This is a genomic window from Microbulbifer regidiadema (SeqCode) (assembly GCF_052467605.1).
This window is the reverse complement of record NZ_CP174316.1, coordinates 1726978-1784648: the sequence shown is the minus strand read 5'-3', so window position 1 is coordinate 1784648 and position 57671 is coordinate 1726978. Positions and strand designations below refer to the sequence as shown.

46 protein-coding genes (1 of these 46 running past the window's edge) are annotated in these 57671 nt (G+C 51.6%); 38 read left to right on the top strand and 8 right to left on the bottom strand.

Annotation, left to right across the window (positions count from 1 at the left end):
• The 4 genes from ACJJIF_RS08450 to ACJJIF_RS08435 form a co-directional block, all read right to left on the bottom strand.
• On the bottom strand, positions 1-1095 hold the 5' portion of the coding sequence (locus tag ACJJIF_RS08450) for a hypothetical protein (RefSeq protein ID WP_444931779.1). It extends 231 nt beyond the left edge of the window; the window shows 1095 of its 1326 coding nt (coding positions 1-1095); its start codon is at positions 1093-1095; its stop codon lies beyond the left edge, outside the window.
• Between the two features lie 631 nt (positions 1096-1726).
• Positions 1727-2338 (bottom strand): TPM domain-containing protein, encoded by a 612-nt coding sequence (locus ACJJIF_RS08445; RefSeq protein WP_444931778.1) that lies wholly within the window; start codon positions 2336-2338, stop codon positions 1727-1729.
• Positions 2338-3084, bottom strand: coding sequence for a TPM domain-containing protein (locus ACJJIF_RS08440; RefSeq protein WP_444931777.1), 747 nt, complete (start codon positions 3082-3084; stop codon positions 2338-2340). Before ACJJIF_RS08440 ends, ACJJIF_RS08445 begins: the two co-directional genes overlap by 1 nt.
• Positions 3085-3130: 46 nt before the next feature.
• Positions 3131-3487: a hypothetical protein gene (locus tag ACJJIF_RS08435; RefSeq protein ID WP_444931776.1), complete on the bottom strand. Its 357-nt coding sequence runs from the start codon at positions 3485-3487 to the stop codon at positions 3131-3133.
• 86 nt (positions 3488-3573) lie between these two features.
• Between ACJJIF_RS08435 and ACJJIF_RS08430 the strand changes: the two genes are divergently transcribed.
• The 9 genes from ACJJIF_RS08430 to ACJJIF_RS08390 all read left to right on the top strand — a co-directional run bounded on the left by ACJJIF_RS08430 (position 3574) and on the right by ACJJIF_RS08390 (position 16188).
• Positions 3574-4110 (top strand): YaeQ family protein, encoded by a 537-nt coding sequence (locus ACJJIF_RS08430; RefSeq protein WP_444931775.1) that lies wholly within the window; start codon positions 3574-3576, stop codon positions 4108-4110.
• 14 nt (positions 4111-4124) lie between these two features.
• Positions 4125-4607: a YajQ family cyclic di-GMP-binding protein gene (locus ACJJIF_RS08425; RefSeq protein ID WP_444931774.1), complete on the top strand. Its 483-nt coding sequence runs from the start codon at positions 4125-4127 to the stop codon at positions 4605-4607.
• Between the two features lie 11 nt (positions 4608-4618).
• Positions 4619-5563 (top strand): esterase-like activity of phytase family protein, encoded by a 945-nt coding sequence (locus tag ACJJIF_RS08420; protein ID WP_444931773.1) that lies wholly within the window; start codon positions 4619-4621, stop codon positions 5561-5563.
• Between the two features lie 242 nt (positions 5564-5805).
• Positions 5806-6744, top strand: a complete 939-nt coding sequence (locus ACJJIF_RS08415; RefSeq protein ID WP_444931772.1) for a YjiK family protein — start codon at positions 5806-5808, stop codon at positions 6742-6744.
• A 3-nt stretch (positions 6745-6747) separates the two neighbouring features.
• Positions 6748-7335 carry a uracil-DNA glycosylase family protein gene (locus ACJJIF_RS08410; protein WP_444931771.1) on the top strand — a complete coding sequence of 196 codons (588 nt, stop codon included), beginning with the start codon at positions 6748-6750 and terminating at the stop codon, positions 7333-7335.
• 2 nt (positions 7336-7337) lie between these two features.
• Positions 7338-8060 (top strand): uracil-DNA glycosylase, encoded by a 723-nt coding sequence (gene ung, locus ACJJIF_RS08405; protein WP_444931770.1) that lies wholly within the window; start codon positions 7338-7340, stop codon positions 8058-8060.
• Positions 8061-9089: 1029 nt separating this feature from the next.
• Complete coding sequence (locus tag ACJJIF_RS08400; RefSeq protein ID WP_444931769.1) at positions 9090-11225, top strand: type I secretion system permease/ATPase; 2136 nt, start codon at positions 9090-9092, stop codon at positions 11223-11225.
• A complete protein-coding gene (locus ACJJIF_RS08395; protein WP_444931768.1) occupies positions 11222-12628 on the top strand; it encodes an HlyD family type I secretion periplasmic adaptor subunit in 1407 nt (468 codons plus the stop codon). The genes ACJJIF_RS08400 and ACJJIF_RS08395 overlap by 4 nt, the downstream gene beginning before the upstream one ends.
• Positions 12629-13584: 956 nt before the next feature.
• Complete coding sequence (locus tag ACJJIF_RS08390; protein WP_444931767.1) at positions 13585-16188, top strand: calcium-binding protein; 2604 nt, start codon at positions 13585-13587, stop codon at positions 16186-16188.
• 53 nt (positions 16189-16241) lie between these two features.
• Here ACJJIF_RS08390 and ygfZ read toward each other — a convergent pair whose 3' ends face one another.
• Positions 16242-17282 carry a CAF17-like 4Fe-4S cluster assembly/insertion protein YgfZ gene (gene ygfZ, locus ACJJIF_RS08385; protein WP_444931766.1) on the bottom strand — a complete coding sequence of 347 codons (1041 nt, stop codon included), beginning with the start codon at positions 17280-17282 and terminating at the stop codon, positions 16242-16244.
• A gap of 111 nt (positions 17283-17393) precedes the next feature.
• Between ygfZ and ACJJIF_RS08380 the strand changes: the two genes are divergently transcribed.
• Complete coding sequence (locus tag ACJJIF_RS08380; protein WP_444931765.1) at positions 17394-17639, top strand: FAD assembly factor SdhE; 246 nt, start codon at positions 17394-17396, stop codon at positions 17637-17639.
• Positions 17614-18066 carry a protein YgfX gene (locus tag ACJJIF_RS08375; protein WP_444931764.1) on the top strand — a complete coding sequence of 151 codons (453 nt, stop codon included), beginning with the start codon at positions 17614-17616 and terminating at the stop codon, positions 18064-18066. The genes ACJJIF_RS08380 and ACJJIF_RS08375 overlap by 26 nt, the downstream gene beginning before the upstream one ends.
• Before the next feature lie 43 nt (positions 18067-18109).
• Here ACJJIF_RS08375 and nadB read toward each other — a convergent pair whose 3' ends face one another.
• Positions 18110-19717, bottom strand: a complete 1608-nt coding sequence (gene nadB, locus ACJJIF_RS08370) for an L-aspartate oxidase (protein ID WP_444932330.1) — start codon at positions 19715-19717, stop codon at positions 18110-18112.
• A gap of 178 nt (positions 19718-19895) precedes the next feature.
• Here nadB and rpoE point away from each other — a divergent pair, with 178 nt between their 5' ends.
• From rpoE to ycjG, 5 genes are all read left to right on the top strand, one after another.
• Positions 19896-20510, top strand: a complete 615-nt coding sequence (rpoE, locus tag ACJJIF_RS08365) for an RNA polymerase sigma factor RpoE (RefSeq protein ID WP_282931954.1) — start codon at positions 19896-19898, stop codon at positions 20508-20510.
• A 118-nt stretch (positions 20511-20628) separates the two neighbouring features.
• Positions 20629-21333 carry a sigma-E factor negative regulatory protein gene (locus ACJJIF_RS08360; RefSeq protein WP_444931763.1) on the top strand — a complete coding sequence of 235 codons (705 nt, stop codon included), beginning with the start codon at positions 20629-20631 and terminating at the stop codon, positions 21331-21333.
• 1 nt (position 21334) lies between these two features.
• Positions 21335-22534, top strand: a complete 1200-nt coding sequence (locus ACJJIF_RS08355; protein WP_444931762.1) for a MucB/RseB family sigma factor regulatory protein — start codon at positions 21335-21337, stop codon at positions 22532-22534.
• 12 nt (positions 22535-22546) lie between these two features.
• Complete coding sequence (locus ACJJIF_RS08350; RefSeq protein WP_444931761.1) at positions 22547-22993, top strand: SoxR reducing system RseC family protein; 447 nt, start codon at positions 22547-22549, stop codon at positions 22991-22993.
• 81 nt (positions 22994-23074) lie between these two features.
• Complete coding sequence (ycjG, locus tag ACJJIF_RS08345) at positions 23075-24022, top strand: L-Ala-D/L-Glu epimerase (protein WP_444931760.1); 948 nt, start codon at positions 23075-23077, stop codon at positions 24020-24022.
• On the opposite strand, the gene mpaA is transcribed toward ycjG, so the two are convergent.
• Positions 24010-24714 carry a murein tripeptide amidase MpaA gene (mpaA, locus tag ACJJIF_RS08340; protein ID WP_444931759.1) on the bottom strand — a complete coding sequence of 235 codons (705 nt, stop codon included), beginning with the start codon at positions 24712-24714 and terminating at the stop codon, positions 24010-24012. The genes ycjG and mpaA overlap by 13 nt on opposite strands.
• Before the next feature lie 172 nt (positions 24715-24886).
• On the opposite strand from mpaA, the gene ACJJIF_RS08335 reads away from it, so the two are divergent.
• The 8 genes from ACJJIF_RS08335 to acpS all read left to right on the top strand — a co-directional run bounded on the left by ACJJIF_RS08335 (position 24887) and on the right by acpS (position 32390).
• On the top strand, positions 24887-26281 hold the full coding sequence (locus tag ACJJIF_RS08335) for a Do family serine endopeptidase (RefSeq protein WP_444931758.1): 1395 nt from the start codon (positions 24887-24889) through the stop codon (positions 26279-26281).
• A 134-nt stretch (positions 26282-26415) separates the two neighbouring features.
• Complete coding sequence (lepA, locus tag ACJJIF_RS08330; RefSeq protein WP_444931757.1) at positions 26416-28221, top strand: translation elongation factor 4; 1806 nt, start codon at positions 26416-26418, stop codon at positions 28219-28221.
• Between the two features lie 49 nt (positions 28222-28270).
• Positions 28271-29038 carry a signal peptidase I gene (gene lepB / locus ACJJIF_RS08325; protein ID WP_444931756.1) on the top strand — a complete coding sequence of 256 codons (768 nt, stop codon included), beginning with the start codon at positions 28271-28273 and terminating at the stop codon, positions 29036-29038.
• Positions 29039-29091: 53 nt separating this feature from the next.
• Complete coding sequence (locus ACJJIF_RS08320; protein WP_444931755.1) at positions 29092-29532, top strand: DUF4845 domain-containing protein; 441 nt, start codon at positions 29092-29094, stop codon at positions 29530-29532.
• Entirely contained in the window at positions 29525-30205 is a 681-nt protein-coding gene (gene rnc, locus ACJJIF_RS08315) for a ribonuclease III (protein ID WP_444931754.1), read from the top strand. Before ACJJIF_RS08320 ends, rnc begins: the two co-directional genes overlap by 8 nt.
• Before the next feature lie 122 nt (positions 30206-30327).
• Positions 30328-31227, top strand: coding sequence for a GTPase Era (gene era / locus ACJJIF_RS08310; protein WP_444931753.1), 900 nt, complete (start codon positions 30328-30330; stop codon positions 31225-31227).
• Between the two features lie 27 nt (positions 31228-31254).
• Positions 31255-32004, top strand: a complete 750-nt coding sequence (gene recO, locus ACJJIF_RS08305; protein ID WP_444931752.1) for a DNA repair protein RecO — start codon at positions 31255-31257, stop codon at positions 32002-32004.
• Complete coding sequence (gene acpS, locus ACJJIF_RS08300; RefSeq protein ID WP_444931751.1) at positions 32004-32390, top strand: holo-ACP synthase; 387 nt, start codon at positions 32004-32006, stop codon at positions 32388-32390. Before recO ends, acpS begins: the two co-directional genes overlap by 1 nt.
• Here acpS and ACJJIF_RS08295 read toward each other — a convergent pair.
• A complete protein-coding gene (locus ACJJIF_RS08295) occupies positions 32387-35164 on the bottom strand; it encodes a response regulator (protein WP_444931750.1) in 2778 nt (925 codons plus the stop codon). The genes acpS and ACJJIF_RS08295 overlap by 4 nt on opposite strands.
• Before the next feature lie 434 nt (positions 35165-35598).
• Between ACJJIF_RS08295 and cysM the strand changes: the two genes are divergently transcribed.
• The 14 genes from cysM to ACJJIF_RS08225 all read left to right on the top strand — a co-directional run bounded on the left by cysM (position 35599) and on the right by ACJJIF_RS08225 (position 57121).
• A complete protein-coding gene (cysM, locus tag ACJJIF_RS08290; protein WP_444931749.1) occupies positions 35599-36489 on the top strand; it encodes a cysteine synthase CysM in 891 nt (296 codons plus the stop codon).
• A 742-nt stretch (positions 36490-37231) separates the two neighbouring features.
• Positions 37232-39478: a GTP diphosphokinase gene (gene relA, locus ACJJIF_RS08285; protein WP_444931748.1), complete on the top strand. Its 2247-nt coding sequence runs from the start codon at positions 37232-37234 to the stop codon at positions 39476-39478.
• A gap of 12 nt (positions 39479-39490) precedes the next feature.
• Entirely contained in the window at positions 39491-40318 is an 828-nt protein-coding gene (gene mazG, locus ACJJIF_RS08280) for a nucleoside triphosphate pyrophosphohydrolase (protein ID WP_444931747.1), read from the top strand.
• A gap of 337 nt (positions 40319-40655) precedes the next feature.
• Positions 40656-41309, top strand: coding sequence for an adenylate kinase (gene adk, locus ACJJIF_RS08275; protein WP_444931746.1), 654 nt, complete (start codon positions 40656-40658; stop codon positions 41307-41309).
• A 168-nt stretch (positions 41310-41477) separates the two neighbouring features.
• Complete coding sequence (hemH, locus tag ACJJIF_RS08270; RefSeq protein ID WP_444931745.1) at positions 41478-42476, top strand: ferrochelatase; 999 nt, start codon at positions 41478-41480, stop codon at positions 42474-42476.
• Positions 42477-42742: 266 nt separating this feature from the next.
• The gene (locus tag ACJJIF_RS08265) at positions 42743-43546 is read left to right on the top strand and encodes a hypothetical protein (RefSeq protein ID WP_444931744.1); all 804 of its coding nucleotides are present in this window, start codon (positions 42743-42745) and stop codon (positions 43544-43546) included.
• A 111-nt stretch (positions 43547-43657) separates the two neighbouring features.
• Positions 43658-44422 (top strand): tRNA (adenosine(37)-N6)-threonylcarbamoyltransferase complex dimerization subunit type 1 TsaB, encoded by a 765-nt coding sequence (gene tsaB, locus ACJJIF_RS08260; RefSeq protein WP_444931743.1) that lies wholly within the window; start codon positions 43658-43660, stop codon positions 44420-44422.
• A 3-nt stretch (positions 44423-44425) separates the two neighbouring features.
• Positions 44426-45223, top strand: a complete 798-nt coding sequence (locus ACJJIF_RS08255; protein ID WP_444931742.1) for an undecaprenyl-diphosphate phosphatase — start codon at positions 44426-44428, stop codon at positions 45221-45223.
• Between the two features lie 5 nt (positions 45224-45228).
• Complete coding sequence (locus ACJJIF_RS08250; RefSeq protein WP_444931741.1) at positions 45229-46110, top strand: NAD(P)-dependent oxidoreductase; 882 nt, start codon at positions 45229-45231, stop codon at positions 46108-46110.
• A gap of 68 nt (positions 46111-46178) precedes the next feature.
• Positions 46179-47309, top strand: a complete 1131-nt coding sequence (locus ACJJIF_RS08245; RefSeq protein WP_444931740.1) for a tRNA-queuosine alpha-mannosyltransferase domain-containing protein — start codon at positions 46179-46181, stop codon at positions 47307-47309.
• A 762-nt stretch (positions 47310-48071) separates the two neighbouring features.
• On the top strand, positions 48072-50282 hold the full coding sequence (locus ACJJIF_RS08240) for a neutral/alkaline ceramidase (RefSeq protein ID WP_444931739.1): 2211 nt from the start codon (positions 48072-48074) through the stop codon (positions 50280-50282).
• A 787-nt stretch (positions 50283-51069) separates the two neighbouring features.
• A complete protein-coding gene (locus ACJJIF_RS08235; RefSeq protein WP_444931738.1) occupies positions 51070-55038 on the top strand; it encodes a DUF6531 domain-containing protein in 3969 nt (1322 codons plus the stop codon).
• 540 nt (positions 55039-55578) lie between these two features.
• Complete coding sequence (locus ACJJIF_RS08230; protein WP_444931737.1) at positions 55579-55911, top strand: hypothetical protein; 333 nt, start codon at positions 55579-55581, stop codon at positions 55909-55911.
• 238 nt (positions 55912-56149) lie between these two features.
• On the top strand, positions 56150-57121 hold the full coding sequence (locus ACJJIF_RS08225; RefSeq protein ID WP_444931736.1) for a GlxA family transcriptional regulator: 972 nt from the start codon (positions 56150-56152) through the stop codon (positions 57119-57121).
• Positions 57122-57671: the final 550 nt, after the last annotated feature.

Here is a 57671-nt window from a genome sequence, read left to right as displayed (position 1 = left end):
ATTTTCTTTAAAGTTTATCGTGTGGCGTAAAGTGTCAACTACTTTGTCAATTTTTTCCTCTTTGGTTGTATAGTTGTGAAGAACATTAATGGACATGGATATATTAGATGTACCTAAGTGTGACCCGCAAATTAATTGAGCTGCGCCCGGCGTGGAATTAAACCAGGATGAGTCATTAGTATTCATGCCAGTTTTTCGACGAAAATCATCAGCACGGTAGTGGCTAGAGGTTGGATCACTTAAAAATATTTTCTGTTTACCATTCACATTTATCTGTCGCAAAGCGAGCTGTTCCATGGCCTTGGTTAAGACTTTAGAACCACCTCGATGGCTAGTCCACTCAACATACAAGCCTTTATCGTGGGCCTCCTTCATATGGTTGGCAAGTATTCTTGCGGCCTCCATAACCTCCGTAGTTGCAGCTTGGCCTAAGCTTTTTATACACCGCCAGCCAGATTTAAGATTTCTACTTTTAGGAATATAAAACAGCGTATAACCTTTGCTTTGTAGTTTTTTCAGAGCTGTTTTGTCCCCTCGAGCGATATGAGATGGCATTATCCCTATTGCATCCTCTAAATTTTGGCCAAGGCCATTAATTCCAATTTTTAATGGGGAATCTTTTTTTCCTGAAATGTGTTTGCTTGTAGTAATAAAAGTGCTTGACTTTTTTTCGGCTCTCCATACGCCAGAGTTTCCTGATGCCTCCCATTTGGCATCCCACAAAGCAGCCCTTTTCGCTTCGTCGGCCGTATCTTGAGTTATCCGAATATCAAGAATCACCACATCCGTTTGAGGGCCACCATAGTAATTGTTTGTTTCATATTCAATTTCAAAGCCTGCCCCCACAATACAGCGGCGGGTTGCGCTGCCATCCTTAAGGAAAGAGTTTACAGGTACCGCGCCTCCTCTTAAATGGTTTATCGCATTTATGATAGCGAGTGCATGGTAACCTTGACTACTTGGTATCTGGCTCATTTCCTGAAAGCCTGCAAGTATCTGATGGAGCTGATTGTTTGCCATCACTGAGCGGCCAGAGCCAGAATTGCCAAAAGCTTTGAGTCCCATATTGCTGGCTAATGCCGGAATATTTTTCATGACTAACCACTGCTAATAAGTCTATACCCCAGAGACAAGCCTATAAGAGAATCAGGGGAGGGAATTGGCGGTTAATTTACCAGTAAGGTCGTATTCTGTACATTTATAGGTGTTAGGTTTTATTTAATTTGCCTTTAAGTGTTTTTGACTGGGAAGGCATACCTTTTATCCTTGAGGGGTTAAAAAATAATCCTGATTTAGTATTTAAGGCGATGTCGAAAACACTAGAGATTTAAGGGGATCTATATTTTTATGGGAGCTGTGATTTTTTTCTGCTAATTCGTAAAATTCTCTATATATTGGCTAGGATAAAGTCCACTTACGATACTTTTGTATCATTTTATTCTTACTTTGAGTGCCAAATTGCGACTGGTTTAAAGGGCTGATTTGCAATAGTTGGTTGTGGCTCAATTCAGCAGGTTGTTATTTTCTTGCTGAAGGCACCGTATATCGTGTTGCGGAGAGGTAATCCTCTCAAGCTGGAATATTTTATAGGGACTGTCTGGTCAGTGCGGAGGCGAGATATCCATATATTGATCATTGCTCAAAACTTTGTCTTGTAGATATAGGCAAGTATGGGTACTGTGATTTTTTGGAACCATAGCGGCTGGCTGGAAAATAAAAGCGCTTTTTAATTAATGATAATCAGGTGGTTGGGTAGTTTATCTTTAATGATACTGGTGGGTATCGCCTCCCTGAGTACTCCCCCACACTGTTCAATGCAAAGTAGTAGCGCTTCTCCGGCCTTTCCTCGTTTAATTTGCTGTACAAAATTTTCCACCACCCTTTGCCAGTGGTCATTGTTAATACGCTGGGCGATTCCTTTGTCGGTTAGTATTTCCACATAGTGCTCGGCTTCTGCGACAAATATCAGCAGCCCGAGTCTGCCTTTAGTGGTATGTAAGCCTTGTTCCAGAAACTGCCGGCGGGCCAGGTTGGCAGCTCGCCAGAATTTTATTTTTTTGGGTACCAGACGCATGGTGAGGGGGCGCCAGCGAAAGAGTACTGCGAGGGTAATAAATAAAACCCACAGAAGTGTCACCGCCTGTTGTAGACTGATCCAAAAGGGTAAAAGCTCAATCAGTGGTGCGGCTAGCAGGGTTAAGAAAGCAGCCCAAAGTGTTGAGATGGACAGGTAGTTATCTGCTTTGCGGGCGACCACGGCGATAACTTCGGCATCGGTGCGGGACTCGATCTCCTTGATAGCCTCTGCCACTTGGCGTTGATAGGTGTTGCTGAGCATTACCATCCTCCCGATGCGCCCCCTCCACCAAAGCCACCGCCACCGCCACTAAAGCGGCCCGCAGGGTCGCCGCTAGATAAGCTCCCGCCAAAGCCTCCGGTACCGTAGTAACCGCCGTAGCGGCCCCGTTTAAAAAGGCGGCCTTGTATCGGTGATCCCAGTGCGGCGCTAATGAAGAGGTGCAGCATGATAAGTAGAAGGAATAGACCTACCAACAGGGCAATTCGCTGCTCCTCTCTGGTCTCTAGGGGTTCTGCAACATATTCGTTTTTAGTTGCGGCGATAATTGATTGAACCCCAGCATTGATGCCGCCACTGAAATCGCCACGGCGGAACTCTGGCAGTACTTTGCTGTAAATAATATTGGCGGCCAGTGCTTCGGTTAGCGCGCTCTCCAAGCCATATCCCACCTCGATACGGATCTTCCGATCATTGGGGGCGATCAGGAAGAGGACCCCATTATCTTTGCCTTTCTTGCCCAGCTTCCAGTTGTGAATCAGTTGCTGGGCATATTCCTCTATCGTAACGCCTTGCAGCTTAGGTACTGTAGCTACGACGAGTCGGTGACCACTGCGCCGTTCATACTGCTGGATCAGTTCGGTCAGCTGAAATCTTTCCTCGGCTTTTAGGCGTTGTGCCTGATCTACCACCCGTCCCGAGAGCATTGGGAGCTGTATATCTGCCCGGGCAGCCAGGGGGCTGAGCAGGGTGAGGAACAAGAGAGTGGTTAGGCTGAGGCGGTTCATTTTGGCGGCTATGGCATTTATCTATTAAGGGTTAACCTCGGGTGCCTCAATCGGTTTCTATGGCGGCATGTCCCGGTAGGACGGGGCTTGTCATATCCCTCCCGAAAAAGTGCGAATCGCGCGCTTGTAGCACTCTACAGGCTGGATATAATCCCGGCGCAACGCTGATACGCGCCAGTTGAGAGTACTGTGCGAGGAAGCTCTGTTTGGCTCTGAGGGCTGGGCAGTACTCCTCCGGCAGTAGCAGCCGGGATAGCGTGCGATTTTCCCATTCGTGTGAGGCGTAGGCTTTAACCTGCTCGCTATCGGTTGGGATATTATTGGCGCCGCAGTTACTAAGGGTAACGGCCAGTGGCTGTGCATCCTGGCAAAAGGGCCTGCCGCTGGGGGGCGCAGAGGTCATGCGGAATATCCTGATTCTCACGTGAACCCATCAAGAATAGTACGCCCAATTTCCGCTGTGGGAGAGGGCATCACCATGGAGCCAAAATGGCGCTAAAAGCGACAATTTTTAAAGCCAAAGTCCAAATATCTGATATGGACCGGGATTATTACGCCGAACACTCACTCACCCTGGCTCGGCATCCCTCGGAGACCGATGAGCGTATGATGGTGCGCCTACTGGCTTTTGCGCACAATGCGGCGGAGACGCTGGAGTTTACCCGGGGCCTGTCTTCTGACGAGGAGGCGGATCTCTGGCAGAAGAATCTGAGCGGTGAGATAGACCTTTGGATCGAAGTGGGGCTTCCCACCGAGGAGCGTATCCGCAAGGCTTGTAACCGCTCACAGCGGGTGATCGTATACAGTTACGGGCGCCGTGCGGCCCCCATCTGGTGGCAGAAGCAGGCCGACCAGCTGGAGCGCTTTGGCAACCTTAGCGTCTATTATTTGGCTGCCGATGCCACTGAGCAGCTGGCGGCTATGGCCGAGCGCAATATGGACCTGAGTGCCAGTATTCAGGACGGCCATATTTGGCTGGCCGATAGTGACAACAATGCGGAGATTACTCCGGAAATCTGGAAATAGGAGCAGACAACTTAATGCCTTCGTTTGACATTGTATCTGAAGTAGACAAGCACCAACTCACCAACGCTGTGGATCAGGTGAACCGCACTATTACCAATCGCTTCGACTTTAAAGGGGTAGATGCGGAAGTGGAGATGAACGAGTTCTCCCTGGTGATTCGCGCGGAAGTGGATATGCAGGTAGACCAGATGGTGGATATGCTGCGCGGTGCGTTGATTAAATGCGATATCGATCCCCTGGCGATGGAAGTGGGCGATAAAGAGCAATCTGGCAAGCAGGTTAAAGTGGGTGTAACCCTGAAAAATGGCCTCGACAAGGAACTGTCAAAAAAGATTGTTAAGCTGATTAAGGATGAAAAGCTCAAGGTGCAGGCTGCCATTCAGGGCGAGCAGGTGCGGGTTACCGGCAAGAAGCGCGACGACTTGCAGCAGGTGATGGCCATGCTTCGCGGCAAAGAGTTGGAGCAGCCGTTGCAGTTTAATAACTTCCGCGATTAATTGGTTTTACCGTGATCAAGCGTACTCTCTTTAGTGTTTTAGCCGTATTGGCAGCGCCGCTGGCAGTAGCCGCCGAAATTACACCGGCTAAATTGTTGGCCAGCTACTGGGTGGATAGCAGTGCCGGCCTGGATATTTCTGGTTTGAGCTTCTGTTCGGGGGGGCTGCTGGCAGTCTCCGATAAAAACTCTGAAGAGATTTATACGCTTGAATTTCGCGATGGCCGTGCCGGCCTGGCCCCATACCTGCGCCTGAATGGCCTCGGAGTACCGCAGCGGGATAAGCCTGCCAGTGCCTGGGAGGGCATCAAGGCGTTGTTCCGCTCGGCCGCAGACCTGGATTTTGAGGGGGTTAGCTGCGCTGACGGACGGGTTTATCTGGTGAGTGAGCACTACAATCGCATCGCTATTGTCGATAGCGGGGGAAGTGCGCGTTGGCAGGAACACAATTGGTCGGCGCTGGCCAAATCCCAGGGCTTTCTGCAAAAGACCAATGCCTCCAGTGAGGGGCTGGTAAAAGCCGGCGATACCTTCTGGGTGGCCATGGAGCGCGAGCCCCGGGGCTTGCTGCGACTCTCCGCCGGCGGCGCGGCCGACACACTCACATTGCCTCCGGTCGCCGGTCTGGATTTTGCCGGTCGTTCAGAGGATTTGGCCGGGTTGGATTACTACGATGGCGCTCTCTTTACCCTGGAGCGCAATGCCCACGCCGTATGCCGCCGAGCCCTGCCCAGTCTGCAAGCGGAGTGGTGCGTGGATTATCGCTTCCTTGAAGAGTCACCAGAGCGCGTCTATGAAGAAACCCGCTATGGCAAAGGTGAGGGGCTGGCTGTGGGAGAGCAGGGCATTTTTGTCGTGCTCGACAACAATAATGTCGGTCGCGCCCAGGCGCCTGATGACAAGCGAGCGTTACTGCTGCACCTGGCAATGCCAGAAAAAAGCGGCAGTGAGCACTAGCTGATCTTATCTGGCGCCGGACTTTTTAAGGTCGGCGCCCATTCCACTTCTCTGTCCACCTCCCCGACCTTTTAAAACGTTATCAGCCCCTAGCGCTAAGATTGTTCAGAGTGATTGGGCTAGCTTGCTATCTGGCGGCTATTGGTTCTGGTAGTTTGCCGGCAGTTCCCTGGGTGACAGTAGGGGCTGAATACAGTGAGCTTTCCGCGCTTAAAATGTTTTGGCGATAAATTGGTAGGGCCGTGATTAAGCGTTTTTTTTTAACGACTGTTGGTGCGCTGTTGTCATCCCTGGGGTTGGCGGCTGAAATAATCCCGGCAAAAAAAATAGCTCATTATTGGCTGAATGACAGTTCTGGATTGAGTATTTCCGGGCTGAGTTTTTGCGATGGCAAGCTGCTCACGGTTTCCGATAAGCGCTCCAGGGAAATCTACCAAATTGTGTTGGAAGGCAGGCGTGCAAAGCTGGAATTGTATATTAAACTTGCCGGGCTTAGGGTTCCGAAAAAAGATAGGCCGACTAATTTTTGGTATTTCCTGCTGGACCTCACCCGCCCGGCTGCGGCAATGGATTTTGAGGCGATTACCTGTGTGGATGATGTTTTTTACTTGCTGAGTGAGCGCTATAACCGCATTGCTGAAGTCAATAGGCAGGGCAGGGGGCACTGGCTGGAAAATATGTGGTCTACCACGGCTAAAGCCCAGGGGTATATGCAGGGCTACAACCTTTCCGGCGTGGGTCTACAGAAAGTGGGCGATGATTTTTGGATGGCGATAGAGCGCGACCCCCGCGCCCTGGTAAAGCTTGGTCCCAAGGATAGTGTTCAGATTTTCACTCCGCCGCCGGTTGCAGGGCTGAACTTTCGTGGAGAGTCGGAGAATATGGCGGGGCTCGCTTTTTACGATGGTGCTCTGTGGACCCTGGAGCCCAATGCTTATGCGGTTTGCCGCAGGGAGCTCCCCAGCCTGGAAGCCGATTGGTGTCTGGATTACTGGGAGCATGAGAACTCTTCAGAACTCGGCTATGAGGTGTCGCGGACCGGGGGGCGCGGCGATGGGTTGGCTGTAGGGGCGCAGGGGATTTTTGTCGTGTTTGATAATGATAATATCAGCCGTATTCACGACCCCCAGGATCGCCGTGCGCTCCTGTTACATTTGGCTTTCCCAGAGGATACCCCCTAGGTGATGGTTGAGAAGTTACCGGCGCTACTGGATGAGATACGCGCTTGCCGCCTCTGTGAGGATCAGCTTCCTCTGGGGGCAAATCCAGTCTTGCGCGCAACTGAGTCTGCGCGCCTGCTGATTGTCGGACAGGCGCCGGGCACCAAGGTTCACGCTAGCGGTATTCCCTGGAATGACCCCTCTGGAGACCGCCTCCGCACTTGGCTGGCAATCGACCGGGACACCTTCTACGACGAGTCCCGGATTGCCATTATTCCCATGGGTTTCTGCTACCCCGGGCGCGGCAAGGGCGGTGACTTGCCGCCGCGCCCCGAGTGTGCCGCGACTTGGCACCAGCGCCTGATGGCGCAGTTGCCCAACTTGCAACTGTCGCTATTGGTGGGACAATACGCCCAGCGCCATTATCTCCCGCACTGGTATGGCAGTATTACTGAGAATGTTCGCCACTACCGGGATGCTCTGCCAGCGGGATACTTTCCCCTACCGCACCCGAGCCCGCGCAATACTCTGTGGTTGCGTCGCAGGCCTTGGTTTGAGGAGGAGGTTGTGCCCGAGTTAAAACACCATGTTAAAAAGATATTGAAGGTTTAAGAATGCCGGTTCCGGATAAAATTAAGATTCACCCCTCTTGGTACGATGTTTTGGCGGGGGAGTTCGACCAGCCCTATATGGCTCAGTTGCGCCAGTTCTTAAAGGGGGAGAAGGCGGCCGGTAAGGAGATCTACCCGCCCGGTGGCCAAATCTTCAATGCCTTTAATTCCACCCCTTTTGACCAAGTAAAAGTTGTCATTCTGGGGCAGGACCCCTACCACGGGGTAGGGCAGGCCCACGGTTTATGTTTTTCCGTGATGCCCGGGGTCCGTATTCCCCCGTCGCTGCAAAATATTTATAAAGAACTGCACTCGGATATGGACATACCCCCAGCGCACCACGGTTGCCTGCAACCCTGGGCAGAGCAGGGCGTTTTGCTGCTGAATGCCACTCTTACTGTAGAGGATAGTAAGGCCGGTGCCCACCAGGGGCGGGGCTGGGAGCAATTTACGGATGCGGCGATCCACAAGCTGGCGGAACAGCGTGAAGGACTGGTCTTTATTTTGTGGGGAAGCTATGCGCAGAAGAAAGGGGGCTTTATCGACCGCAATAAGCACCTGGTGCTGCGGGCTCCGCACCCCTCACCTCTATCTGCCCATCGCGGCTTCTTTGGAACCCGCCCCTTCTCCCAGGCCAATCAATGGTTGCAGCAGCACGGTGAAAAACCGATTGAATGGGCTTTGCCTGAGGCGGGTCAACTGAAGCGGATCGCGGTAGAGCTTTAAGGGGCCTCTGAGCGATCCCGCAATACCGCTGTGGGTTTTGCAGGCTACAGAGATTAGCTGCACTCGTCGCGAATGCCGCAGTCCGTTGCAAGAGCTGCTTAAGACTGCGGATCTTACTTTTCTGTCCCGGGTATCTATCCATATCTAAAGCCAGCGCTCCACTGTTGCACGCAGGATCACTGGAGATCGCCGCAGTGGTGCTTTTGTTTGAGCTGCAAGTCACAGCCCTTGCAGCCTTTAACGCTAGAAAACTTGACGGGGGCTGGGCGTCTCTTTACGGGATTTAGTCTCAGCGAGCAGGGTGCTGTACTCCCGGCTCTGCGTCCAGATATTACCTTCAATACATTCCCCATAGCCTCGTTGCCCTGTCCCATCACCACCGATTCCATCCCCCCGTTTGCGTTGTCAGAGATGCTCAAATAGCGTAACAACTACGTGTTGGCAATGCCTTTTTTACTTGGGCCGGAAGGTCGCTGTTAAGAGGTAGTGCAAGAAGTGATCGATGTGTCATGGAGGATACTAACTAAATTGATTGACTGTATTTATATACAGTTATTTGTGGTTTGGCAAGGGTGGTGCTGTGGTGGGTTATGGGTATAAGAGGGGTTGCCTTAAGGTGTACCTTCTACCTCAATCTGTTTAAGGTTTTTCACTACTATTTTCGTGGGGTAATCTTGGCTAGTTGGAGGGTGGATGGATATTTAACTCTATAAATTAGCCTTATTTTGTTTTCTAAGTTGAGAAATTCTAATATTTTTGATTTTCAATGGCTAAAATTTTTACTGTAAAAATTTTAGCCGCAACGCTCATTTTTCCTTCAGTCCTGTAGGTGGTCCAATAAATTTGGGTAGGGTTTTGTGGGGGTTAGATTGAGCCTCAGATCACAAAGTTACTGTATATTTGTACAGTTGGTACGCTTTGCTATCTTTTTTGCCTGCTTACCTATTTACTGGGGCTGCATTTTCTCCTACTCTCACTTTTCCCATTTGTTGGGAGGGCGAAGCAGGAATGTTGTATTAGGGAGTAAATATGGAAGTTATAATCGACAGGGAAAGTTGCCTCTCTAGTCTTTCTGTTATTGCAAGGTTTCATCAGCTTGCGATCAACCCTGAAAAACTCCAGCGAGAGTTTTCACTGGAAAAACTGTCCGCTCACGAAGTTGTAAAGGCTGCTGCCTTTCTCGGCCTTAAGGCCAAAGAGCATCATTGCTCGCGTGAAAAATTAGAAAGTCTGCCATTACCTGCAATGCTGCTGGATGCTACTGGAACCTGCACGATTCTGGCGGGTGTTCGGGATGGTAAGGCGCTGTTGCAAAAAGCTGGGCAAAAAAGTCCGGTCGTACTGCCGGTGGATGAGCTTCCTGCTGGTGAATCTGGGCTGTTGCCAGTTTTTTTATTCCGCAAGAAAGGGATTTTGTCATCTGTAGAGCGAAAGTTTGATATCTCGTGGTTTATACCATCAATTCTTAAATATAAGAAATTGTTGGGTCAGGTGTTGATCGCCTCCTTCTTTATTCAGTTGTTTGCGCTGATAACCCCGTTATTTTTTCAGGTTGTTGTAGACAAGGTGCTTGTTCACCAGGGGTTGACCACTCTCGATGTGCTAGCGCTTGGTTTTTTGGTGGTCTGCGTATTTGATGTGATTTTGAATGGGTTGAGAACCTACCTATTTAGCCATACCTCTAACCGAATAGATGTGGTATTAGGTTCTCGCCTTTTTAGCCACCTACTGCGCCTGCCAATTGCTTACTTTCAGAACCGTCGAGTGGGGGATACCGTAGCCCGGGTGAGGGAACTGGACTCCATACGCCAGTTTATCACTGGATCGGCCTTGACGCTTTGTGTCGATCTATTTTTTACGCTGGTCTTCTTTGCCGTAATGTTTCTCTATAGTCCGACGCTGACGTGGATAGTGTTGGGTTCTCTGCCGCTATATATATTGTTATCAATCGTTATTACTCCAATTTTGAGGAGTCGATTGCATGAAAAATTTAAGCTGGGTGCAGAGAATCAATCTTTCCTTGTTGAGGCATGCAACGGGGTAGAAACCTTAAAAAGTATGGCGGTTGAGCCGCAAATGCAGCGGCGCTGGGAAGAGCAGTTGGCCGGCTATGTCAATGCTTCATTTAGGGCTTTGAATCTGGGGAATATTGCCAGTCAATGCGCCAGCTTAATTAATAAGTTAGTCACGGTAGCCGTTTTGTGGGTGGGTGCTCACCTAGTGATTTCCGGTGAGCTGAGCGTGGGCATGTTGATTGCTTTCAATATGATTGCAGGGCGGGTTAGCCAGCCCATTTTGAAATTAGTGCAATTGTGGCAGGACTTCCAGCAGGCGGGTATCTCCATTAAGCGCCTGGGGGACATTCTCAACACTCCAGCAGAGGCGGGGCATGATCCCAATCGAACCACTCTGCCGGCAATTCGAGGGGAGATCCGCTTTGAGCATGTGAAGTTCCGCTATAGTCCCGAGCGTCCACTGGTTATTGATGGTATCCAGTTATCCATAAGGCCCGGGGAGGTTGTAGGTATTGTTGGTAAATCCGGTTCAGGGAAAAGTACTTTAACCAAATTGGTTCAGCGCCTCTATGTGCCTGAAGCGGGTCGCGTTCTTGTGGATGGTGTTGATCTGGCGTTGGTGGACCCGGCATGGTTGAGGCAAAAAGTGGGGGTGGTATTGCAGGAGAGCTTTCTGCTCAATCGCACGGTTCGGGACAATATTGCCCTGGCAGACCCCGGCGCCCCCATGGAAAAAGTGGTGGCTGCCGCAAAGCAGGCGGGTGCTTACGATTTTATTCTTGAGTTGCCGGAAGGGTTCGATACGGTGGTAGGAGAGCAGGGCAGTTCCCTGTCCGGTGGTCAAAAGCAGAGAATCGCCATAGCACGGGCGCTGATGGCGGACCCGAGAATACTGATTTTTGATGAGGCCACCAGCGCTTTGGACTATGAATCAGAGGCTATAGTGCAGGCGAATATGCGCCAGATTTGCCGGGGTCGCACCGTGCTGATTATCGCTCACCGCCTATCCGCAGTAAGGGATGCAAATCGTATTGTTGTTATGGAGAAAGGAAGGATTGTAGAGCAGGGCAGCCCCAAGCAGTTAATGCAGAAAAAAGGGCATTTCGCCCGCCTTAATGCTATGCAGTCTAATTTGCGGGAGGTGGTATGAAGCGTTTTCTATCCCTGTTGAATTTTAATCGCTGGATAAGCAAGCGTGATTCGGTGCTGGAGTTTGTACCGGCTGCACTGGAGGTGGAGCGATCGCCACCAAATCCATTGGGGCTGTGGCTTATTAACACCATTTGCCTATTTTTTACGATAGCCATTGTTTGGGCCATTTTTGGCAAGATTGATATCGTTGCAGTGGCGGAGGGCAGTCTAATTCCCGATGGAAAGGTGAAGACGGTTCAAGCAAAAGAGTTGTCGGTAGTCCGCGAGATTCATGTGGAGGAGGGGAGTCAGGTAGAAGCTGGAGATCCGCTAATCACACTGGATGCGACTAATGCAGCTGCGGACCAGGATAGGTTGGAGAGTGAATTAACGGTCTCCCGCGCGCGGCTGGTAAGGGAGCGGGTGTTCAGTGCACTTCTACCGGAGTTGCGCGAGGGGCGAGCGGGCACAATAGATGAGGCCTTGATTGCATTGGGAGCGCAGTTGGCAGTAGCCGGTGTAGAGGGGCAGTCTCGCTTTCAGCGAACGCTATTGCGGGGATACCTCTCCGATTACCTTGTCGAGGTGAAGTTAATCGATCAGAAGATCGCTTCGAAGCAGCAAGAGCTCAGCATGTCCCGCGCTTTGGTAAGAAAGGCTGAAAAGAAGCTGCCCATTTTAACTGAGCGTACGGACTCTCTGAAAAAATTGCTGGATCGGCAAATGGTAGCCCGGGATCGATACCTGGAGTTGGAGCAGCAGCGTATCGATGCAGAGGAGGAGTTGCTACTTGAGAGGGAAAGGATTGGTCAATATCAATCCCAGTTGGAAGAGCTCAACTTGCAAGCCTCTGTTTTGCTCAGTAATGCTCTTTACAAAAGTTACTCTCAGCAGGAGGAGTTGGAGCGCAATATCGCCGCACAAAATAAGGAGCTGGAAAAGGCCAGGCTACGCAGTGAGCAGCAAGTAATTCGTGCGCCCATAGCTGGAACCGTACAGGAGCTTGCGATCCATACAGAAGATGCGGTCCTGGAATCCGCGCAACCCCTGATGCAGATAGTACCTGCGGGTAGCAACTTGCAGGTTCAGGCATGGATATTAAATAAAGATATTGGTTTTGTGGAAGAGGGGCACCCGGTAACGGTGAAAGTGTCTACCTATAACTTTACCAAGTATGGCACTGTGTCTGGAGTTGTTACTAACCTTTCAAAAGATGCGGTCATGGATGAGGAGCAGGGTTATCGCTATCTTTGTGATATTGAATTGGATGCCCAGGAATTAAAACAGTCTAATCAGGCGACTCTTTTATTGCGTGCGGGTATGCATGTTGTGGCTGAGGTGAAAACGGGTAAAAGAAATATTTATGAATATTTTACTAAGCCTGTGCGGGAGTCTCTATCTAGCAGTTTTTCGGAGCGCTGAGGTAAATATAGTTCGGTCAGATTTTTGAGTTAGGGGGGTATTATCCCCTGGAATAAGGATGGTTGAATAAAGGGGGGTGTATTTGAGTTGCGGCGTGAATTTGGCGGGGCTTTCCGGGATATCTATTATAATCTTGTCAGCGACTTAAGTGTGTCCGGCAATTGAGATCGCAGCTATAGCGTGCTTGTAGGTCGGAATATCTATAAATATATCTTCTGGATTTGCAGGAGGTGTGTGCTCATAATTTAATTTTTTGTTTCATTTGTTGTTCCGTTTTTCCAGTTTGGCTTGAATCGGATGTATAGATGAAAGCAGTCTATACGGATTCTTTCTGTGTGCCCTTGTGCCCTTGTGCCCTTGTGCCCTTGTGCCCTTGTGCCCTTGTGCCCTTGTGCCCTTGTGCCCTTGTGCCCTTGTGCCCTTGTGCCCTTGTGCCCTTGTGCCCCTGTGCCCTGTTACTTGGGGTTCTGGTAGATGGATTTATTGGGTCTTTAAACTTTATCGCCTTGCTTTGCTGGAAGAATTTTACTTGACTTTATTCGTTTGGGTGTTTGCAAGTGATTGGGCGTATTAAGGTCGTTATATGAGTTTTGTGTGTGTTTTAAGGTGAGAGTGTAGCCATATAGTGCGGCATATCTTTCTTGATGTTATATCCCGTTTTCTTGTTTGGAGTCTGATTGGTCTGTTATCTGCAAGAGATATTATGGATAAGGATTGGATTTTTTGTGAGTGTAAAGAGGAGTAATTAAAGGCGAAAATTTAAAAGTTAACTAGTCAGAGAGTAAGGTAATTCAAAGGAATAATAGTTAGGTGTTTGATGTCAGCGTGTTATATCTAAACGTTGGGTGGGCCTTTCTTATTCCTTTTCGGGAATCTCTTTCTATTTATGTTTCGATAGCATGAGTAGGGAGTTTGCATTTCCCAAGATGGTTTTAATTATTAAGGAATGATAAAAAATGATCGAAAATTCTTTTGCAAAGTCAGAACTTGAAGTAGAAGTTCACTCTACATTAGAAACAGATTCTGTGTCCGATCAAGGTAAGGATAGTTTGAATACGGTTATCCGTGATGACAGCGGCTCTACGCTTAGCGATGTTGATGATCAATCCAGTCAGTTAGCATTAACAGAGGCAGAAACAGCAGAAACCATTTCTGGATCGGAGGCTGATGACACTCTTAGCGGTGAGCAGGGGGATGATATTTTAGTGGGAAATGGAGGTAATGATACGCTGATTGGCCGGGAGGGCGCGGATACCCTTATTGGCGGTGAGGGAGATGATCGCTATGTTTACTACCCCGGCGATGGCCAAGACATTATCGATAACACCGGCGGCGGTGAAGAGTGGCTCTTCTTTAATGGTGGAATTGGGCGGGATCGCTTGAGCTTCCAGCGTGATGGCGATGATCTAGTGATTTTGGTTGATGAAGATTCCGAGCAGTCTGTTCGCGTAGTGAACCACTTCCTGGGCGGTGATTATGCAATTGATTATATCCAGCCCAATGGAGATGATCCCTCGAATCAGGAGTTCGCGCTCACCGAGAGTGAAATTAACCAGATTGTCGCTGCGGCTAGTAGCGACTTTGATGCGGTTATCGAAGGTACGTCAAGTGACGAGCAGCTGGCTGGTACATCAGGCAATGATCAAGTTAGTGGTCTAGAGGGCAATGACACCTTATTTGGTATGTCAGGCGACGATGAGATGCTCGGCGGAGAAGGTAACGATTTCCTCATAGGGGGAAATGGTATGAATAGTAACTCTGGCGATGACACGCTCTACGGCGAAGAGGGCAATGACATCCTATCCGGTGAGGATGGTAATGATCTGCTTGTTGGTGGTGTTGGAGATGACCAGTACTACTACGGCGCCAATGGTGGTGTGGATACTATCGATAACACGGGCGGTGGTACTGACTGGATCATACTCAACGATGGTATTTCCAGAGATCAGCTCAGCTTCCACCAGGAGGGTGACGATTTAGTTATCCTGGTTGACTCTGATTTGAATCAGCAAATTCGCGTGCTGAATCATTTTCAGGGGGGAGACCAAGCCATTAGTTACGTACAGCCAAATGATGGTGGCTACGCGATTGCGGCAACGGCGATTCCCGCTCTGCTGGAATCACTGCCCGGTACCGATAATGGGGGCGAGGAAGGCTCGGAAGGGGACTTTGATACGGTTGTAGAAGGTACAAATGCCGGTGAACAATTGGTGGGGACAGCGGGCAATGACCAGCTAAAAGGCCTTGCCGGCGATGATGTCTTGTTTGGTATGTCCGGTGATGATGAGCTGCTGGGCGGTGCGGATAATGATTATCTGAGCGGCGGAAATGGTAGCAATAGCGGCTCTGGCAATGACACCCTGTACGGTGAGGATGGTGATGACATCTTGTCTGGAGAGGATGGCGATGACTTGCTGATCGGTGGTCTGGGTAACGACCAATACTATTACGGTGCTAATGGTGGAGTGGATACCATCGACAATACCGGTGGCGGTACCGACTGGATTCTGCTCACGGATGGTATTACCAGGGAGCAGCTCAGTTTTCACCAGGATGGCAATGACCTGATTATTCTGGTCGACTCTGACTTGGAACAGCAGGTTCGGGTTCTGGGGCATTTTGAAGGCGGTGATAAAGCGATTAGCTATGTGCAGCCAGATGATGGCGATTACGCTATCGCGGCAGCGACAATTTCCAATTTGCTCGAGTCTCTGCCGGGTACAGATAACGGTGAGGAAACCGGTGAGGGTGAAGAGCCTGAAGAGGACTTCGACAGTGTCGTTGAGGGGACAAGCAGTGGTGAACAGCTGGCCGGGACCTCTGGCAACGACCAGATAAAAGGCCTCGAAGGTGATGATACTCTGTTCGGTATGTCCGGTGATGATGAACTGCTCGGTGGCGCTGACAACGACTTCCTAATTGGAGGAAATGGCACCAACAGTGACTCCGGTAATGATGCACTTTACGGCGGAGACGGCAATGACATTCTATCCGGTGAGGACGGTAATGATTTGCTGGTCGGAGGCCTTGGCGATGATCACTACTATTACGGTGCAAATGGCGGTATCGATACCATTGATAATACTGGCGGCGGTACGGATTGGATTTTGCTCACCGATGGTATTGGCAGAGACCAGCTCAGCTTCCATCAGGATGGTGATGATCTCGTTATTCTTGTCGATGCGGATCTAAATCAGCAGCTGCGGGTTCAAGGGCACTTCTTGGGTGGAGATAATGCCATCAGTTATGTTCAGCCCAACGATGGTGGTTATGCAATACCCGCTGCAAATATTCCCGCCCTTCTTGAGGCGCTGCCAGCCTCGGATGCTGCCGCTAGCAGTGATTTGATGGCGAGTGCTTTGACTCAGGCGGCTGAGGAAGAGGACGTTGATAGCAGTTCCTATACCACTTCTGACGCAGCGCTACAGGTGGATATGGCAGATAGCCTGGTAAGTGCGATGGCGGCTTTCGGTGGGGAGCCTATGGGTGAATCCCAGTGCTTAAACAGCCCGCAGGAGGATATTGAGCCTGTGCTCGCTTGTAGTTTTCAGGTAGCTTAATCTATTGATAGGCGGCCCTAGTGGCCGCCTTTTTATCAAAAATATTTTTTGGGTTAAGCCAGGGGGTCGGCATCGGCATCGTAGGGCAGTTCTTCGATCTCCAGGGTGCGGCCATCCTTTAGACGCAAGGTTTCACCGGCGGCCACCTTTGCAATAGTGAGTACGGCGAGCAGCTGGATGCCCTCCTCGCTGCGGCAGGCCTCCACTAAGTTGCCGATACTCTGCGCCCCATCTGCATAAATTTCCATACCCGGCTGGGGGAGGTCTCCCGCAGCACAGCTGGCCCGATAGAGGCGGCGCTTGGCGGCACCGCGAAATTGCATGCGGGCAATCACTTCCTGGCCGGTGTAGCAGCCTTTCTTAAAGCTGACGCCGCCGAGCAGGTGGAGGTTGGTCATCTGCGGAATAAACATTTCTGTTGTAGCGGCGTCCACCTGGGGAATGCCGGCTTCGATTTGCCGCACTTGCCAGTGGTCATAGCCGGTAGCCTCACACTGGGGGGAGAGTGTTTGCCACAGTTGCTGCGCCTTGCTGGACGGTATCAAAATGGCCAGTTGCAGCTCGTTTACAGACTGGAGCATGCCGCGCTCACCGTCGAAATCAAACGGTATTACCCCGCCGACAGAGGGGGGCTCAACGCCCAGTAGTGTGGCTGCGCGCTCTGCGACATTGCGCCCCTGTAGGCCGAGCCAGTGGGTTTCATCGCTAATATCGCGCAGTTCTGTTTTGAAGAATACCGCGTACTTGGCCAGCGCCTGTTGGGCGATAGGGGCCAGGTTTCTCGGCAACCGGAAGACGAACTCGCCCTGTGAAAGTTTCAGTGCGCTGAAGGCACTGATCATGCGGCCCTTGGGGTTACAGTGGGCACCCAGGGTGCTGTGTCCATCCGGCAGGTTGATAAGGTCGCAGGTGAGCTGCCCCTGCAAAAATTTTTGGCTGTCGGGGCCGCTAATCGATATAGCTCCGCTGGGGCCCAGGTCCAGCAGGTGTAGACTCTGTGGGTCTTCGCGACTGGTGAGAGGGAAGTGCGCTCTACCGCCCTCCCAAATGGCGCCTTCATTGCCGAGAAAATCCTGCCACTGTTGCTGATCCATAATCCTGCCACCTGCAATTGTATTCGGGGCAATATTTGGGGTTCTTTGCGCCCTTTTCAAGTTTGGTGGGGCAGGGGGTATACTGCACTTTTAATCTGGTTGGAAAGAAGTATGGATCGCAACCGCCTGTTTTGGGCCAGCCGCCGTGGCATGTTGGAATTGGATCTGGTGTTGCTGCCGTTTCTGGATAATGTTTATGAGACCTTGGCGCCGGAGGATCAGCAGCGCTATATCCGCCTGCTGGACGAGCAGGATCAGGACCTGTTCGCCTGGTTTTTGCGCCGTGAAGATCCGGCTGATCCGGATTTGCAGCGCATAGTGCAGATTATTCGTGACAACACCGGACTCCAGGAATAGCCCAGCGCTATTGCTCTATGAGCGCAGCGCCCGCTTAAATTGCGCCGTTGCGCCCTCCTCTCTCTTGTTCCTGCTCCTTTTATTGATCGCCGCTCTGGCGGTCCTGCTCATTTGGCTGTGCAACCTGCCACCGCCGTTATCTGTGCTGGCCAGTTTGCTCGTTATGATTTACGCCTGGATAGAGTTGCGTCGGCTGAAAGCGGTGCGGGGGCATTTGTCGACCCGTGAGCGGAGGTGGTTTTGGCGCGCCGGTGGCCTTGAGAACCGCGAATTCCATTTTGCTGGTGAGTTGGTGCTGTGGTCCTGGTTGGTGGTGATTAACGCTCGGGACAGGGCGGGGCGCCGACTGCGTTTGGTGCTGGCCAGGGATATGTTGGCGCCGCAGGATTGGCGCAGGCTCCAGGTAGCGCTGCGCTATTCCCGCTAGCACTGCGGGGCCGCCGCAGTAGGCCGGCCCCACAATCCGCCGGTTAAATAAACTGGCGCTGGCCGGCAAAATTCTCTGGTACCAGAATGGTGTCCATCGCCAGTTCGCGCAGTTTCGGGTAGTCCAGGGAGTAGTGCAGCCCCCGGCTTTCGCGGCGGTCCAGGGCGGAGCGGATAATCAGCTCCGATACCAGGGAGAGGTTGCGCAGTTCGACCAGGTCATTACTGATACGGTAATTGGCGTAGAACTCGAGAATCTCTTTCTGCAACAATTTTACCCGGTGCTGGGCGCGCAAGAGCCGCTTGCGGGTGCGCACAATACCTACGTAGTCCCACATAAAGCGGCGCAGCTCGTCCCAGTTATGGGAGATCACCACATCCTCATCGGAATCGGTGACCCGCGACGCGTCCCAGGCTGGAGACGGGCGGGGCGCCTGTACTTCATTCAGGTGTTCATCGATATGCAGTGCCGCCGAGCGCGCGTAGACCAGGCATTCCAGCAGGGAGTTGCTGGCGAGGCGGTTGGCGCCGTGCAGGCCGGTAAAGGTGGTTTCGCCGATCGCGTAGAGCTGGTCCAGATCCGTGCGCCCGTGGCGGTCGACCATAATGCCGCCACAGGTGTAGTGGGCGGCGGGCACCACTGGAATGGGCTCACGGGTAATATCAATACCGTAGCGGAGGCAGTTGCTGTAGACCGTGGGAAAGTGGTCGCGCACAAACTGCGGGTCTTTGTGGGAAATGTCCAGGTAGAGACAGTCCGCACCCAGCCGCTTCATCTCGTGGTCGATAGCGCGGGCGACGATATCCCGCGGTGCCAACTCCCCCCGCTTGTCGAAGCGATCCATAAAGCGGCTGCCGTCGGGAAGCTTGAGCAGGGCGCCTTCACCGCGCAGTGCCTCGGTCACCAGCAGGGCTTTGGCCTTGGGGTGGTAGAGGCAGGTGGGGTGAAACTGGTTGAACTCCATATTGGCCACCCGGCAACCGGCGCGCCAGGCCATGGCGATGCCATCGCCGCTGGCGCCGTCGGGGTTGCTGGTATAGAGGTAGGCCTTGCTGGCACCGCCGGTGGCCAGGACGACGGCCTTGGCCTGGAGCAGTTCAACCTCATCGGTATTTTTGTTGAGTATATAAGCGCCGGCACAGCGGAAGCGGCCCTTGTCCGGGTCCGGCTGGCGGATCAGGTCGATGGCGACATGGTGTTCGAAGCAGTCGATATTGGGGCTGTTCAACACCTTGCTGATCAGGGTGCTGTGCACTGCGCGGCCGGTGGCGTCGGCGCTGTGAATAATGCGCCGGTGGCTGTGTCCACCCTCTTTGGTGAGGTGGTAGCCCTGTTCCTCGCGGGTGAAGTCTACTCCCTGGTCGATCAGCCAGCGGATTGCGGCGGTGCTCTCTTCTACGGTGAAGCGCACTGAAGCGGGGTGGCAGAGTCCTGCACCCGCGTCTAATGTGTCTGCAATATGCGACTCAACCGAATCCATCTCATCCAGCACTGCGGCGATGCCTCCCTGGGCGAACCAGGTGGAGCCATCTTGCAGTCTCTGCTTGGAGAGCAGGGCCACGCGGTACTGGGAGGCTAGGTGCAGAGCCAGTGTAAGGCCTGCGGCACCGCTTCCAATCACGAGAACGTCGTAGTTTGCCTGGGCATTCATAGATTTCAATTATGTTTAAGGGTCGCGTAGTATAGCGCTTCCTGATTATTCGTCGATTTGACGTGGAACTTATGTCCTATTGTCATTGTCATCAACACAGTAAAAGAAACGCCTGCGCCGGTAGCCCCGCAGTTAAAATTTGTGGCACCCGCAGTGTGGCTGGATATGGGAGTTGTGGATGACAGCGCATCAGGCGTCAACGAGTGACCGCGAGCTGGTCGAGCGGGTACAAAAAGGGGACAAGCGCGCGTTTGACCTTCTTGTACTCAAGTACCAGCACAAAATTGTTGCTGTAGTGAGTCGGTTCATCAAGGACCACAGTGAAGTACAGGATGTAACCCAAGAGGCCTTTATCAAGGCCTATCGCGCTCTGGCCAACTTTCGTGGCGAGAGTGCTTTTTATACTTGGATGTATCGGATTGCGATCAATACCGCTAAGAACCACCTGGTTTCCCGCAGTCGTCGGCCGCCATCTTCCGATGTCGAACTGGAAGATGCCGAGTTTTACTCGGGTGCCGACCTGCTGCGCGATAACGAGACACCTGAGAGCCAGATGTTTCGCGACCAGCTGGAGGCGGCGGTGCACCGCGCTATCCGCGCACTGCCTGAGGATCTGCGCTCAGCGGTAACGCTGAGGGAGCTTGAGGGACTGAGCTACGAGGAAATCGCCGAGGTTATGGGATGCCCGGTGGGTACCGTGCGCTCTAGAATATTTCGCGCACGGGAGGCGATAGACCGGACGGTCCAGGCCGTGATGGCCGGCGAGCCGGAAACACTGGGTGACAGGGGGTAAATTTGCGGAAAATTTTCCCGGTCGGGGAAACCAACCGCTCAGACTCCGGTCATAACAGTTAACCAAATATGGTGCTTGTGGGCACCGAATAAATGATTGCACAAGAGGGTTAACCCCTATGTCCCACGGGAATCATCAGGAACGTCTTAACGAGTCGCTCTCGGCGCTCATGGATGGCGAAGTCAGCGAACTGGAGCTGCAACGGCTTCTGAAGGCCAGCGCGGCCTCTGAAGAGTTGGGTGAGCGCTGGTCGCGCTACCAGCTCGCGGCCAGCGTGATGCGCCGCGAACAGGTCGCACCGGTTGACGTCGGCCTTGCAGCGAGTATTTCTGCCGCCATCGACGAGGAAGAGCCCCTGTCCCAAGGCGGCAATGGGGGATCTGCGGTTGCTGGCAGTTTGATCAACAATCGCTGGTGGCGCCCGCTGTCCCGTGGTGCTGTTGCCGCGACGGTGGCTTTTGCCGCTATTTTGGGTGTGCAGCAAATGACAGAGTCTCCGCAGAATACCATGCCGGGGACCAGTCAGCCGGTGGCATCGGTAGAGCGTGAGGTTCAGCCGGTGGTTCAGTCGGCGCCACAGCCCTCCGGCTTCTATGTGCCCGCTCCCTCCACGCGCTCTGTGAGCACAGCGGCGCCCCGCTTTGTGCCGGAGCAGCGCACCGGTGTTGTGGGCCAGGCCGTTATTCAGCAGGCGGTCACTCCCGAGTTGATACGCCACCTGAATCGCGTAATGATTCAGCATTCAGAACAAGCCGCTCATGTGGGCACTCAGGGTATGGTGCCCTTTGCTCGCGCCACTTACGGCGAACAAGTTGGTATGTAGTGTGACGAAAGTCGAAACCAGGGGACGTCGAATCCTCAGTAGGGCTCTCTGGGCCAACGGTTTGCTGTTGGCCTCCTCACTGTCGGTATCTATCGCATCTGCTCAGGTCGGCGCCGGGGTTGAGCCCGCTGCCCCCACCACGATTAATCTCGATATGGCGACGCCCCCCGCGACCGCGCCGGCTGTGGCAGCGATGGCTGTGACGGGCGAGGGCGCAGTTGAGCTGGACAGCTCCGCTGCAGCTCCCGAGGGGGGGCTGGGCACCGTATCGGTGCAGGAGGCGGTAACTCCTGGTGCCACCAATCTCAATACCGCAGCACAGAGTGGCCTGGTCAGTTCGGGTGCAGCGGATAGCAATGAGATTGAGCACTGGCTGGCCAAGTTGGCAAAAGCGGTAACCGAGCTCGAATATAGCGGTTTGGTCACCTTCGAACACGCGGGCCTCCTGGAGACTTTGCAGGTCGTTCACGGGGTTCGAGAGGGTGAACAGGTAGAGCGTGTGCGCTACCTGAGCGGCGAGCCGAGAGAGTTGATCAGCCACGGCAGTGCCGGAAACTGCGATATCAGTACCTCGCCGAGAAATCGCGCCACCGCGTGGAGTTCGGTGGGGCAGCAGCAGGTGCAGCGGGCCTACCAGTTTATCCTGCGGGGTGAGGAGCGCATTGCGGATCGCGAAGCCGTGGTCATCGAAGCGCGCCCTCGGGATCGCTATCGCCTGGGCCTGGTCGTGAGCCTCGATAGGCAGACCGGGTTGCCGCTGAAGACAATGTTGGTAAGCACCAAGGGCCGAGTGCTGGAGCGCTATCAGTTTGTGCAACTGGATCTCTCCCCGGTTGAGGATGCCGCTTTGCAAGCGGTCTCCAGCAATGCCCGTCGCATCGACAATCGAAATGATTGCACCGCTTCACAGAGCCGCTGGCAGGTGGGTTGGCTGCCCGAAGGTTTTCGGGTGGTCTCGGTCAAGCCGTTGTCCGATGGCGATATGATGGTGTTTAGCGATGGCCTGGGGGTGTTCTCCGTATTTGTACAGCGCCTCGGTTCGGAACTTGAGGACGTCAAAGGGCGGGCTATGCGTGGAGCCACAGTGTTTTATGTGGACCGGCTCGAACTGGAGGGTGTTGCTTACACGGTTACTGTGGTGGGTGAAATCCCCGATGCTACTGCCCGCCGTGTCGCCAGCTCGATTAGCGCAAAGAGCTAAGTGAGCGTATAGGTGCTGCAAGAGCGTGGCCGGGTAGTGGCGATAGAATCTGACGCGATCTGGGTGGAGGCCACCCAGAGCAGCGCCTGTAGTGGCTGCTCTACCAAGTCCAGCTGTGGAACCGGGCTGCTGGGCGATTTGTTTTCCTCCTCGACCCGGGTCAGGGTCGCCCTAAACGGCTTTCCCGCCGATAAAATTCACCTCAATGATACTGCCGTTATCGGTATCACCGAGAATGCCCTGACCAGCAGTGCTCTGCTGGTTTACCTCCTTCCTCTGATGTCATTGGTGCTGGCTGCGCTGATTGGGGATTTGCTGTTTGCAGAGCCCGGCGCGGTAGTGGGGGCATTGCTCGGCCTGGTCGCCGGCGCTTTGGGTGTTCGCTGGTACAGCGGATACCAGTCCGGCAACCCCACCTATACCCCGGTGCTGCTACAGATTGAGCCCTCGCAGAAATAGCGAGGGTATTGATCGCGACGGCGATATTTTCCCTTCCTGACCTAAACTGAAAATTCCTTTTTCTGCCTGGAGAGGCTCCCGATGCGGGCTCGCTGTTTCGATGAGCGCTGGCCTTTGCGTACTGCTTTTGTTATTTCCCGTGGCGCTCGCACCGAAGCCCAGGTTGTGGTGGTGGAGATTAGCGGTAGCGGTGTTACCGGAGTTGGTGAGTGCACACCTTACGCCCGCTATGGGGAGAGTGTGACCTCTGTTCTAGATCAATTACAGCCTGTGCTTAAAGATGTGGCCAGTGGGCTGACGCGAGCGCAATTGCAGCGGCATATGCCTGCCGGGGCTGCGCGAAATGCACTGGACTGTGCGCTGGTAGATTGGGAGGCCAAGCGTTCCGGGCGCCAACACCCTGCGCCCGACGCTCTCCCTACCGTACAAACTCTGGTTGTGGCCAGCCCCAGGGCAATGGCGGACGCCGCGCGGGTCGCTGCTGAAGCTGGGGTTGCTGTGCTCAAGTTAAAGCTCGATGACCGGCATGTGCAGGAGAGGGTGTCGGCAGTTCGAGCGGCGGCACCCGAAGCCAGGTTAGTGATTGATGCCAACGAGGCCTGGCGGGCTGAGACGCTGGTGCAGCGATGTCGCGATTTGAGCGAGCTGGGGGTGGCAATGTTGGAGCAGCCTCTGCCGGCGGGCGAGGATGAGTTTCTGGAGACCTTTGAGCACCCGCTGACCATTTGTGCTGATGAGAGCTGTCATACCCGGGATGATCTGCCGAAGCTGGTTAAGCGCTATGACATGATCAATATCAAACTGGATAAGACCGGTGGAATTACCGAGGCGCAGGCGTTGGCGGATGCAGCGGCGGGGCTCGGTTTACAGGTTATGTTGGGGTGTATGCTGTGCACTTCGCGAGCGATTCGCGCTGCCTGGCCCCTGGGGCGTCGGGCGAGCTTCCTGGACCTCGATGGCCCCACCTGGCTGGCCAGAGATGTGGAACCGCCGCTGCGCTTTGAGGCGGGTAGGGTTTACTGGGCGTAAGTGAGTAGCTCGATTAGGGCCTGTAGGTAGTCTTCGCTGGCGGCGTCAGCGGAGATGGGGGGAAACTCAAGGGTAATACAGGGCAGTGCTTGCTCGGCACACCAGGTGCCAAAGGAGCCCGGAGTTTGGTAGCCCACGTCTCCCACCAGCGGCAGTTTGAAGTTGCTGGCAAGCTGCATCCCCAGTGGGCTATTGCTGGGGTCTTCGACACAGGCCAGGGGTTCGTGAATGGAGACGGTCCAGGTGGGCACCAGTTTGGCAATCAGCTGGCAGAGTGCCGAGGTCTCGGGTTCAGAGGCAGCGCTATCCCCGGTACTCAGACGAACGTCGCGTTTTTCGGCGGCACTATTCCAGCGGTAGACACTGCCCTCGCTATCCCAGTTTGCCGTTGCGAAATTGCGGTTGAGATCTACGCCGCGCGCGTTGGCCCTGGTGCCCAGCTGGCAGCCGTCCGGATTGATCGCGAGGATGACGTGGTGACTCAGTGCGTGGCTGGTAAGCGCCCGCAGCGCACAGGACAGTGCGACGACTGCGGCCACTTCATCCCCGTGCGTGCCGGCCATTATAAGGCCGTGGTGACTGCCAGTTTGCGCGGGGAAATAGAGCAGAGGGGCGCCCAAAACACTTTTACCGTAGCGCTCTGTGGACTGGTGAAACTGGCCGCGCTCGGAGCGCGGGCACATTTCGGGCATCATTAGCTCTTTACACAGTTTTACAGTCTGTTGTAGAACTTTGGTGACTGGATCGCCACTAAGTCGTTACTGAGAGTCCTCGAAAGGGCTGGACATGCCAAGGCTCGCCCTTGAAGGGACTCGCAAATCCAATGGTTTCATATTAGAAGGGATCACTAGGGGTAACAAACCTATGGTTAAAAGTTGTACACAATATCTACTGGTTATCTGTCTATTGATTTCCGGGGTTGCCAGTGCTCGCGGACTGCCTGAACTCACGGAGTTGATCGAAGATAACTCCCCGGCGGTTGTCAAAATCAATACGGTTGATCGCAATCGTGTTAGTCGCAGTAGTCAGCCGCAGCTTCAGCAGGAAATTCCCGATATCTTCCGTCACCTGTTCGAGCCGCGCCAGCGTCAGCAGCGCCCGGTAGCGAGTATGGGGTCCGGCTTTATCATCTCTGAAGACGGTTATATCGTAACCAACAATCACGTGGTTGATGGTGCTGATCAGGTCACCGTGACGCTGACCGACCGCCGCGAATACGAGGCGCAGATTATCGGCAGGGATGTGCGCTCCGATCTGGCTCTATTGAAGATTGATGCGGATGATCTGTCGGCGGTGCGCTGGGGAGATTCCGAGGATCTCCAGGTGGGGGAGTGGGTTGTCGCTATTGGCTCTCCTTTCGGTCTGGACTACTCCGCCAGCGCCGGGATCGTCAGCGCCATGGGGCGCAGTATCCCCAATGAGAGTCAAGAAAATTACGTTCCCTTTATCCAGACGGATGTGGCGATCAACCCCGGTAATTCCGGCGGCCCGCTGTTTAATCTGGATGGTGAAGTAGTGGGGATTAACTCCCAGATCTATACCCGCAGCGGCGGTTCTATCGGCCTGTCCTTTGCTATTCCCGCAAGCCTCGCCCAGGACGTGGTGGCCCAGCTGAAGGAGAAGGGGCGCGTGGATCGGGGCTGGCTCGGTGTGGGTATCAGCAATGTCAGTCGCGATATGGCGGAGGCGATGGGGCTCGATAAGCCCGCCGGTGCTCTGATCGAACAGGTGAGCCCCGGGTCGCCCGCAGCCCGCGCGGGAATTATTCCCGGCGACATTATCATGCGTTTCCACGGCCAGGAAATTGGTGTGCGCGGCGACCTGCCACACGTAGTTGGTCAGATTCGCCCCGGTACAAAGGCTCAGGTGGAACTGATGCGCAAAGGGAAGTCTGAGCGGGTCAATGTCATTGTTGGCGCCCTGCCGGGCTCCGCTGATGAGGGCGTTCAAACGGCGGCCTACCGCAGCTCTGCGGTAGGGGGGCGCTTGGGAGTGGTGGTTGAGGAGATCCCCGATGTCCTGAAGCAGCGCTGGAATGTGGAAACTGGCGTGCTGGTGAAGCAGGTGATTCCCGGCAAGCCCGGCGCTAAAGCGGGTCTGCGCAGCGGCGACATCATCGCTCAGCTCGGCTTTGAAGAGGTGGATGACCTCGGTGACTACAAAACCGTTGTGAAAGATCTGCCGGAAGACGAGCTGTTGCCGATTCGTTTTTTCCGTGCCGGACAGTCCACTTTCCGTACAATTAAGATCGAAAGCTGATGGCTTTCGGGTGATTGGTGGCCCATTGGGCCACCTAGCTCTCACCTCTGTCCATGAGTTCTGTTAGACTTGCGCCACACAGTTGGCACAGCAGCCAGCTAATCATTTGATTTTGCAAGGGTTTTTATTCCGCAGTGGCCACAGATCTCTCTCATATCCGCAATTTCTCCATTATTGCCCATATCGACCACGGCAAATCTACCCTGGCTGACCGCTTTATCCAGGACTGTGGTGGCCTTTCCGATCGGGAGATGGCCGAACAGGTTCTGGACAGCATGGAGCTCGAGCGCGAGCGTGGGATTACCATTAAGGCGCAGAGTGTGACGCTCGACTACACGGCGCGCGATGGCAAGACCTATCAGCTGAACTTTATTGATACCCCGGGGCACGTGGACTTCTCCTATGAAGTATCCCGCTCTCTAGCGGCCTGTGAGGGCGCGCTGCTGGTGGTTGATGCCGCCCAGGGTGTTGAAGCCCAGTCAGTTGCCAATTGCTATACGGCCATTGAGCAGGGCCTGGAAGTGATTCCAGTTCTGAACAAGATGGATTTGCCCCAGGCGGACCCGGAGAAAGTTGCAGAAGAGATCGAAGATATTATCGGTATCGATGCTACCGAGGCGACCCGTTGTAGTGCCAAGTCCGGCCTTGGGGTTGAAGATGTGCTGGAAGATCTGGTGCGTATGGTACCGCCGCCGGAAGGCGATGTGGATGCCCCCCTACAGGCGCTGATTATCGACTCCTGGTTCGACAGCTATCTGGGCGTTGTGTCTCTGGTGCGTGTCGTTCAGGGTACCCTGAAAACCAAAGAAAAGATCGTTACCAAGTCTATCGGTCGCGCCCACGTTGTCGACAGCGTCGGTATCTTCACGCCCAAGCGCCATGAAACCGGTGTGCTTCGCGCCGGTGAAGTGGGCTTTGTGGTAGCGGGTATCAAGGATATTCACGGTGCCCCGGTGGGTGATACTCTGACCCATGCCAAGGGTGCCGATGACATCGATATGCTGCCGGGCTTCCAGAAAGTTAAGCCCCAGGTCTATGCCGGCTTATTCCCGGTCAGCTCAGATGATTATGAGGCCTTTAGGGATGCGCTGGAGAAGCTCTCGCTGAACGATGCCTCCCTGTTCTATGAGCCGGAAACATCCGATGCCCTGGGCTTTGGTTTCCGCTGCGGCTTCCTCGGCATGCTGCATATGGAAATTATCCAGGAGCGCCTGGAGCGGGAATACGATCTGGACCTGATCACCACCGCGCCCACCGTGGTCTACGAAGTTGAGCAGTCAGACGGTGAGACTGTGATGGTGGACAACCCATCGCGCCTGCCCGATGTGGGTTCTATCGAAGAAATGAGAGAGCCGATTGCCGAGGTGAATATTCTTGTTCCGCAGGAGTACCTGGGCAATGTCATCACTCTGTGTGTGGAAAAACGCGGTATCCAAAAGGATATGCAGTACGTGGGTTCACAGGTTTCCCTGCGCTACGAACTGCCGATGAGCGAAGTCGTTATGGACTTCTTCGACCGCCTTAAGTCTGTAAGTCGCGGTTTCGCTTCGCTGGACTACAGCTTTGTCCGCTTTGAAGCGGCTAAGTTGGTGCGCCTGGACATCCTGATTAATGGCGACCGCGTAGATGCTCTGGCCCTGATTGTTCACCGCGATAATGCGCAGCAGAAGGGCCGCGCTATGGCGGAAAAAATGAAAGAGCTGATCCCCCGACAGATGTTTGATGTGGCGATTCAGGCGGCCATTGGCGGCCAGGTGGTTTCTAGAACCACGGTGAAGGCGCTGCGCAAAAATGTGACGGCCAAGTGTTACGGTGGTGATGTTACCCGTAAGAAAAAGCTGCTGGAGAAGCAGAAAGCGGGTAAGCGCAGAATGAAGCAATTGGGCCGTGTTGAGGTGCCACAGGAGGCATTCCTGGCGGTACTGAAGGTGGATCAGTAGAGCGCAGGCTCTGCGCCAGGATAAAAATAAGGGATAGTAGAGAAACGTAATGGATATCAATTTACCTCTGATTCTGCTCTGCTTGGTGACGATTAGCGGAGGAATCTGGCTGGTCGACAGCCTGTTTTTCGCCCGTCACCGCAAGAAAAAAGTTGGCGATCAGCAGGAGGACCCGGTCGTTGTCGAGTACGCGAAGTCTTTCTTCCCAATTCTCGCGTTTGTGTTTGTTCTGCGCTCTTTTCTGTTTGAGCCTTTTCAGATCCCGTCGGGCTCCATGATTCCAACGCTGGAAATTGGGGATTTTATCCTGGTTAACAAGTACGCCTACGGTGTGCGTTTGCCGGTATCCCGCACCAAGGTGATGGACGTGGGTGAGCCCAAGCGCGGCGATGTGATGGTGTTCTTCCCCCCGCACAACAACAATACCTACTATATCAAACGGGTGATTGGCTTGCCGGGCGACAAGATAGAGCTGAAAAATAATGTGCTCTATGTCAACGGTAAACTGGCTCGCCAGGAGTTGATTCGCGCTATTCCGCCGAGCAACCCGCAAACGGAGGTTATGTGGGAGGACCTCGATGGTTATCGCCACGAGATGCAAAAAAGTGTTCACCTCAGACGCTACAGCAACTTCAGTGGTGTTGTTCCAGAGGGGCACTATTTCATGATGGGCGATAATCGCGATAACAGCCTCGATAGCCGGGAGTGGGGTTTTGTTCCCGAGAAAGACATCGTTGGCAAAGCTTTCGCCATTTGGATGCACTGGGACAAACTACTCAGTTTACCCAGCTTTAAGCGTGTAGGCTCAATCCAATAATGAAACCAGCCGGGCACTAGCCCGGTTATTTATAAAGGATGGAGGGCATATTTATGGGTGACAGACTCAACTTTTCTCTGCAACGGCAAAGAGGCATGAGCTACTGGGGGTGGCTGCTGGTCATCGCGGTGCTGGGGTTTGCTTTGACCTGTGTATCCAAAATGGCACCGGCCTATGTAGATGCGCGCTACGTCAATGAGGGGCTAAAAACCCTCGGTAAGCGTCCCGACCTGGAAGGTATGACGGCCGGCCAAATCAAGAAAGAGCTGAGCCGCTTTTTCCTCGTTAACAATGTTCGCGGAGAGCCGACCAAATCGGTACAGGTCATTCGCGGCACAAAGGGGTCTGTGGTGAGCATCGATTACGAGTTGCGCCAGCCCTTGATATACAACGTTGACGTTGTAATGAAGTTTAATAAGCAGCTCGATACGGCGAAGCCAGAACTTTGCTGTGATCCGCTGATTGATCTGGAGCAATTCCGCAAACGTGACTGATCTTTTACTGGAACGCCTCTGCAAGCGCCTCGGCCATGATTTTGCTCAGGCCGAGCTGCTTGAACTGGCTCTTACCCACCGCTCCCATGGCAGTCGTAACAATGAACGGCTGGAGTTTCTCGGCGATTCTATTCTCGGTTTCACCATCGGTGCGGCACTTTACGAGCAGTTCCCCCATGGGCGCGAGGGGCAGTTGAGCCGCTTGAGGGCTCAACTAGTGAGCGGTGAAACACTGGCGAAGCTCGCCCGGGAGCTGGATATTGGCGATTGCCTGCGCCTCGGCGAGGGCGAAATGAAAAGTGGCGGCTTTCGCCGGGCGTCAATTCTCGCCGATGCCGTAGAGGCGCTGATTGGTGCTATCTACTTGGATGCCGGCTTGGAAGCGGCGCGTGCCCGGGTGCTTGAGTGGTTTGCGCCGCGCTTGCAGGGACTGTCACTGGAGACTGTGAAGGACCCGAAAACCCGCCTACAGGAGTGGCTGCAAGCACGCAAAAAGCCGCTGCCGGAATATAAGGTCGTAGATGTCTCTGGCGCAGAGCACGCCCAGCACTTTGTGGTGGAATGTCGTGTCAGTGGCCTCGCGCAGCCGGTAAAGGGTGAGGCCAGCAGTCGTCGCAATGCTGAAAAGACTGCGGCGGTTGAGGCCTACAAGCTGCTTACCGGGCAGGACTAACCTTACAATACAAGCGCTGCGTCGGATTTATATCCCGTATCGCACTGACAGCCTCCGGCATCGCCGGGGGCGCTTCTGGCTCCGGGTCTCCCGGAGACCTCCAACTCTTTCGGAGAAATTTCTTGAGCGAACAACCTTCTCGCTGTGGCTACGTCGCGATTGTCGGCCGCCCCAATGTGGGAAAATCCACACTGTTGAACCACCTGCTGGGGCAGAAGCTCGCGATCACCTCGCGCAAGCCGCAGACGACCCGCCACAATATGCTCGGTATTAAAACCGAAGGTCCAAACCAGATTATTTTTGTCGACACCCCGGGCCTGCATTCAGACCAGGAAAAAGCGATCAACCGCTATATGAACCGGGCGGCGGCCAGTGCTGCGCGGGATGTGGATGCGGTGGTGTTTGTGGTGGAGCGCACTCGCTGGAGCGAGGCGGATCAGTTGGTGGCCGATAAGCTGCGCGGCATTAAATGCCCGCTGATTATTGCCGTGAACAAGGTGGATCAGCTCGAAGATAAAGCGGACCTGTTGCCCCAGTTACAGGCCCTGGCCGAGCAGCACCCAAAAGCAGAGATCGTTCCGATTTCGGCCCTGCGCAATGTAAATCTGGATGCGCTGGAAGAGGTTATTTTGAAGCACTTGCCCGAAGGGCAGCACTTCTTCCCGGAAGACCAGGTGACTGACCGCAGCTCGCGCTTTCTCGCCGCAGAAATTGTGCGCGAAAAGATTATGCGCCAATTGGGTGCCGAGGTGCCCTATCAGGTCACCGTAGAAGTGGAGGAGTTTACCCAGGAGGGGAAGGTCCTGCATATCAGCGCTGCCATTTTGGTTGAGCGGTCCGGTCAAAAGCGCATCCTGATCGGAAATAAAGGCGAGCGGATTAAGCAGATCGGCAGCCAGGCGCGAGAGGATATGGAGCGCATGTTTGACAACAAGGTAATGCTCAATTTGTGGGTCAAGGTGAAGTCTGGCTGGTCCGATGATGAGCGGGCTTTGCGCAGTCTGGGCTACAGAGACGAGTAATCATCGGGGCCGTTTTCCCCTGGCACTATGAAAAGCCCGCAACCGCCCCAGCCCGCGTACATCCTGCATTCGCGCCCCTATAAAGACTCCAGTTTGATTCTGGAGCTTTTCACGCCCGATTACGGCCGCTTGGGCTGTGTCGCCCGTGGGGCCCGCCGCGACAAGCAGCGCCGCCAACAGGCGTTGCAGCCTTTTACTCCGCTGCTTGTCACCCTGATGGGGGCGGGCTCGCTCAAGACGCTCGGCCCGGTTGAAAATGTGGGGGTGCCACTCTGGCTCAAAGGGCGAGCGGTCTATGCCGGTCTCTATGCCAACGAGCTGATGGTAAGACTGCTTCCCGAAGGGGAGGCGCACTATACACTGTTCGCGGCCTATCAAAACCTGCTGGACTCGCTCTCCCAGTTGGAAGGGCTCTCCAACCTTGAGCTGGAGGGCCCGTTGCGCCGCTTTGAGTTGCAGCTATTGCTGGAGCTCGGCAACTGTCCATCGCTCAATACTTGTACTCCACAAGACGTGGCGGTAACTGAGCAGGGCGTTTATCACCTGGACGTTGAGCGGGGTTTAATCCCTGTGCATCGCCCTGGTGGAGGGCGTCTGGGAGAGGCGGATTTCTCTGGTGTGGAATTGCTGGGTATGGACAGGGCTATGAATGGAGGGGGCTGGGCGGATATCGCGCTGGCGCCAGCGAAGCGCTTAACGCGCCTGCTGCTGCGCGGGGTGCTGGGGGACAGGCCCTTGCAAAGTCGCGAGCTATTTCGACAGGTGTACGGAAAATAATGATTGTAAGTATTGGTACGGATATCTGTAATTACCGCCGGATCGAGACGGTGTGGCAGCGCTTTGGCGATCGCTTTGTCGAGCGTGTTCTCAGCGCAGGCGAGCGGGAGGACTTCTATGCCATGGCTGAGGCCACCCGGGCTGCGTACTTGTGCAAGCGCTTTGCCGCAAAGGAGGCGGTTGCGAAGGCCCTGGGCACCGGGATTGGTGAGGGGGTTTCCTGGCAGGATATTGATGTCCGCCGGCGCAAAGGGGCCGCGCCGCAGGTTATCCTGGCGGGCGCAGCTAAAGAGCGGGCTGGAGCACTTGGTGTAGACAGGATTCACCTCAGCCTGTCCGATGAAAAAGACTCCGCCTTGGCATTTGTGCTATTTGAATCCCACTAGGCGACCACTTCCAAACCGAACAGCGCATCCAGGTCCTGCTCTGAAGCCCACTCCCTTAGGGCCCGTATCTCTCTGAGAACGGCATTGAGTTTGCGCTGGTCAAAATCCTGGCTGTCAGAGCCCTGAATAGTGCGCAACGTCTCCTGTAAAACACAGGTGGACTCCCTCAAGCGGGAGACGCCACAGTAGCAGCAGCCCCCATGCATACGGTGGGTGAGCTCGAACATCCCCTTGTAGTCGCCGAGATTGTGCAGTCGCTCAAGCTCTACCTCATCTGAGCTGAGCCCATCGATAAGCATGCGCAGCATATCCCTGGCCAGCTTGGCATCGCCATTGGCCAGAGTCAGGCACTCACTGATATCTACCAGGCGCACCTCTTTGAGCTTAACTTTCTCTACAGCCTGAGGGGTGATGATCTTGAGCCAGCGTTTGATCATGTGGGAGAGCTGGGCTTCGCTGACAGGTTTGCTCAAGTAGTCATCCAGCCCGGCGGATAGCAGGCGGGCTTTCTCTTCGGCACCGGCGTGAGCGGTGAGAGCAATGATTGGGGTGCGATGATCAGTCTCTTGCTCGCGAATCAGGCGGGTCGCTTCGATACCATCCATTTCGGGCATTTGAATGTCCATAAACACCAAGTCGAAGGCCCCCTGCTGCCAGTGCTGTAGGGCCTCCTCGCCACTGGCGGCAATAACCACTTCTACATCCTGGGAGCGCAGGAGTTCACCGACCAGTCGGCGGTTTGCAGCGTGGTCATCCACAGCCAGTACGCGTGGCGGGGCCGGCCATGGAAGGGCCTGCACCCCACTGCTAACCCGCTGTTGTCCCTGCTGGGGGACAGCCCTTTTGAGTGAGCGCAGCAAATTGTCGCGAGTGACCGGTTTGCTGAGGAAGGTGAGGGTGCGGGTGCGCAGCTGATCATAACAGCGCCGCAATTCCGCCGGTGGACCGAGCACGATGACGCGGCACTGATAGGCATCAACCAGTGACTGCACTTGGCTACTGAAACTATCGAAGTCCCCCTTTGCCGCCGCAGTATCGATAATAACCGCGTCGGGCAGGGCATCGTGCCGCCACATTTGTTCAATTGCCGGTTGTAGGGTATCGGTATCCCCCAGTTCAATGGGTTCCACTTTCCACTGGCTGAGCAGTTGTGCCACTTGGGCGCGTGTGGTTGGGTTGGGATCTGCAACGAGTATTCGGCAGCCTGGGTACTGAGTGCGCGGGTATATACCGCGGTTGCGCTCGGCCTGGAGGGAAATTTGTACCCAGCAAGTGCTGCTGTCACTGGCAGTTTCCTCGATACCGGTACAGCCGCCCATCCTTTCAACCAAGCTGCGAGCAATAGACATGCCCAGACCATTTGCGCTGATTTGCTGGGTGAGCTGCGGGGACTTACTGGTGAGAACTCTCTGGATTTCCCGGCGGCCGGCCTCATCAATCCGGTTGCCCAACCCGGTAACGGAAATACGCAGGACCAGTTCGGAATCCTTGCTGCTCTGTACCGACAGGCGCACGGGAATATTGCCATTTTCCGAGCTGCGCACCGCATTACCTATCAGGTTTGTCAGTACTTGCTTGATTCGCAGTGGGTCCCCAATCAGGGTTGGAGGGAGTTGGGGGTCGATTAAGGGCACCAGCTCCAAGTGGTGTTCATAGGCGTTTGGAGCCAGTATTTGCAATGTCTCTTCAAGCAGTAGCCCCAGGTCCATAGGGATATGGTCGAGGACCAAGTTGCCGGATTCGATACGGGAAAAATCCAGAATGTCGTTGATGGTGGTCAACAGATTTTCTGATGAGCGCAAAATGGTTTGCAGGTAATCCTGCTGCAACTCATCAATACCCGTTTTTAGCAATAGGTTGGTAAAACCGATAATGCCATTTAGCGGCGTGCGAATTTCATGGCTGGTATTGGCGAGGAAGGTCGATTTAATCCGGCTCACCTCCTGGGCGCGCTTGCGTGCCAGGTCCAATTCAATATTCTGCTCCTCCATACTGTCCAGGGATTGGCGCAGGTCATCCATGGACTGCGACAAGTTCGCTTTGTATTCCTGCTGGTAATTGGACAGGCTTTCAGCCATTTCATTAATTTGATTTCCCAGCTGCGCCAGCTCCCGGTTCTCTGTCTCATGGGTGCGTCGATCAAACTCCCCCCGCCCAATGGCTTCCAGCGTACGTCCCATTCTTATCAGGCTGTGGGCAAAGCGTTCGGACATAATGACAGACCAGGCCAGCGCGGCCAGGGTACAGAGAATCAACCCCACCAGGCCCACCAGTAAAACCTGGTAGGTGCCCACCAGGAAGTAGGGGCGATGTAGCTCGATGCTGATCCAGCAGGTGGTGATATCCCCCTTCAGCGGCTGTAGGACTTGAAGAGTCTCGTCATCTTCGAAGATAAAGGATTCGCGCTGCTTGAGTAGATCTTTGTTGACCGGGGTGCGGGGGTGTGGGCCGGCACTGGCTAGCAAGCTGAGCCCGGTGCTGGGGTTGAGGGCGCGCTTGGTACTGGATTCGGTGGAATAGATATGCACGGATCTGACCATATCCTTTTCCAGCATAAGTGCCAGTAGGCTTTTGCGCAGCCATTCCATGCGCAACTCAGCCGGATGGCCGCCACTCATTTCTATTAATTCGGCCAGCTGCTCGGCACTGGCTCGCCCGTGACTCAACAGCAGTTGGCGGCGATCGTGCATTTGTTGCAGGGTAAACACGAAAGCGAGAAGCAGAGACAGGATTAGTGCGGGTGCTACGGTGAGGCGGAATACCAGGGTTCGCAAGGATCTAGGTTGCTCTGGTTCCTCGATTGAGAGGATAGGGTTGCCTTTGGCCATGGTAAAAAGGGGCCTTGTAGGATTATTTTCCCTTCATTTTACCGCTATGTACATCTGAACGCACTCCTTCACTCAACAGATACGGCCTCTTTTTGTCTCAATTTGCTGATTTCAGAGGCTGGGATAGTGAGTGAGCGGGGTGAAGTGGCTTAGACAGCAGGTTGTTCTCAATCTAGTGGCATTCGTAGGAATGCCTAGTCACTTCAAGAAGCCGCAATACCGTGTGTGAATCGCTCTGCAAGTCCTGCAGAGATATTGCGGGGTTGCTCAAGGTCCTTAATAACTGGAGGGGATGTGGAGCAAAGTAGAGGGTATTTAGTGCACGGTTGCGCTTGCTGTACACTTGTCTCCCGCAAGATTTTTCTGGAATTTATTGCATTATGGATTATCCAACAATTGCTGACTGTGTAGGCAATACACCGCTGGTTAAGTTGCAGCGCCTGCCCGGTGATACCAGCAATACGGTTTTGCTCAAGCTGGAAGGCAATAACCCCGCAGGTTCGGTAAAAGATCGCCCGGCACTCTCGATGATTAACCACGCGGAAGCTGCGGGTTATATTGCGCCGGGAGATACCCTGATCGAAGCGACCAGTGGCAATACGGGGATTGCCCTGGCAATGGCGGCGGCAATCAAGGGCTATCAAATGATTTTGATTATGCCCGATAGCGCCACCGAAGAGCGCAAGGCTTCAATGACGGCCTATGGGGCAGAATTGATTCTGGTGAGCGCTGAAGAGGGTATGGAAGGGGCGCGGGACCTGGCCCTGCAAATGCAGGAGGATAAAAAAGGCTTGGTGCTTAACCAGTTTGCCAATACCGATAACCCCCTGGCGCATTTTGAGGGAACTGGGCCGGAAATCTGGCAGCAGACCGCTGGAAAAGTGACTCATTTTGTCTCTTCAATGGGGACAACCGGTACAATTATGGGGTGCGGGCGTTATTTGAAAGCGCAAAACCCCGAGATCCAAATTGTTGGATTGCAACCAACCGAAGGTTCCAGTATTCCGGGGATTCGCCGTTGGCCAGAGGCCTACTTGCCAAAGATTTTTGTTCCCGAGCAGGTGGATATGGTCATGGATATGGGGCAGCGGGAAGCCGAAGAGATGACCCGCAGATTGGCGAAAGAAGAGGGCATTTTTTGCGGTGTTTCTTCTGGAGGGGCGGTAGCCGGTGCTTTGAGATTGTCCGCGCAGTTAGAGAATGCGACGATTGTTGCAATTGTCTGTGACCGAGGTGACCGCTATTTATCTTCGGGGCTGTTTGCCAGCTAAAAATAACCCTTGAGGCCTCTGAATAATTCCGCTATACCCCTGCGGATCTCGATGGCTTAAAAAGTTGGGTGCGGCCCGCTGTAAATAGCCAGAATTTCTTCAGGGGGGGGCAACTTTACAGAGCGGTTTTCAGGGGCCCTTATATTTTTACGCTCGAATTGCGCTATGGAGTTTTCTGCGGGTAACCCTTCCTTATATTCGGAGTTGGACGGGATATTTACGCTCGCAGAAAAGCTCCAGGCCAGCTATTTTTTTGGTTTTTTCAAATAATTCTCGATTGTTTTTTCTGGTTTTGCTTTGGTGTAGCGAATTTTCTATTCGTTATTTTTAATTATTGTTAAAAAAATTCCGCCTACTACAAAAAGTGTGTGGTGTGTAAAGTTCGGTAAAGCTCCATATTGATTTCCCTGGGGCACCCTCGAGAGGCAGCAGTGGCCTATTGAGAACCTTGGATTACCGTTCAGCACCGCTTTACTTTCCCGTAGATATCGATTTTACCGCTCTACTCTCTGGTCAAAAGCTCAACAAGCTGTGCAAGACTTATACCCTCTTGTTCGAACTGGTACAAAAAACTGCTGAATTTCGCGCAGCTTACGGAAATGCCTATAGAAAATCATGGACTTTGGTGAGTACAAACCTATGATAGAGGCTCCTTAAATCGGTACGAATACTGAATTAACCTGTTGCTATGGCCAAGTGACGATAAAATTATGCCAATAACACAGATGACTCCTGTTAAAAGATGGTTCAAGTAAGAAAACACCACTCCTTCGGTGGCGAAGGTGAACTCGACCTTGAATCCTGGTTGCGCCACGTACAGAAACTTGCGGGCCTGGACGGCTCTGCAATCGTGACTTTGCGACACGCAGCTGAGGTGAGTGCAGAGGCAGAGCAGCGCGCTATTGAGGCGGAAAATATCTGGGCAGAGGGGGCGAGCAGTTTTGCCACCGGCCTGGAGATGGCTGAGATACTCGCCGACTTACAGATCGACTCAGAGGCTCTTGTTGCAGCAGTCTTGTACCGGGCTGTGCGCGAAAAACGCCTATCGCTAACCACTGTGGAAAAAGAATTTGGTGAACGTGTCGCCAAGTTGATCGGCGGTGTTTTGCGTATGGCGGCAATCCGCAGTCGCAGTGCGGATACCAGCGAAGAAAATACCAGCGGTGCTGTAGAAGAGCACTCGGAGAATATCCGACGCATGCTGGTGGCATTAGTCGACGATGTGCGCGTGGCCCTGATCAAGCTTGCCGAGCGCACCTGTGCGATTCGCGCGGCTAAAAACTCGGAGCCGACAAAGCGCCAGAGAGTTGCCCGGGAAGTGGCCGATGTTTATGCGCCCCTTGCCCACCGCCTGGGTATTGGCCATATCAAGTGGGAGCTGGAGGACCTGTCATTTCGCTACCTTGAGCCTGAAGATTACAAGCAAATTGCCCGTTTGCTGGATGAGAAAAGACTGGCTCGGCAGCAGTATATTGACGAGGTACTGGAGTTATTGCGCTCCGAGCTTGAACGCGCTCATATAGAGGGGGATGTCTACGGGCGGGCGAAGCATATCTACAGTATCTGGCGGAAAATGCGCCGCAAAAATATTGGCTTTTCCCAAGTCTATGATATCCGTGCGGTGCGTATTCTTGTTCCCACGGTAAGGGATTGCTATGCCGTTTTGGGGATAGTGCACAACCTCTGGCGCAATATACCCAATGAATTTGACGATTATATCGCCTCACCTAAAGAAAACGGCTACCGCTCACTGCACACGGCAGTGATCGGCCCTGAGCGCAAGGTGCTCGAGGTCCAGATTCGAACTTTCGCCATGCACGAGGAGGCGGAGTACGGTGTTTGTGCTCACTGGCGCTACAAGGGCACCGACCTCAAGAGCGAAAATAAAGATAGCTACGAGCAAAAGATATCCTGGTTGCGGCAGGTGCTCGATTGGCATGAAGAGGTGGGGGGGAATCCCCTGCAAGATGATCTGCGCTCCAGCGAAGCGGATTCCCGCATCTATGTATTTACCCCGGGAGGCCACGTTGTCGATCTGCCTCGGGGGGCAACGCCATTAGATTTTGCCTACAAAATTCATACGGAAATTGGCCACCGCTGCCGTGGGGCTAAAGTAGATGGAAGAATAGTGCCGCTCAACTATCAGCTGGAAACCGCCAATCAGGTGGAGATCTTGACGGGGAAACTCGAAGCTCCCAGCCGCGATTGGCTCTCCTCGGGTATGGCCTATATTACGACCTCCCGCGCCAGAGCCAAGATTATCCACTGGTTTAAACAGCAGGCGCGGGACCAGAATATCGCCGATGGGCGCAGCATACTGGATAGGGAGTTTAAGCAGCTCGCGCTGAATGACTTCGATTTTGAGAAGTTGGCGGCCAAGCTCAATATGCACTCACTGGAGGACCTCTACGCAGCGGTGGGTGCCGGTGATATCGGCGTGGGGCAGGTGCTCAATGCTGCCCAGCGGATGGTGAAGGTAGACAATGTCCCCCGGGTGCCATCGCTGACGGCCCCAGTTGCCCGGGGGGAGGGCAAGGCAGATGTCTATATCGACGGTGTGGGGAATTTACTCACCCATATTGCCGGTTGCTGTAATCCGGTTCCGGGCGATGAAATTATGGGCTATATCACCCTGGGGCGCGGAGTCTCTATTCACCGCAAAGACTGCGCAAATATGCTGCGCATGCAGGTTGAAGAGTCTGAAAGAGTGCTTCAGGTCAGTTGGGCAGAGAAGCCCCGTGAACTCTATGCGGTTGAAATTGTGATCGAAGCCTACGATCGCCAGGGGTTGTTGCGGGATGTCACCGTGATGCTGGATAGCCAGAAAATTAATATTACCGCTATGCAAACCCGCTCTAATAAGAATAAGCATACTGTAGAAATGATTGTGACCGCTGAGATTCACAACTTTGAAGAGTTGAGCCAGGTGTTACACCGGATTAATCAACTTCCCAATGTAGCATCGGCAAAGCGGCGAATTTTGCGCTGAATAGGGAAAAAAGTGGAACAGAATTACTCTGTGGAGGACCTACTCCACCTGATGGCTCAACTGCGCAACCCCGATGGCGGTTGCCCTTGGGATCTGAAACAGGACTTTGCCAGTATTGTTCCCTCGACGATTGAAGAGGCCTACGAAGTTGCAGAGGCTATTGAACAGGAGGACTTTGAGCATCTGCACGAAGAGCTCGGGGACCTTCTCTTCCAGGTTATTTTTTATGCTCAGCTAGGGCGTGAGAAAGGCTATTTTGATTTCTCCCGGATTGTCGACACTCTGGTGCGCAAGTTAGTGCGCAGGCATCCCCATGTCTTCCCGAGTGGAACCCTGTACGGCAGTCGCTCTGCTGGGGCTCTGGATGAAGCCGAAGTAAAGCGGAACTGGGAGGCGATTAAACAGGCTGAGCGCACAGCTAAGGGAGATTCCGGCACTCTGGCAGGGGTCGCGACAGGGCTGCCCGCATTGACGCGTGCAGCCAAATTGCAGAAGCGCGCCGCTCGAGTCGGTTTTGACTGGCCCGATATCGCCGGTACCCTCGATAAGATAGAGGAGGAGGTTGCCGAGCTGAGGGAGGCCCTGGCGAGAGGGGATACTGAGCACGCAAAGGAGGAGTTGGGAGACTTGCTGTTTTCCTGTGTGAATACATCCCGACACTTGAAGGTTGACCCAGAGGCCGCTCTGCGAGGCAGTAGTAGGAAGTTTGAGCAGCGCTTTGGCTTTGTTGAGGCCCGCTTGCAAGGTGAAGGGCGGCAGGTGTCAGAGGCGACGCTGGAAGAATTGAATCGACTTTGGGATATGGCCAAGGGGCAGCGTCCCCCCGGGGCGGAAAGCTAAAGGCTTGGCGAGCCCATCCATGGCGTCACTTCCCGGGCGCCTCTGAACCACCCAGCGATGCGCAGAGTGTGAATCGCTCTACAAAGCCCCATAGGGTGGGCCCTGAAGTGTGTTGCAGCTTCGGCAAAGGGCGCGGCCATTCGCGGCGAGCTGCGCCTAACATCTACCGCCGGCAAGGCCCGCAGAGATATTGCGGAATTGTTCGGAGGCTCCCTGGTTTGTATCAGTGCAGGGAGTACCGGTGGCAATCTTGCCCAATCTGAGGTCTGAGTGTAAGGTAGCGCTCTTTTAGCGCGGCGGCTTTTGGTTCGTCGAAAGTATTGGAGGCTTACTGAACATGCGAATTATTCTCTTGGGCGCGCCGGGGGCCGGCAAGGGCACTCAGGCTCAATTCATAACAGAGAAGTTCGGCATTCCGCAGATCTCCACCGGCGATATGCTTCGCGCTGCGGTGAAGGCGGGTACCCCTCTTGGCCTACAGGCCAAGGATGTTATGGACGCAGGAAAACTGGTTTCTGACGACCTGATCATTGCGCTGGTTAAAGAGCGTATCGCCCAGGAAGACTGTGCAAAAGGTTTCCTGTTCGATGGTTTCCCTCGCACTATTCCCCAGGCCGAAGCCCTGCTGGAAGCCGATGTCCACATTGACCACGTTCTGGAAATCGCTGTCGACGATGAAGAAATCGTAAAGCGCCTTTCCGGTCGCCGAGTTCACGAAAACTCCGGCCGTGTCTACCATGTGGTTTACAATCCGCCCAAGACTGAGGGTGTCGATGATGTGACTGGTGAGGCTCTGATTCAGCGTACCGATGACACGGAAGAGACCGTACGCAACCGTTTGGCGGTCTATCACGAGCAGACTGCACCGCTGGTGGGTTACTACCGCGAGCTGCAAGCGCGCTCTCCTGAGGCGGCTCCTAAGTACAGCAAGGTAATGGGGGTTGGCAACATGGATGAGATTCGCGAGAAGGTATTGGAAGCTCTCAGCTGAGATCGCCAGTAATGCTTTTCAAAAGCCCCCATTTGGGGGCTTTTTTGTATCTTCTGTAGCAATTGGGGGCGAGTTGATCGCAGCGGCGCTGCTCTGGCGGTATGCGCTCTTAGCTGCCTAATAGCTGGCAGGTCTTCTTGAAGGGATAAGATTTTAACGGGACGGTTTATGTCTACGGCGATAGTTTTGATGAATTTGGGCACCCCTGCTGAGCCCACACCTTCGGCGGTGAGAAGTTTTTTACGGGAATTCCTTTCAGACCCTCGGGTTGTCGAGATACCGAGACCCATCTGGTTGACCATTTTGAACTGCTTGGTGTTGCCTTTTCGCCCGCAACGTATTGCGCCGGCATACAAGGAGATATGGAATGGGAGTGCTGATGAAGCAAAAGTGGAAGGGTCACCACTTCTTTACTACACGCAGCAGCAAGCAGAGCTGTTACAGAAGCATTTGCAGGCACAGGGCTATGATGTCGCGGTTGAATATGCCATGACTTATGGCGAGCCCCGGCTCGACAAGACGATAGCAGCCCTGCGCGAGAAGGGCTTTGAATCTTTTGTGGTTCTTCCTCTATACCCCCAGTATTCGGCGACCACAACCGCAGCAATTTATGATCAGGTGGCGCAGATTTTTCGCAATAGTCGCGATATTCCGGATATCTCCCTGATTCGAGATTATTATCAAAATCCGCTTTATATAAAATCCCTGGCCAATTCAGTGAGAGAGCACTGGCAAAAAGTCGGGCCAGCAGAAAAGCTGTTACTCTCATTTCACGGCATCCCCAAAGCCAATGTCAACAAGGGCGATCCCTATTACCGCCACTGTATGGAGACCGCGCAACTGCTAGCGCAAGAGTTGCAAATTGAGCGGGATAAGTGGCAAGTTACTTTCCAGTCGCGTTTTGGCAAGGCGGAGTGGTTACAGCCCTACACCGATAAGACTCTGATTGAGTGGGGCAGCTCTGGAGTTAGCAGTGTCGATGTAATTTGTCCGGCTTTTTCTGCCGATTGTCTGGAAACCCTGGAAGAAATTTCGGTAGAGAATCGCGCTAACTTTATTGAGGCGGGAGGCAATGATTACCGGTATATTCCCGCATTAAATTTACGCGAAGATCATATAACGGCGCTTGCGGGAGTTGTGCAAGCTAAGCTCGCTGGGACAAAATAATTTCTACCAAAGTGCTAAAACGGGACCCAAAAGCGGAAATTGATAAGAAAAAGATACTTTTTTTATAAAAAGCTTCTCATTTTCCGCTTTTTTACTTGCAATGCCGGGTATTTTTATTAACTTTGATAAAGTTGTATCGAAATAGGCGGTGCGGCACTCTGCATAAGTAATAAAAACAACCGGTTGCAGTTTTTATTTGATAGCTAAAAAGCAATGCTGCTGGCACACTTTTGGATGTACTTCTTCTTTCAGCGAGGAGACAAGGGATGGCAAGAGTAAAAAAGGGTACACGCGCGAAGCGCGCAGCTAGTGCGACCGAGGAGTCGCCAGCGGTCGCAAAAGCGCAGAAAGCGGTAGATTCAGCGACTAGTTCGCTGGATGCGCAAATGGATCGTGTCGCTAAAGCAAAAGCGCGAGCACAGAAAAGCAATTCAGCCACAGCGAAAACCTCGCTGGCCAATGCCAATAGCAAAGCAAAGGATTTGCGTGCCAAGCTGTCAGAGGCAAAGATGGGGCTCGCCAAAGCTAAGGCGATGGATGCCGTACGTTTGGCTGAGGCGGCCGCAAAAGAAAAGGTGGAAAGCCTCTCCGAGAGTCTCTCCAGTAAAGCGGATAAAGAGTTGGCTGCCGCTCTCAAGGCGTTTGAAGCGCGCTGGGTGAAAACCAAAGAAAAGGCACATGCCAAGAAACTGAAGGCCGCAGAGAAGAAGGCCGAAGCCAAGGTAAAAGCGGCGGCAAAGAAAGCTGCGGCTAAAGTCAAAGATTTAGAGAAGAAGGCTAAAGCCAAATTAAAAGCTGAAGCCCAGAAGGCCAAAAAGGCCAAGAAGAAACCCGCAGCCGAGGCCCCTACAGCGAAAAAGCCCGGTCGCCCTAAAAAGGTTGCCGAAACCACAGCGAAGAAAGCTGGGCGGCCAAAGAAGGCTGATGCAGAGGCTAAGCCGGCAAAAAGAGCCGGGCGCCCCAAGAAAGCTGTCGCAGCAGCGGCTACCAAGAAGGCACCAGCCCGCCGTGGTCGCCCACCGAAAGCGGGTACTGCCCGGCGAGGTCGCCCACCGAAGAAGGCCACTTGAAGAAACTCATCTAGAGTTACACAGAGGGGCCCGCAGTCGTGAATCGAAGCTCTCTCTTTAGAAGCCCCGGTTAGTACCGGGGTTTTTTAGTTGTGGATTGCGATATTGGGCATGACTCGCCTCTGCTCCCGTGCCACAATTCCCCCCCTTTTAATGACCAGGTTTAAGAACGCTGTGAAAATACTTGCCCTGGATACAACTTCGGGAGCCTGTTCAGTGGCTCTCATGTCTGATGGACAGTTGATCGAACGCTTTGTGCAAGCAGAGCGTGACCATACCCGTCGCCTTTTGCCTATGGTGGATGAAGTCCTCGCAGAAGCTGGCATAAAACTGGCAGATTTGGATGCTCTTGCCGTCAGTCGAGGGCCGGGGTCATTTACCGGCCTCCGTATTGCAATTAGTAGCGTGCAGGGGTTGGCCTATGCCTGCGACCTGCCGGTTATACCGGTTTCCAGTCTCGCCGCTCTCGCCCTTGGAGCTCGACGCGCACATCCGGAATGGGGGCAGTCTCCTGTGGTGGCGATGCTGGATGCCCGTATGCAGCAAGTTTATTGGGGGGTCTACTCCTCTGAGTCACCCTGCGACAGCTTGATACCGGAAGCTGTACAGAACCCAGAAGAGGTTCTGTTGTCTCTAGAGCAATCAGATATTTCTACTCCGCTTTATGCTGCGGGCCCGGGGTTACACTACGAGGCCTTTGCGGCGGCGCCGTTGGTATCGGTTGATCAGGGCAGCCTTATTCACGCTCGGGATATTGTGCAACTGGCAGCTCCATTGTGGGAACAGGGTAAAACCGTCACCGCTGAAGCGCTTGAGCCTGTTTATTTGCGCAATGAAGTCACTTGGAAAAAACGACAGAAAATTCGCTCTCAATAGCACATGGAAACATTTCAGATAGTAATACTGTCCCTGATTCAGGGATTGACAGAATTCCTTCCCATTTCCAGTTCTGCGCATTTGATCTTGCCCTCCGAGATATTGGGTTGGCAAGATCAGGGCCTGGCTTTCGATGTGGCTGTTCATTTTGGCTCTTTATTGGCAGTAGTATTCTATTTTCGCAAAGATATTTGGGTGCTGCTTAGGGATGGCCTTGGTGGTTTTACGGATAGGCAGTTTAGTGATGAAGGGCGGTTGGCCTGGCTGATTGTTCTCGCCACAATTCCTGTGGGGCTGATTGGGTTGCTATTTAAGGGCTTTATTGAAACTCACTTGCGCTCCGCAGGGGTTATCGCAATAACCACTATTGGTTTTGGTATTTTACTGTGGTGGGCAGATGTGAAGGGGCGCAGAGTGGAGTCTCTCGCCCAGTTAAACTGGAAGAAGGCCCTGTTGATCGGTTTGTCGCAAGTGCTGGCCCTGATTCCTGGTACTTCCCGCTCCGGCATTACAATGACTGCGGGCTTAATGCTCGGAATGAAGCGGGAAGCTGCTGCACGCTTTTCATTCCTAATGTCTATTCCGGTTATCACGCTCAGTGCTATTTTGTTGACATTTGAGTTGCTTGCTCATGAAAGCGTGCCGTGGAATGATCTGCTGCTGGGCACAGTTTTATCGTGTATTAGCGCTTATTTGTGTATTCACTTTTTCCTACAATTTATTAGCCGCATTGGGATGGCACCTTTTGCGATTTATCGCCTGGCTCTCGGTGTGGTGCTTATTTGGATGATATGGGGGTAGAGAAAATGGCAACAGTGGCATTTATTGGCTTGGGGGTAATGGGATACCCCATGGCAGGTCACCTTTCCAGTGCGGGTCATATGGTGCGAATTTACAATCGCACGGTCAGCCGCGCGGATCAATGGCTACAAGAATATGATGGTGAGAGCTTTTCAACACCTGCGGAAGCGGCAAAAGGGGCAGAGGTCGTTTTTGTCTGTGTTGGTAATGATAATGATCTTCGCCAGGTCGTAGCAGGAGAGCAGGGTGCTTTCGCCACCATGACAAAAGGAACTCTGCTGGTAGACCATACAACAGCTTCTGCAAATGTCGCCCGCGAACTGGCAGCTGCTGCCGATGAAAAGGGCCTTGCCTTCCTGGATGCACCTGTCTCCGGAGGTCAGGCTGGCGCGGAAAACGGTGTTTTAACGGTTATGGTTGGTGGAGAGCAGGCAAGCTTCGACAAGGTGCTGCCACTGATTGAGAGCTATGCGCGGGCGATAAGCCTGATGGGGCCTGTAGGTGCTGGCCAGCTATGCAAGATGGTTAATCAAATCTGTATAGCCGGGGTTGTCCAGGGGCTCGCTGAGGGATTGCATTTTGCGAAAGCGGCTGGCTTGGATGCAGAGCAAGTCGTCGATGTAATCTCCAAAGGGGCAGCGCAGAGCTGGCAGATGGAAAACCGCTCGAAAACCATGCTAGCTGGAGAGTACGACCACGGCTTTGCTGTGGATTGGATGCGCAAGGATTTGTCGATCGTATTAGAGGAGGCGCAACACAACGGGGCTCTGCTGCCAGTTACGGCCCTCGTCGATCAATTTTACAGTGAAGTTCAAGCGATCGGTGGTTCGCGCTGGGATACCTCCAGCTTGTTTGCACGTTTAATGAATGTGCGCCCCTTCAACTAGTCCCTTCTATAAGATAGCCCCGGGATCAGCTTTGGTTACGGGCGCTATCCTTTTCTTATTACGATTTGATGAAAGTTTTACTACTCTCTGCTTATGATGCAGATAGCCACAAGCGCTGGCGCAAAGGCTTGGTGGCGGCTTTTCCCAAGTGGCAATGGACCCTACTCACCCTGCCGCCGCGTTATTTCAGTTGGCGTATTCGTGGAAATAGCCTTTCTTGGGCCAGGGGAGACGCTGCAAAAATATTGAAGCAGGGCTGGGACTTGATTGTTACCACATCAATGACAGACCTGAGCGCTCTGCGCGGCTTGGTACCTGAGATTGTGGGGGTGCCCACCATTGTGTATTTTCACGAGAATCAGTTTGCCTACCCGGTGAGCTCTGACGCCTTTCGATCGGTAGAACCTCAGCTGCTTAATATCTATACAGCTCTGGCCGGCGATCGGTTGCTGTTCAACTCAGAATACAACCGCCGCACTTTGATAGATGGCGCTGCAAAATTACTGAAACGCTTTCCTGATTGTGTCCCGCCAGGTATTTGTGCGGAGATAGAAGAAAAGTCACGGGTAATTCCGGTACCACTGGAAGATATCGTATTCAATATTACAGCTCCAGAAGAGGAGTTTTTATGGAAATGCCATTCAAAGAGGAATGAGCAGAGGGATATAAGTAAAGATACTTTGATTATAAGCTGGGCCGCTCGTTGGGAGTATGATAAGGGAGCCGATCGACTACTTCATATCCTTCGGGGCTTGAAGGACAAAAAGGTTAAGTTTCTTGTCAATTTGATGGGACAGTCATTCCGCAATAGTCCGGCTGAATTTGCGCAGATACAACGAGAATTCTCTGAGCACTTATTGGTGCTTGGGTTTGTCGAAAGTACTGAAAGTTATCGTCAAATACTGCGACATAGCCATATATTTTTATCAACGGCTTACCATGAATTCCAGGGACTGGCAGTAATGGAGGCGGCTATTCTCGGTGCAACACCTATAGTACCCGATGAGCAGTGCTACCCGGAGTTCTACCCAGAAGGTTTGCGCTACTCAAGTTCCGATGATGCTGTACAAAAACTGGAGTCTCTATATCAGTCATTAGTGGCGGGGCGTAAATTACAGCAGGTCGATTTTAGCCATTTTTCCGGGGAGGCAATGTGGGTAAAGTACCGCGAGCAATTTGTCAGTCTTATTAAGAACTGATCTGGAAAATCCTTGAATTATTCAGCATAACTCTGGGGGCAGAGTATTTACAGTCAAGGCGTGTATTTTGGTGAGTCTCTCTGGGGGTATCAAGAGCTACAGCGCAGAACTTGAGCTACGCTGAAAGCCCCATAGAAATATTGCGGAGTTTTCAGCGAGATTTTCAGCTTTCTCGTGTAATACTTTATATTGCTTTGGATATAGGCAGTCTTTTTATTTGTATAGGCTGTCTTGTCAGGTGTTTCAATCTAAAAAGCTCTTCGATATCTGTGTCAGATTTAAATGCCAATTTCACCTATTCCTGTTTTATATGGCTAACCTGTTTGTTAGCTTTGAACAAAATGGTTTCTTATTGTCTTGTTTGAGGGTGAGTTGTCAGTTTTATGATAAATCATTGGCTGGGGTTAGGGGCTGTAGAAAGTCATTAGGCAATGATTTTTAGTGATTGCAAAGTGGTTTGCCTTACCTTCTTTTGATCTCGTGGGCTGCTTATTTGGCTTGGTGTTGTTGCGGATGGATTTTCCATATTTAATAAGAAGATAAAGCTAATAACTTTTAATTTCGAAACATAATGGGAATATGGCGGGCCTTAGCGCTATGGATGGTACCAAGTGTAGGTAAATGGGGTATGCTGGCTGTGCGTGCTAGAGCTGCCTTACAAGTTTGGGTGCGTTGGGGATCGTGGCTGCTTGAGGTGTTGCTGAAAATAATAAAGCTACTTTTCAGGCTGGAATAATAAAAGCCAAGAATCAAATTGGCTTAATGTCTAATGGGGTGTTGTCGTATCGTTCGGCGGCAGTCTATTCAGTTGTTAATTTTAGCAAAACTACAATTCTTTACGCCTGTGAAGTGGTGGGTGTGCTTCTGTGCGTAAAAATCCTGGAGAAAAAAATGAAAAAAATAATGAGAAATTTCCTCCTTATTTCTATGCTGATTGTTTGGGTGCCTAGTGTTGCAAGCTCGCCGCAATGGCTTGTTGGGGTGGGTAAGTATGATATTACTGGACCGGCAGCTGATGTTGGGATGGTAGGTTATGGGGATGTGGATCAAACGACAAAAGGTATCCATACACGCTTGTGGTCGCGGGCATTTGTTATTGCTGATAATACTGACAGTAAGCGTTTAGTATTTGTATCGGCAGATCTACAGGGTATTCCTCAGGGTGTGAAGCAGGGGGTCATTGAAAAGTTAAAGAGCCGATTTGGTAATAGTCGGTATACTGAAAAAAATGTCATGCTAACTGCCACTCATACCCACGTTGGCCCCGGTGGTTATGATCATTATGTTATGTTGAATATGAGTACCCTAGGATATGCCGGAGATAACTATAAGATTATTGTCGATGGTATCTTCCAGTCAATTGTGGAAGCGAATAATGGATTGGCTTCGGGTGATATTTTTGTGGAGCAGGGAACTCTCCTAAATGCCAGTGTTAATCGGAACCCGGAGCCTTATACTGAAAATGCCGACGCTGGTAGCTATCAATACGATACCAATAAAACAATGACTCAACTCAAGTTAGTTAATGCTAACAACAAGGCTTTGGGGGTTATTAACTGGTTTGCGGTACACAATGTTTCTCTAGGTAAAGATCAGCGCCAAATTAGTGCTGATCATAAAGGTGCGGCAAGTCAGTTATTTGAGGCCTGGGCTGTTGGGCAGGGCGCCGCTAGTAAATTTATCGCAGCATTTGCCAATAGTAATTTAGGAGATGCTTCTCCCAATATCTGCGGTCCCAGGGATGGCTGTGGAAACACTGAATATGATAGTTTACTCTTAGCTGCGGAAAAACAGGTTGCCAAGGCGCAGTTACTTTACCAGTCGTCGTCGCTGAAGCTTGAGGGCGGCTTGGATTACCGTCATCAACATATCTATTTTCCTGGCTATACCGTAGCGGATGAGTTTACCGGTGAGGGACAGCAGGATATCTGTGAAGGTGCGGTCGGCTGGTCATTTACCGCTGGCTCCTCATGGGATGGTCCCAGCGAAATTGGTGGTATCTTTGAAGGGATGTCTATAGAAAATGAGGGGGTGGACTGGGATAGGAGTGTTGGTTTATTCGAATCAGTAATTCATGGTTACCCCCTTTTTGGCCTAATGAGTGCCTTCTCTGCTGCTGCGGTATATGAGGATACTCAAGATGACCCCTGTCAGTACCCAAAGCCTACATTTGTAGAGCGTAAAGTAGTCGGGCAGGCGCTCTATACGCCGTATCTACCCTTTCAACTATTCCGTATAGGGTCTCTCGCTCTAATAGCAGTTCCGGGTGAAATGACAACTATGGCTGGGCGGCGTCTTCAGGCGGATGTTTTATCGGCTTTTGCACAGAGTGGTGTCACCGCTGTGGTGCTAACCGGTTTAGCAAATGCCTATACCGGCTATATAACGACTCATGAAGAGTTCGATATGCAGCATTATGAGGGAGCGCATACGATTTATGGCCCGAATACACTTGCCGCTTATCGGCAGATATATACCGAAATGTCTTATGCCATGATCAACGGTGTAGATGTCGCTGCGGGGCCCATACCTGAAGATCTATCCGATGATCAAATTATTAATGTTATAGGGGTTGTTTATGATGATAAGCGCCTCTGGGAGTCCTTTGGGCAGGTATGGGATGACGTGGATAACAATTATCGTATTGGCGATACGGTCTCAGTTACCTTTCGTTCTGGCCATCCGCGCAATGACTTAAAAACTGAGGAAACTTTTATTGAGGTACAGCGTAAAGTTAATGGTAGTTGGGAGGCTTACCTGACTGATAATGATTTGAATACACATTTTATTTGGACACGGGATACGGCTATTGATTGTATGGCCTGCTCCTTTGCTGAAGGGCAGTGGCTTATTGCAGGGGATACGCCATCAGGTACTTATCGAATAAGGCATTATGGAAACTGGAAGAGTGGGTGGGGCGGAAAAATTTCCAGCTATTCTGGTACGTCGAGCAGCTTTACGGTTGACAATTAATGAGTTAAGACGTCGGCTGGATACTCCTGCCGATTTCTTTAATTTGCAAACAGTATGCGGCTGGTATAAGAAAGGCGCCACCTGAATTGAATCGGTCCTTGTATGATTTTGTGATACCATTCATTTGCAGGGGGTGCTTTTTGTAGTTTTGTCGGGGTGATTAGGTCGCCTATATTTCTTTCGATAGGCGATGCTTCTTTGTTAAAATTTCCCGCTTCCTGTCGGTTGGAATTGAGATTAAAACCTTAATCGAAGTCAAATTTATTTGTATTGCTCTCTGTGTGCTTTACTGTCATCGCTTTTCCCTACTAAGAAATACTAAACTAAGTCAGCTTTCTCCAAATTTTGGGCCAGGTTACAGGGCATTCTATTTGATATTTGAGAAATATGGTTTGGAGACTACTGAGTAGTTTATCTATTGAGTTTAAATCCAGCAGAAGATTTTAAATGTGGATGCATTGTGAAATTATCTGTTGGTTTTGGGGCTGTTATTACTAGTTTTGTTACAAAAGTACTAACTAGGGGCTCGGCTTGGTGATTCTAGCTACGTGACATTCTGATTGGTACTTTTTAGCCATGCTCTAGAGGTTTAGGCTATTTTTTATCCGCTACTATTGCCTATCCCCGACACTGGGTGGCTATAGCGAAGTTTTCTTTCCTTTTTTGAGAGGACAGCCTTAATCAGAGTGGTGATAACGGAGTTGAGATCATATTTTAGGAATCCTGGATGGATTCGGTTGTTTGATGACCGTACAACGGTTGGTCAGTGGTTGATAGGATTTAACTTTTGATACAGCTCTTTATCGAAAATTATCAAGGCACCCGTTACACAGTAAGTGCTGGCTGGACCTGCAAAAACACGACCTCAGCTCAGATTGATGCTACCGAGGTACTGGGTATGTTTGATAGCAAAACACTCCAGCTAGTATATGACCAGTATCTCGGCTTATATAAGACTCCTACGTCAGATACAGATTCTCGACAGGCAGAACGCCAATCCACACCGAAAAATGATGCCCCAGGCTATCTCTGTGAGCGAGATAAGGCCATCTACCTTGCGTTAGTACAGCACCGACTCGTGATCGAAGAAGCTCCTTTACCGTACTCCGTTTTGGCAGATTTACAAGCGGAGCTGGCTAACAGGATTCGCATAGGGTTGCAACAGGTAACCTTGCAAGATTCTGTCGGCGAACCCCTGACCAAATCAGTAGTTAAAACTGATTCCGGTAAGGTGAAGGAGGCTGCCGCAACGAATATTACAAAAGTACCAAGTTGTTCCGCATGGAGCCTATCTATTTGGACTAAGGATGCTGCTGAGGTTGCAGCGGTGGTGAGTCCAGCGCGTCAATCATTTGAACTTAGTACAGAAGTCATCGACTATATATTGTATGCAGAAAATCTAGAGGAGCCTGGCGGAGAGTGTGTAACCTCCGTGTTCCGTGGAGTGATCACAGCATTAGGATTTAATCCGAATACGGTTTCCAGGAAACAGCTTCGCCTGAGCTTTAATATCGCTGAGGTTATCTATAGTGACTCCATACTTCGAGGGGCCGTCTTTCATTTTGCACAGAATTATATCAAGACACGCTATAGCCTAAAAGTTACCGATCTAGTTGCCAGCGGCACTTTTGAAATTATCTTGACAATAGCACTTGCAGCTTTAACTAAAGGGGACGTTACAGCAGTCTCCCGTGCAAAGAGTGCACGCCTGCTTACTGCCTTTAGAAATATTGGCGATTTGATGTTTGATTTTGCCCGGTTAAAAAGGCAGCGCACATTGCTTGCTAAAAAAACAGAGCGCAAAGCGGGCAGGAAGGGTACTCAAGCCAATATACAAAAGCGCTATGGCAAAAAAAATTCCCAGGCTTCAGTTAAATCTGATTTATTAGGAAGTGGCAATCCGCAGAGTCAAACTCCCAGGAGGCTTTATAGTTCGGGTGCACAAGTTATAGGAATAAATCGGGCGAAAAATTTTTCAGAGGAGGCAGATAAGAGTTGTAGTGAAGCAGGAGAAAATTATACGGGTGATACCTGTCAGAGTAACGCTACCGCTTGTACAGTTGGAGAGATAGTTCATTTAAAAACGGGTGAGGTTAGCTTTACCTTGACAGATGTGGCGCTGAGTGGACCTCTACCATTACGGATAGCCCGTACATATCGTAGTAGTAACTCTAGGGATATTGGTTTGGGATATGGGTGGACCCATACATTAAGTGAACGCCTGGTGTGGCGTCCGGGTCAAACGATACTGTTCTTTGATGCTGAAGGTAGAGTAATAAGTTTGCCGGCACCAGGAAATAGCTCTCGCAGCCATAATGTTGTTGAGCAATTAACACTCACCAGGATAAATGACGAACATTGGGTTATCACGACTTACGGGGTTTCCGCTGGAATAGAGAAGCACTTTAAAGCTACTGGGGAAACGGGTGCACTAAGGCTTACTAAAATTTGTGATAGCTATGGTAACTTTTACCAGCTCCACTACCGTAATGAATGTTTAATCAGAGTTGAGAGTAGTTTTGGCGAGGATTTATATATAAGTCCAGCAGAGGAAAGTTCTGCAAGCTTTCGAATCGGTGCCTTAAAAAGAATAGGTCGAGATGGTGGCACTAAATTTATCGCTCACTATGAGTATAGTGATGAAGGCTCACTAATTAAAGCTGTAGACGGGTCTGGCTGTGGCGAAAAATATGAATACCAAAAATATAACATTAAACAGCGGACCTTAAAAACTGGTTATCGTTTCTACTTTGAGTGGGATACTGATGGCCCCTCTGCGCGATGTGTCCGGCAGTGGGGAGATACGATTGACGGCAAACCTACCTGTAACTACCAATTTATTTGGGGCGGAGATGGCTATAGAGTAACGATTATTGATACCCGGGGAGGGCAAACGCATTATTGTTTTAATGAGCGAGGATTGCCCACCTATTACTGTAATGGCGAAGGTGGGGAAACGTTGTATAGTTACAACGATATGGGCAGGATTTCCAGGGTGCAGCTGCCCAGTGAGAGTGACGCCCTACGTGAAGAGATATACCAATACGATAAGGATGGCCGCCTAGTACAGAAAGTGGATGCTGGTGGAAATAGATATCAAATCGAGTACAGTAGTGCAGGACTTCCCTGTAAGCTCACTGACCCAGAAGGCTCCAGTTGGCAGCGTCGCTACAATAAATATGGAAAAATTGTAGCTATTGAAGACCCCCTTGGCAATACTACGCACTACACCTATACCCCTGAGGGCTTGATTGATTCTGTTACTGATCCTCTAGGTAATGTTACGCGCTATTTTTGGGAAGATGAAGGCCGCTTGTCAGCGATTGAGGATTCTCTGGGAAGATCTATTTGTTATCAATATGGTAGTGATAGTCTTCTAAATATAGTGCGCTCTAGTCAAGACAAGAAAACTTGCTATAAGTACGATGAACAGGGGCGTGTTTGTATAGTCTCAACTCCCGATGGAAGGCGTACTCAATATATCTATAACGTTCAAGGTCTGCTTGTTGAAATTATAGAGGATGATGGTACAAGTACTACGTACACTTATGATGGGCTCGGTCAAGTAAGGTCTCGTACACACTCTAACGGCAGTCGGCTGGAGTTTTATTATGATGGAGAGTGCAACTTAATCGGCTTGAAGAATGAAAAAGGCGAATGCTATCAGCGAAAATATGATTTTAATAACCGCCTTGTTGAAGAAGTGGGCTTTGATGGTCGTGCTACTCGCTATACTTATAATCCTGCAGGGTATTTAGTAAGGTCGAGCAAAGTTATTGATGTAGAGAGTGATGTAGAATTAGATATCTACTTTGAAAGAGATTTGCTAGGTCGTCTATTGAGAGAAAATGCTCCAGATGGTGTAAGCAGCTTTAGATATAATTGTCGGGGTCAGTTGATCGAAGCTAAAAATAGTCAGTGTAGGCTGCGTTGGGAATACGATGTTAATGGTCGCGTTATAGCTGAGTGGCAGGGTTTTAATAAGCTCAGCTATCAATACGATGTGGCAGGTAATCTTGTTGCGACTACATTGCCCTGTGGAGAAATTCTTGAGGGTATATATAGCTCTTCTGGTGAAGCTCAGGGTTTGCGTGATTATTCAGTGGTTGGGGATATAAATCCTCTAGTGGAGCATAAGAATTTTGACAGCTGTGGCGAAGATGCTCTGTGCCTGTTAGCTGATAATTTGGGGTTTCATAGATTCTATGATTTTTCAGGTGATGCTTTAGCTTTACTGCCTGAAAATCCTGAGGGCTTAACTAATGCCCGTTTGGATGAGTTGAGCTTAATGTTCAAGAGTGATTGTCAATATAGTAGGGGATATCAGTTCGCCAAAACTTCTGTTGTTCTTCCCGATATTTTTACTTCCTCTGAAACTAAATTTAAATATGGGGTTAAGTATCGAGATCTTGCCGGTGAGGATGTAAGAGGTTGTGTTTCTTCCTGTGGTGTTGATGGCCGTTATAATTTTCAGGGGTATTTGGTTAAGGAATTGAGGGGTGGGGAAGAATCATGCAGGGCCCGATTCTACTATAATTTCCGTCAGCAACTAATGCGAGTGGAAAAGCTGAAAGTGGAAAAGGGTATGGAGCAGTTTCAGGAAGTGATTCAGTATCAATACGATCCTTTGGGTCGATGCATTAGGCATAAAAGCTATAGGGGCAGTGTGAGTTTCCTCTGGAGTGGTGGTGTTCTTGTACAGGAGCAAAGGCTTGGGAGTTTAGCGGGCCGGGGTGTTGCTATTTATACATGTTAGCTTTATTTGATTCTACTGTAATTGGTGTGTGAGAGTAGATGTGAGGAGTTTTTCTTTCATTAAGAGTGTGTCGAGTGCGCTAGCGTATAGCCTCTTCTGATTGATAAACCTATTAAGTTGATAGTGTCTTCAGGGAAAGATCAGGTCTGTGTTCTAGCTCTACTGACGGACCTTTATCAATAAGGAGCAGGGTGTCCTTATTGATGTTCTAGGCTATTCTACCAATTATTCCTTCAATAAAATGTTGCCTGGGTTCTGAGTGGTATTCAATATTTTTTCTTCTTCATTGGTGTATACCAACATTTGACCCTGCTGAAGAGTCTCCAGCTGCGCAGTTTAGTGGCTACCGATGTAATTATATAAATATTTTAGATTCTGAGGCTAAGATGTGACTGGAGGGAAGAGCTTAGCTTGGGCTGGGTATGTTTTATAATAGAAAGTGGTACCATCGTTTGGACGGCTAACTGTTAAGTTGCTATTTCCTCCTTGGCTGAATTTTATGTTTTTGCGGGTGGCTTTTGAAGGCTATTGGCGATTTCTATGCTTGGAGGCTTTAAGGGTCGCCTCTTTAAGGTGATTATTCTTTTCTTTTTCGGCTTGGATTTAGAGTTTTCTTTGCTGAAGGTTTATGGCTGCAATCAAAGTTTATTTGGCAGAAAGCAAGGTTATTTAACCAGTAAATATGTATTCTTTAAAAAAATAACGTTATCGCTTTACAGAATAGAAAAAGCTGGTAACTTAGAGTCAAAATTAATTGATTTGATAGGGTGGATCATCTACTGCTTTTTAGGAGATGGCTTTCCCGAAAGGAATATGGATATACATCTTGAGGATGTAGCAGATAGTGGGGCTGTCTGTCAGAGTTCTCTTTGAGGTGAAAATCGCTGTGTAATCAGTTCTTGTTGTTCGGTAGCGGTAAAGCCCAGTAATTTACTCGGGTATAGGTAAAGGATCAATTTATTTGTGGTTGTTAGCTTCCGCTATAGCGTTATCCCCTTTTGTTTGGGACTCAGCTGTTTGGGTTGTGTTCCTGGGCTTTCCGAAATAAATTATGGTTCACACAGAGATTTTGATATTTGTATAAGGTTTTACACTTATTCTGCAATATAAAATGAACTGTAAAAAGAAAGTATCAATTGTGTTTTATCCTGGGGCGCACTCACTGGATGTAATGGGTCCAGCAGAGGTGTTTTCTCTTGCAAATCAGCAATTAAAGGATAAAGGGTTTAGTTGTGATGATCAGTATGAAGTAGAGTTCTTGGCAGAAGATGGGGACACTAAACAAGTGTCATCAGGGTTGAGGTTGTGCTCTGATAGGTGTTTTACTGACTCTAGTGGGATTCACACACTCCTTGTTAGCGGTAACCTTGATAATGGTGAGGGCCTCAAGGTAAGTGAATGTCTAACACGTTGGATATCTTACCAGTCTGGCCTGGTTAAGCGTATAGGCTCTATTGGTAGTGGTGCTCTAATTCTTGCAAAGGTTGGTTTGCTCAACGGCCGACGGGCGACGACTCACTGGAGATATATTGAGCAGCTGAAGAAATTTCCGGAAGTGGAGGTTGATTCTGAGTCGGTATTTGTCAAAGATGGCCATATATATACCTCCGCAGGCGTCAGTGCAGGAGTAGATTTAGCTCTGGCAATGGTTGAGGATGATTTTGGCCGTGGGATTGCCCTCGCTGTCGCGCAGTTGATGATTCTTTATCTCAAGCGAGACGGTGATCACAAGCAGAGTAGTACTTATTTAATGAGCCAATTGAAAAGCGACCGTTTTCTAGAGTTGATTCAGTGGATGCACAATAATTTAGATAAGCCTATGTGTGTCAATAGTCTTGCGGAAAAGGCATCTATGAGCCCTAGGAATTTTGCGCGCTGTTTTACCCGGGATATGGGCGAGACTCCAGGCCGGTTTGTAGAGAAAATCCGCATAGAAAAGGTGTGTCAGCTTCTTGCTACACAAGCATTGACTCAAGAAAAAATTGCAAGTATCTGTGGGTTTAACTCGCAAGAGCAGCTTAGACGAGCATTTCGTCGCAATAAAGGAATGTTGCCGAGAGAGTATCGTCAAAGATTGTCTTGAGTTGATTTATCGTGGAGTGGCTTATTTACAGGTCGCTCTAATTTAAGCTTGGCTATTTTGTCCTGTTTTTTAAAATAAAAATTATCATCGCAGTATTTCCAATAACTGATATAGGTCGGCTTATTTTATAAAAGGTCTTCGATTACTAATCTGCGTTCGTCAGTGGTAAATAGGTTGTTGCGCTAATCAGCACAGTCAACTTCTATTAATCGAAGCTGGCTGATGATGTCCGCGATAGTGTAAATTGTAAAAGGCGGGCAGAGTCTCACTATACCTCGGGGGGCTCTGACGGAATTGAGTCAGTGATATTGTCTCCAATTTAAAACTCGATATTTTTGTATGTTGATACAGATGAAAAGTAGAGGGCCTCTGGATCGAGATCATTTGGCCTATAAAATGATCTCCTGTGCCTTTCTTTTTTCATAGCTGCCGGGCTCAGCTTATATGGAGATTATCGTGATCTGCCCATATTCCGGTGGTTGTTTTATAGTCAAATTCCATATCCAGCTCCTAGCTATTGCTCTATTTGGAGTAGAGTGCCATGTCAATA

Coding starts and splice junctions, on each gene's coding strand:
- ACJJIF_RS08445 (WP_444931778.1), bottom strand. CDS start 2,338: ATGCTCAGCAACACCTATCAACGCCAAGTGGCAGAGGCTATCAAGGAG.
- ACJJIF_RS08440 (WP_444931777.1), bottom strand. CDS start 3,084: ATGAACCGCCTCAGCCTAACCACTCTCTTGTTCCTCACCCTGCTCAGC.
- ACJJIF_RS08435 (WP_444931776.1), bottom strand. CDS start 3,487: ATGACCTCTGCGCCCCCCAGCGGCAGGCCCTTTTGCCAGGATGCACAG.
- ACJJIF_RS08430 (WP_444931775.1), top strand. CDS start 3,574: ATGGCGCTAAAAGCGACAATTTTTAAAGCCAAAGTCCAAATATCTGAT.
- ACJJIF_RS08425 (WP_444931774.1), top strand. CDS start 4,125: ATGCCTTCGTTTGACATTGTATCTGAAGTAGACAAGCACCAACTCACC.
- ACJJIF_RS08410 (WP_444931771.1), top strand. CDS start 6,748: ATGGTTGAGAAGTTACCGGCGCTACTGGATGAGATACGCGCTTGCCGC.
- ung (WP_444931770.1), top strand. CDS start 7,338: ATGCCGGTTCCGGATAAAATTAAGATTCACCCCTCTTGGTACGATGTT.
- ACJJIF_RS08400 (WP_444931769.1), top strand. CDS start 9,090: ATGGAAGTTATAATCGACAGGGAAAGTTGCCTCTCTAGTCTTTCTGTT.
- ACJJIF_RS08395 (WP_444931768.1), top strand. CDS start 11,222: ATGAAGCGTTTTCTATCCCTGTTGAATTTTAATCGCTGGATAAGCAAG.
- ACJJIF_RS08390 (WP_444931767.1), top strand. CDS start 13,585: ATGATCGAAAATTCTTTTGCAAAGTCAGAACTTGAAGTAGAAGTTCAC.
- ygfZ (WP_444931766.1), bottom strand. CDS start 17,282: ATGGATCAGCAACAGTGGCAGGATTTTCTCGGCAATGAAGGCGCCATT.
- ACJJIF_RS08380 (WP_444931765.1), top strand. CDS start 17,394: ATGGATCGCAACCGCCTGTTTTGGGCCAGCCGCCGTGGCATGTTGGAA.
- nadB (WP_444932330.1), bottom strand. CDS start 19,717: ATGAATGCCCAGGCAAACTACGACGTTCTCGTGATTGGAAGCGGTGCC.
- rpoE (WP_282931954.1), top strand. CDS start 19,896: ATGACAGCGCATCAGGCGTCAACGAGTGACCGCGAGCTGGTCGAGCGG.
- ACJJIF_RS08360 (WP_444931763.1), top strand. CDS start 20,629: ATGTCCCACGGGAATCATCAGGAACGTCTTAACGAGTCGCTCTCGGCG.
- ycjG (WP_444931760.1), top strand. CDS start 23,075: ATGCGGGCTCGCTGTTTCGATGAGCGCTGGCCTTTGCGTACTGCTTTT.
- mpaA (WP_444931759.1), bottom strand. CDS start 24,714: ATGCCCGAAATGTGCCCGCGCTCCGAGCGCGGCCAGTTTCACCAGTCC.
- ACJJIF_RS08335 (WP_444931758.1), top strand. CDS start 24,887: ATGGTTAAAAGTTGTACACAATATCTACTGGTTATCTGTCTATTGATT.
- lepB (WP_444931756.1), top strand. CDS start 28,271: ATGGATATCAATTTACCTCTGATTCTGCTCTGCTTGGTGACGATTAGC.
- ACJJIF_RS08320 (WP_444931755.1), top strand. CDS start 29,092: ATGGGTGACAGACTCAACTTTTCTCTGCAACGGCAAAGAGGCATGAGC.
- recO (WP_444931752.1), top strand. CDS start 31,255: ATGAAAAGCCCGCAACCGCCCCAGCCCGCGTACATCCTGCATTCGCGC.
- acpS (WP_444931751.1), top strand. CDS start 32,004: ATGATTGTAAGTATTGGTACGGATATCTGTAATTACCGCCGGATCGAG.
- cysM (WP_444931749.1), top strand. CDS start 35,599: ATGGATTATCCAACAATTGCTGACTGTGTAGGCAATACACCGCTGGTT.
- relA (WP_444931748.1), top strand. CDS start 37,232: ATGGTTCAAGTAAGAAAACACCACTCCTTCGGTGGCGAAGGTGAACTC.
- adk (WP_444931746.1), top strand. CDS start 40,656: ATGCGAATTATTCTCTTGGGCGCGCCGGGGGCCGGCAAGGGCACTCAG.
- hemH (WP_444931745.1), top strand. CDS start 41,478: ATGTCTACGGCGATAGTTTTGATGAATTTGGGCACCCCTGCTGAGCCC.
- ACJJIF_RS08265 (WP_444931744.1), top strand. CDS start 42,743: ATGGCAAGAGTAAAAAAGGGTACACGCGCGAAGCGCGCAGCTAGTGCG.
- tsaB (WP_444931743.1), top strand. CDS start 43,658: ATGACTCGCCTCTGCTCCCGTGCCACAATTCCCCCCCTTTTAATGACC.
- ACJJIF_RS08255 (WP_444931742.1), top strand. CDS start 44,426: ATGGAAACATTTCAGATAGTAATACTGTCCCTGATTCAGGGATTGACA.
- ACJJIF_RS08250 (WP_444931741.1), top strand. CDS start 45,229: ATGGCAACAGTGGCATTTATTGGCTTGGGGGTAATGGGATACCCCATG.
- ACJJIF_RS08245 (WP_444931740.1), top strand. CDS start 46,179: ATGAAAGTTTTACTACTCTCTGCTTATGATGCAGATAGCCACAAGCGC.
- ACJJIF_RS08240 (WP_444931739.1), top strand. CDS start 48,072: ATGTCTAATGGGGTGTTGTCGTATCGTTCGGCGGCAGTCTATTCAGTT.
- ACJJIF_RS08230 (WP_444931737.1), top strand. CDS start 55,579: ATGCTTGGAGGCTTTAAGGGTCGCCTCTTTAAGGTGATTATTCTTTTC.
- ACJJIF_RS08225 (WP_444931736.1), top strand. CDS start 56,150: ATGAACTGTAAAAAGAAAGTATCAATTGTGTTTTATCCTGGGGCGCAC.